The organism is Paracoccus sp. DMF-8 (assembly GCF_029309835.1).
In the GTDB taxonomy this organism is placed as follows: Bacteria; Pseudomonadota; Alphaproteobacteria; order Rhodobacterales; family Rhodobacteraceae; genus Paracoccus.
Genome location: NZ_JARJHL010000018.1, coordinates 114,969 through 170,849, shown reverse-complemented (window position 1 = coordinate 170,849; position 55,881 = coordinate 114,969). Strand labels below are relative to the sequence as shown.

Below are 55,881 nucleotides of genomic sequence, written 5' to 3'. Positions count from 1 at the left end.
GCGGCTTTCGGCAGCGCGGGGTTCCGCGTGTTATGCGTCGATCCCGCCCCCCCGGTGACCGAGGAAGCGGCGGCGGGTTCGGACCTGCGTTCGACCGCCTTTCTGCAACCCTCGATCGGCATTCTGGCCGAAGCCGGGCTGTGGGACATGCTGGCCCCCCACGCGACGCCTTTGCAGATCATGCGCATCGTCGATGCCGGCGGCGCCCGGTCCGAGGCGCGGCTGGTGCGCGAATTCAACGCCGCCGAGATTTCCGAAAAGCCCTTTGGCTGGAACCTGCCCAACTGGCTGTTGAAACGCGAAATCTCGGCCCGGCTGACGCAGTTGCAGAATGTCGAATTCCGCCCCGGCACGGGAACGGCGGATCTGGTCGCCCGCGAAACCGGCGCGATTGCCACGCTGAGCGACGGCACCCGCGCCCATGCCCGGCTGGTCGTCGGCGCCGATGGCCGCAATTCGCCGGTGCGCGAGGCGCTTGGCATCGGTGTGCGCACGATCCGTTACGGGCAAAAGGCACTGGCCTTTGCCGTGACCCATGACCGGCCGCATGACAATATCTCGACCGAGGTGCATCGTTCCGGCGGGCCTTTTACGCTGGTGCCGCTGCCCGACCGCGAGGGGCGCCATTCCTCCGCCGTGGTCTGGCTGGAACGCGGCCCGGAAATCGCCCGGCTGTCCGCCCTGCCGCGCGAGGATTTTCAGGCCGCGATGAATGCACGTTCCGCCGGGGTGCTGGGCCATCTGACCCAAGCCACGCGGCTGACGACATGGCCGATCATCAGCCAGATCGCCGATGCCTTCACCGGCCCGCGCACCGCCCTGATCGCCGAGGCCGCCCATGTCGTCCCCCCGATCGGCGCGCAGGGGCTGAACATGAGCCTTGCCGATCTGGCCGCGCTGCTTGAACTGTCGCGCGACGAGCCGGGCTCTGCCGCCAGTCTGGCCGCATTCGCCCGCCATCGCCGCCCCGAGGCGCTGGCCCGCCTGACCGGCATCGACGCGCTGAACCGCGCCAGCATGGTCACCGCCCGGCCCCTGCGCGACCTGCGCGCCGCGATGCTGGGCAGCCTGTATGCCAGCGGCCCGGTGCGGCGCATGATGATGCGGGCGGGGCTGGGCGCGCAGTAAACTGCCCACCGCAACTGGCGCCCCACAACTTGCGCCCGGCACCCCCCGCCCGACAAGGCGCGGCAACGCTGGCACGACAATTCTGCGGCAATCGTCCCAGCCCCCTGCTTGTAGCGCGTCACGCCCGCAACGGGGCCCCATCCGCCCCGGTGTTGCGATCCGGCGCACGGGCTGCCCCTGCCCGCAGCGGCTTGCCTGAGCGCGCCCGATTTGCGACAAGCCGGGAAATGGCAAAATCGGTCACCAGCTTTACCTGCTCCGCCTGCGGCGCTTCGCACAAGAAATGGGCGGGGCGTTGCGATGCCTGCGGCGAATGGAACACCATCGTCGAGGAAGCCCCGCTCAGCCAGGGGCCGGGCCGTGGCCTTGGCGCGGCGCGGGGCAAGCCCGTGCCGCTGTCCGGGCTGGACACCAAGGAACCGCCCCCGCCCCGCGCGCAATCGGGGATCGAGGAATTCGACCGTGTGCTGGGCGGCGGGATCGTGCCGGGCAGCGCCGTGCTGGTCGGCGGCGATCCGGGCATCGGCAAATCGACCCTGCTGCTGCAGGCCGCTGCCGCGCTGGCCCGTCGCGGCGGCCATGTCATCTACCTGTCCGGCGAAGAGGCCACGGCGCAGGTCCGCATGCGCGCGCAGCGTCTTGGGCTGGCCGATGCGCCGGTGCGGCTTGGCGCCGAAACCGCGCTGCGCAACATCCTGACGACGCTGGACGCCGAAGGCGCCGATCTGGCCGTAATCGATTCGATCCAGACGCTGTGGTCCGACACGGTCGAGGCCGCGCCGGGTTCCGTCGGTCAGGTCCGCTCCGCCGCGCATGAGCTGGTGACCTTCGCCAAGCGCAGCGGCACCGCCATCGTGCTGGTCGGCCATGTCACCAAGGAAGGCCAGATCGCCGGTCCCCGCGTCGTCGAGCATATGGTCGATACCGTCCTGTATTTCGAGGGCGAGCGCGGCCACCAGTTCCGCATCCTGCGCGCCGTCAAGAACCGCTTCGGCCCCGCCGATGAAATCGGCGTCTTTGAAATGACCGGCGGCGGGCTGGCCGAGGTCCGCAACCCCTCGGCGCTGTTCCTGTCCGAACGCGGAACGCCGAACGCCGGCAGCGCGGTTTTCGCAGGCATCGAAGGGACGCGGCCCGTGCTGACCGAAATTCAGGCGCTGGTCGCGCCCTCGACGCTGGCCAGCCCGCGCCGCACGGTGGTCGGGCTTGATTCGGGGCGCGTGTCCACCATCCTTGCCGTGCTGGAGGCGCGCTGCGCCATCCCCTTTGCCGGGCTGGACGTGTTTTTGAACGTCGCGGGGGGATGCGTGTGCAGGAACCCGCCGCCGATCTGGCTATCGCGGCCGCCCTGCTCAGCGCCCGCGAGGATATCGCCCTGCCGCCCGAGGCGGTGATTTTCGGCGAAATCAGCCTGTCGGGGGCGCTACGTCCGGTCGCTCAGGCGGAAAACAGGTTGAAAGAGGCCCGGAAACTTGGTTTTTCACGGGCAATCTTGCCCGAGGCGCAAAAGGTCGAAGGCAATACGGATATGCGGATCGGCCGCGTTTCCGATCTGACGGGATTTGTGGGCGACACGTTCGGCGCAGGCTGACAGGCCCACCAGCGCAGGCAAACCCTGCGGAGGGACGGATAAATGGACGGTTTCACGATCATCGACGGCATTGTCGCGGCTGTCATCATCCTATCTGCGATCCTCGCCTATGCGCGGGGCTTCGTCCGCGAATCGCTGGCGATTCTGGGATGGATCGGCGCGGCGGTGCTGGCCTTCATCTTTGCGGCGACGGTCCGGCCGATGGTGGCGCAGGTCCCCGGCCTGAACCGTTTTCTGGCCGATAGCTGCGAATTGGCCACAATCGCCGGTTTCGCCGTGGTCTTTGCCGTGGCGCTGGTGATTTTCTCGGTCATCACGCCGCTGTTTTCATCGGTGGTGCAGCGTTCGGCGCTTGGCGGCGTGGATCAGGGCATGGGGTTCCTGTTCGGCGTGGCGCGGGGCGTGCTGCTGGTTGCGGTGGCCTTCATCGTCTATGACCGGGTCATGGCATCCGAACCCGTCGCGGTGGTGGACAACTCGCGGTCTGCGCAGGTCTTCAACCGCCTCAGCGGTCAGGTCGGCGAACAGATCCCGCAGGATGCGCCGGGCTGGATCGTCGGACGTTACGAACAGATGGTGCGCAGCTGCGTCGCAGATGGCGCTTCGGTGACGCCCGCGACGGAAATGCCCGCCGCCCCGACGCCGGAAAACCCCGCGAATTAAGACCGGGTAACCGCATTAAGGCGGTCTGATGACAAAATGTTCGCCCCGCCTGTTCGGCGGGGCGTGACTTTTCCCGGCCACAGCCCTACATAGACGGTAGCGCCAACGGCAGAGCCACAGGACCTGAGACGGTAATGATGCAGCCATTCCTTGCCCATCCCTTCGATTCGGACCGTCTGCATGAAGAATGCGGCGTGTTCGGCGTCATCGGCGTCACCGATGCGGCCAATTTCGTCGCCCTTGGCCTGCACGCCCTGCAGCACCGGGGCCAGGAAGCCGGCGGCATCATCAGCCCATGACGCCGGACAGCGGGCTTCAACAGCGCCCATCGCTTTGGCTATGTGCGCGACAATTTCACCAAGCAATCGACGATGGAAACGCTGCCGGGGCCGCTGGCCATCGGCCATGTCCGCTATTCGACCGCAGGCACCAAGGCCGCGACGGCGATTCGCGACGTCCAGCCGTTTTTCGGCGAATTCGCCATGGGCGGCTGCGCGATTGCGCATAACGGCAATATCACCAATGCCATGGCGCTGCAGCCGCGAACTGATCGAGCGTGGCTCGATCTTCCAGTCCAGCGTCGGACAGCGAATGCATCATCCACCTGATGGCGCGCTCGATCCAACGCAATATCCCCGAACGGATGAAGGACGCGCTGCGCCGGGTCGAGGGTGCGTTTTCGGTCATCGCCATGACCCGCACCAAGCTGATCGGCGTGCGCGACCCCTTGGGCGTGCGGCCGCTGGTGCTGGGCAAGGTCGGCGACGACGGCTTCGTGCTGTCCTCGGAAACCTGCGCGCTGGACATCATCGGCGCCGAGTTCATCCGCGAGATCGATCCGGGCGAGATGGTGGTGATCTCGAAGGGCGAGATCGAAAGCATCGCGCCCCTTCGGCCCCTCCAAGGGCCGGTTCTGCATTTTCGAGCATGTCTATTTCTCGCGCCCCGATCTGATCATCGGCGGCCGCTCGGTCTATGAGACCCGGCGCCAGATCGGCGTGGAACTGGCCCGCGAGGCCCCGGTCGAGGCCGATCTGGTCTGCCCGGTGCCCGACTCGCGGCACGCCCGGCAGCCATCGGCTATCGCCCATGAAAGCGGCATCCCCTTTGGCATGGGCATCATCCGCAACCAGTACATGGGCCGGACCTTCATCGAGCCGACCGAGCAGATCCGCAACATGGGCGTGCGGCTGAAGCTGAACGTCAACCGGGCGCTGGTCAGGGGCAAGCGCGTGGTGCTGGTCGACGATTCGGTGGTGCGCGGCACGACCTGCGCGCAAGATCAAGGACATGATCCTGGACGCCGGCGCCGACGAGGTGCATTTCCGCATCGCCAGCCCGCCGACGGCATGGCCCTGCTTCTACGGCGTCGACACGCCCGACCGCGACAAGCTGCTGGCCGCGAACATGACGCCCGAGGACATGCGCGAATGGATCGGCGTGGACAGCCTGCGTTTCGTGTCGCTGGACGGGCTTTACCGCGCCGCCGGCGAGGCGAACGGGCGCAACAACTCCTGCCCGCAATATTGCGACGCCTGCTTTTCCGGCGATTATCCGGTCGCACCATTCGACCAGCTGGAACGCGGCTTCCACATGAAGCCCGGTTCCGAAACCGCGCCGGTCACCACCAATCACGCGGCGGAATGACCCGCTGCACATGACAATCCCGCCGGAACCGGCGGGGTTTGTCATTGGTCATCTGCGATGCTTCAGCGCATCGGCATTACCGCATCGGCATTTCGGGCAGCACCACGGTAAAGCGGCTACCCACGCCCTTTTCGCTTTCGATCCGCAGGCGACCGCGATGGCGGTTGATGATGTGCTTGACGATCGCCAGCCCCAGCCCCGTGCCACCCTTTTCGCGCGAACGGTGGGTATCGACGCGGTAGAACCGTTCGGTCAGGCGGGGCAGATGCAGGGCGTCGATGCCTTCGCCCTCATCGGCGACGGTGATCGCCCAGGCCGCGCCGCGCACGACCGGTTCGTGGTCGATATGGGCAGCTTCCAGCCGGACGCGCTCGCCCGCGCCACCATATTTCACCGCGTTTTCGATCAGGTTGTGAAAGACCTGCACAAGCTGGTCGGCATCGCCCGCAACCGCAACCGGGTCCGACACCGCGGCCAGTTCGATCCGCACACCCGCCGCAGCCGCCGCCTGCGTCAGCGTCGCCACGACATTGCGCAACAGGGCCAGCAGATCGACGCTCTCGGCCGGGCGGCGGCGTTCTTCGGATTCGACCCGGCTGAGCGACAGCAGATCCGCGATCAGCCGGTTCATCCGGCCCGCCTCGCGTTCCATGATGTCCAGAAAGCGGTCGCGGGCCTTGGGGTCGTTCCGCGCCGGGCCGCGCAGGGTTTCGATGAAGCCCTGCAGCGCGGTCAGGGGCGTGCGCAATTCATGGCTGACATTGGCGACGAAATCGCGCCGCATTTCATCCGCGCGTTCCAGCGAGGTGCGGTCGACCAGCGCCACCACGACGCCGCGACGGGTGCCGATGCTGATCGGGGTGATGCTGACATCGACCGACAGATCGCGCCCCTCGGCGCTGATCTGGGCGGTCAGCTGCGCCGCGCTCTGGCGCGGTCTCGCCCAGAATGCGTCTCGACGGCGTCGTTGATCTGGGGATGACGGATCGCGGTGACGAAGGGCCGCCCGACCGGCCCGGCGCCGAACAGTTCGCGCGCCGCCGCATTGGCCAGAATCAGCCGGGTCGAGCGGTCGACCGCCAGCATCGCATTCGGCACCGCCTCGATCAGCTCTTCGGCAGAGGGTGCGGGCATGTCGGGTCCCATCAGATCTGCCGCAAACCGGCACGGAACCGGCGGGCATTGGCCTGATAGCGTTCGGCCGAGGCGATCAGCCCGGCCTGCGCGGCGGCGTCCAGCTCGCGGATGACCTTGCCCGGCGCCCCCATGACCAGCGCGCCGGGGGGGATTTCCTTGCCCTCGGCGATCAGGGCACCCGCGCCGATCAGCGCCCCCGCGCCGATTTTCGCGCCGTTCAGGATGGTCGCGCCCATGCCGATCAGCGCGCCGTCGCCGATCTGGCAGCCATGCAGGATGGCGCGGTGGCCGATGGTGCAGTTTTCCCCGATCGGCAGCGGATGGCCGGGATCGGTGTGAAAGACGCACAGATCCTGCACGTTCGAGCCGCGCCCGATGCGGATCACCTCGTTGTCGCCGCGCAGGACGGCGCCCCACCAGACGCTGCTGTCGGGTTCCAGCACGACATGGCCCATCAGCTGCGCATCGGGCGCGACCCATGCGCTTTCAGCGATTTCGGGGCGGACCCCGTCAAGTTCCCAGATCATGCGCCTTGCTCCTCCATCAGTTTGCGGACAAAGGGGCCAAGGCCGGTCTGACGGTCGCGGCGCAGGCGTTCGGCCGTCAGGATGGTCTTGAGCGCCTCGGTCGAGCGGTCCAGGTCATCATTGACCAGAACATAATCATATTCGGCCCAATGGCTGATTTCATTCAGACTTTTTTCCATGCGGCCGCGGATCACCTGATCGGAATCCTGGCCCCGGCTGTGCAGGCGCCGTTCCAGTTCGCCCATGCTGGGCGGCAGGACAAAGATCGACACGACATGGCTGCCAAGCGCAGAGGCGCGGATCTGCTGGCCGCCCTGCCAATCGACATCGAACAGCGTATCCGCCCCCTGCTGCATCGCCGATTCGACCGGCGCGCGCGGGGTGCCGTAGAAATTGCCGAAAACCTCGGCATGTTCCAGCATCTGACCGGCGGCGACCATCTGCTGGAATTCGTCGCGGCTGCGGAAATAGTAATGCTGGCCGTCGATCTCTCCGGGGCGGGGCTGGCGCGTCGTCGCGGATACCGAAAATTTCAGCGTCGGATCCCATTCGATCAGCCGCCGTGCCAAAGTGGACTTGCCTGCCCCCGAAGGAGAGGAGAGGATGATCAGAAGTCCGCTGCGTTCCATATGCGCCCCGTGCCTGCCCTGCTGTCAGCTTTCCCTGCTGTCAGGGTTCAATGCGCGGCAGGGCTGGCGGGGTCAAGACCTGACGGAAGACAGGGTTTCGCGATGGATTTCAGGGATGAACCGGGCCGCTTTAACCACTCGTCAACATTTCGGTCGGATTCGCGGCTGAAAAATACTATCCAAAGACAGTATCCAAGTCAGAAAACGTTACCGAGTTCGCGACATGTTCAGCAATGACGATCAGGAACCAGGCGCAAAGACCTTGCCCCCGGCCGGCTCCGATTCCAGGGACGCCCCCCAGGACGATCCCCGGCAAAAGCCCGGCGAACTGCTGCGCCTTGCCGATTTCGACCGCATCCGCCCCGGCCAGATCATTCTGGAGATGCGGGCCTATTGGGAAAGCCTGCGCAAGGGCCGCGCCATTCCGATGCGCGCCGATGTCGAGCCGCGCGGCATCCGCAATGCGCTGGATTATGCCTTTATCCTTGAACGCATCGCGCCGGGGGCCGCGCGCTTTCGTCTGGCCGGGCGCCATCTGATCGACCTGATGGGGATGGAGGTGCGCGGCATGCCCCTGTGTGCGCTGATCAATGCGCGTGGCCGCGGGCGGCTGTCGGATGTGCTGGAAAGCGTTTTCAAGGCCCCTCAGATCGCGGAAATCCGCCTGTATTCCGAAGGCGCCTATGCGCAGCCCGCGCTGGATGCGCGGCTGTTGCTGCTGCCCCTGCGCTCGGATCTGGGCGATGTGACGCGCGCCCTGGGCTGTTTCATCGCCGAGGGCGAGATCGGTCAGGCGCCGCGCCGTTTCGACATTACCGGCGACGAATGCCAGCCGGTGATTCCCGGCGCCGTGGTGCTGGAGCCTTCGCCCTCATCCCATGGTTTCGCCGAACCGCCCGCGCCCTTTCGCGCCGCCCCCCCGGACCAGCGCCACCGCGAGGCGGACACGCCCGAGGAACGCCGCGCGCGTTTTCGCATCGTGTCCGACAAGACCTAGCCGCGCGGCCCTTGCAGCGCGGCGAGGTCGATGACCCGGTCCATGCGCGCGGCCAGATCAAGGTTATGGGTCGCGATCAGCGCCGAAAGGCCGGTGTCGCGCACCAGCCCGACCAGCATGTCGAACACCCGGTCCGATGTCGCCGGGTCCAGATTGCCGGTCGGCTCATCGGCCAGAAGCAGCGCAGGATCATTCGCAAGCGCCCGGCAAAAGGCCACGCGCTGCTGTTCGCCCCCGACATTTCGGCGGGCCGGTGATCGGCGCGGTCGCCCAAGCCGACCCGGCCCAGCAGATCGAGCGCACGGGCGCGCGCATCCGCCTGCGGCCGGCCATTCGCCAGTTGCGGCAGGATGATGTTTTCGGCGGCCGAAAATTCGGGCAGCAGGTGATGGAACTGATAGACAAAGCCCAGATCGTTGCGCCGCGCCTCGGTCCGGGCGGCGTCGGACAGGCCGGTCATGTCGCGCCCGTTCAGAATGACCCGGCCCGCGTCCGGCGTATCCAGCAGCCCCGCAATATGCAGCAGCGTCGATTTCCCCGCACCCGAGGGCGCGACCAGCGCCACGACCTCGCCCGTGCCGACCGTCAGGTCCAGCCCGGACAGGACCTTGACGGCCGGGGCGCTGGCGCGCGCATAGGTCTTGGAAATCGCGTCCAGTTTCAGAATGTCATTCATAGCGCAAAGCCTCGACCGGGTTCATGCGCGCCGCGCGCCGCGCCGGAAAGATGGTGACGACAAAGGACAGAAACAGCGACAGCCCGACCGCCTTGGCGATATCGGCGGCCTGCAGCTTCGCCGACAGTTGATAGATGCCGCGCACCGAAGGTTCCCACGCACCGCCGTTCGACAGCCAGTTCACGAAGGTCATGATGTGATCGACGTTCAGCGACAGCGCGACCCCCAGAAGCACCCCGGCAATCGTGCCGATGATCCCGGTGAAGGCGCCGCACAGGAAAAACACCCGCAGGATCGACCCTTCGGTCAGGCCCATCGTGCGCAGGATGCCGATGTCGCGGCCCTTGTTCTTGACCAGCATGATCAGCCCCGAGGTGATGTTCATCGACGCGATCAGCACCAGAATCGACAGGATGATGAACATCACGTCATCCTCGACCTTGAGCGAGCTCAGGATATCGCCCCAGGCATCTTTCCACGTCCAGATCATCGCGCCCTGCCCCGCGACGCCGATCAGTTCAGGCGTCCAGTCGTCGATCCTTTCGACATCATTGACGAAAACCTGGATTTCGTCGGCCACGCCCTCGCGGTTGAAAAAGGACTGCGCCTCGTCCAGCGGCAGGTAGATGCGGGTGCGGTCGATGTCATAGCGGCCCGCGGAAAAGACATAGACGACGGTATAGGAATCGATCCGCGGCGTCGTGCCAAAGGCCGTCTTGGCGCCGTTCGGGGCCGTCAGCGTGACCTTGTCGCCGACGCCAACCCCCAATTCGCGCGCGATCCCCATGCCGATCGCGATGCCGTCGCCCTGCAGCGCGTCGATATCGCCATAGCCGGTTTCCGGGTTGACGATGCGCGTCATCGCCTTGAGATCGTCCAGCGAAATGCCAAGGACCTCTGCCACATTGGCCCGGTCCCCGGCCGAGGCCATGACCTGCCCCTTGACCGTCGGCACCGCATGGGTAACGCCCGGAACCGCCGCCAGCCGGGCCGCCAGATCCTGATAATCCTCGACCAGACCGGGGACGGTATAAATCTCGTCGGTCAGTTCGTTGGTGATGCTGCCGGGCGGGTAATAGACGGTGCTATGGGCATTGGCGCCGACCACGGAATCGACGAAATCCGCGCGAAACCCGGCCCTGACGGCCAGCGTGGCGACCAGCGCCATGACGCCCAGGGTGATCCCGATCAGACTGATCCAGGTCATCACGCTGACCCCACCCTCGGCCCGCCTTGCACGCAGATAGCGCCATGCGATCATGAATTCGAAACGCGAAAAGGGGCGCGGGCTGGCCATCGGTCACCTTCAATTATGCTTGCAACTGATTGGCGCGTCGGGCGCGGTTATGCAAGCCAACAAGGGCGTGACCCGCAAGCGGGGCGCCCCGAAACTAAGAATGGCCCGAAACGCAGGATGGCCACCTTCCGCATCCCGTCAAAACCGCGCGCATGCCCCATAACAGCCCGAACCGTTCAGATTATTTCCTGAAAACAACGGGTTTTACCGTTGACCGCTGCCGGACCCGTGATATAGCCGCCAGCGGGGCAATCCGGGCCGCACCCGTGCAGCCCCTTGTTTGCTCTGCATATTTCACTCACCCACATGGTTTGACAATGATCTACAAGATTTCCGCCCTTGCCGCCGCCGTGATGACCCTGTCCGCCTGCAGCATCGACCCCAGTGATTACGAAACCGACCCGGTTCAGGTCGAAAGCGCAAAAGGCTCGGTGACCTGCCAGCTTTACACCAAGCGCATCGTGCGTTGGGACCGCGCCATCGACCGCCCCGCCACGATGTCGGTCAAGGAAGCCGACGACATCTGTCTGGCCGAAGGTCTGCGCACTCGCGACGAAGGCTGATCGCCGCGCGACGGGAAACGGTCGCGGGCACGGACGATCTCGAAGACAAAGGGGCGGCCCATGCGCATCGGCCGCCTCTTTTCATGTCGCGCCAAGGCTTGCCAAACCGCGCGCAGGCGGTCTAAGAGGCGTCGCGGAGGGGCGGTTAGCTCAGTTGGTAGAGCGTCTCGTTTACACCGAGAATGTCGGGGGTTCGAGTCCCTCACCGCCCACCACGCCCCAGCACGAACCCCGACGATGACGGGCTATCTGGCTGGTCTGCACAGCCCACAGGGAACGGGACCGGCATCCGTTGCGACCACCGCATGTTGAAGGTGGCGTCCTGCAAACGGGCCGAAATCGTCGTGCCTGCAAAGGTGCATCGGGTCGGCGCGCGGAACACGGCACCGCGACGGTTTCAACGCCCGCCGCAAGCTGCGCCGCAGGAAACCATCGGTCAGCGCAGCCGTGGCGGCGCCTTCGGGTCGCGCTTTGCCGCAGGCTCGGGCGCCACGGGGGCTGGAATGTCGATCAGGACGCCGTCGCGCGGCAGCGCAGTTTCGGCAAAGGCCACATCCAGCCCGCCGTCGATATCCGGCAGAAAGGCAAAGAATTCCGCCATGGCCTTGGCCAGGGCATCGCGATGCGCCTCGGCCGTGCCACTCAGGAACAGGATGTGGCCGCGCGTGCCGCCGGGCCATTCGGCACCGACCAGCGCCGCCCCTGCCGCAAGCCCTGCCATATCCGCAAGCCGCTGCGACAGGGGAGCCAGCAGGGTCGCGACGACATCGGGCCGCGGGGGCCCAAGGCGCATGTCATCGCCCTGCCCCGCGCTGACATGCGCGGAATCGAGCGCGCGGCCAAGCCAGCCCAGGGTTTCGGCGTCCAGCATCATCTCGGACCGCTGGCCCGGATTGACCAGCAGCGACAGCCCTTCGCGCGCCAGCATCGCGGCCAGCACCCGCCCCGGCATCGCGGCATAGGGCACGGCATCGCCCATGAAACCCGACAGCCGGTCTTCGGCATCGCAGGCCAGCGCGGCCCGGCCGCCGCCCGGATCGAACAGCAGGATATCCGCCTGATCGGCTGCGGGTTCGGTGCTGAGCGCCAGAAAAAGCTCGGTATCGGCAAGCCGCGACAGGATGCGCGCGCGCAGATCGGCGGGGGCGTCGTGAAAGGCTGTCAGGCACAGGTCGTCAAGCGCGGTCATCGGGGGCGTCCAGTATCTGTCTCAGTTGCAGGCGCAGTTCGGGCACAAGCTCGGCCTCGAACCAGGGGTTTCGTCTCAGCCACGCGGTATTGCGCCACGACGGATGAGGCAAGGGAAAGCTGCCCGGCGCATGGTCGCGCCATGCGGCAACGGTGCGCGTCAGATCCCGCGCCCCAAGATGCCAGCGCTGCGCATGCGCACCGACCAGCAGCACCAGCCGGGGCGCCAACTGGTCCATCACGCGCTGCCGCCATGTCGCCGCGCAAAGCGGCGGCGGGGGCAGGTCCGCGCCGCGCGCGTCATAGCCCGGAAAGCAGAATGCCATCGGCACGATCGCAATCCGGTCCCGGTCATAGAAGGTTTCCGCATCGACGCCCATCCAGTCGCGCAGGCGGTCGCCCGAACGATCGGCAAAGGGCCTGCCCGCCAGATGGACACGCATCCCCGGCGCCTGCCCGACGATCAGCACCCGCGCGCCGGGACGGAACCACGCCACGGGCCTTGGCTGATGCTGCGTCGCCGTGGCGGCGAAGCGGTCACGACACAGGCGGCAGGCGGAGATTTGCTCGATCAGGGACATTTTCAACAAATAGTCGTCAAAACCGCAGGAAAAAGGCTGACGCTTCACGACTGCTTAACCGTTATGCCCAAGAGTGGACAGCGCCGGCGGCACGGCATAAGAAGACCGGACCGATTATCCGCCCCCGACTGGTGCCGGGGCGTGTCCATGATCACGAAAATCCCTGCCCGTGGTCGGGCCGGGCCATGATGTTTGCAGGGCTTTCGGATGCTTGAATTCGACAATGTGTCCAAGTCGTTCTGGACGGGGACTCAGCGCAAGGTCATTCTTGACCGCGCGTCCTTCCGGGTGGATCTGGGTCGTTCGCTTGGCATCCTTGCGCCCAACGGGACAGGCAAGACCACCTTGATCAACATGATGTGCGGCCTTGAAAAACCGGACGAAGGCACGATCAGGACCGATTGCCGCGTGTCCTTTCCGCTTGGTTACATGGGCGGCGTCGTGGCCAAGCATTCGGCCAATGAAAACGCGCGTTTCATCGCCCGCGTCTATGGCCTTGATCCCGACTATGTCGAGGCGTTCTGCCGCTGGCTGACCGATATCGGCGAATATTTCGACATGCCGGTCGGCACCTACAGTTCGGGGATGCGGGCGCGCTTTACCTTTTCGCTGCTGCTGGCGCTGGATTTCGACATCTATCTGATCGACGAATCCATGCCCCAGACCACGGATGCCGAATTCAACCGCAAGGCCGGATCGGTGCTGTACGACCGGCTGAAGACCGCCACCGTGGTCATCGTGTCGCACCAGCCGTCGACGTTGGAAAAATTCTGCCGCTCTGCCGCCGTGATGCGCGACGGGCGGCTTTACATGTTTGAAACACTCGATGAGGCCAAGCAGTATTATGACTACACCGCCTAAGGCCCGGCTTTTCCGTCTCAGCCGCGAGGAATCGCTTGTTTCGAAAACACGCGATGCCGCAGCCGCAGCCAATCCCGAACGCCGGGTCCGGATCGAGGTGCACAAGCGGGTCAACCCGGCTCCCGCTGCCTCGGCGACCACCAATACGCCGGGCGATGCGGGCATGCCCTTTGCGACCGGCAATACCGATGACGGCTTTGGCGATATGCGCTTTCCGGGGGCTGAGGCGGCGGGTCCCGCGGCGCCCGCTGGCGCAGAGCCTCAGGGGATGCAGGAGGGGATGCAGGCCCGCATGGCGGCGGTTCGCGCCGAAAACCTGACCGGGCGCCAGTTGCGCATGGCACGGCGGATCGCCGCGATGCATGAAATCGACGTCGCGTCCGATTTCGAGGCGGTCGTCATTCTGCGCGACCGCGGCATCGACCCCTTTCACCGCGCCGAGGTCGGCAAGATCCTGTCCACCGAAGCCGTGCGTTCGCAGCGCGAAGCCGCACCGAACACGCCGGTTCCCGTGGCGTCGGCAGGCATGCCCATGCGCCTGCCCCGCGATGGCGAGACGACGGCATTTCAGGGCACCAACCTGCCCTCTCGCGAGGTTCTGACCGAAGAACGGCGCGCCGCCGAAATCTTTCGCATCCAGCGCGACATCGCCAAACGCCGCCGCCACCGGCTGATCATGCTGGCCGCGCGCCTGTTCGTTTTCGTGGTCCTTCCGACCATTGCGGCGGGCTATTATTTCTTCAATGTCGCGACTCCGCTGTACGCCACGGAATCGCAGTTCCAGATCCAGCAGGCGGAAAAGGCGTCCTCCGGCGGGCTTGGCGGGTTGTTCAGCGGCACGCAACTGGCGACCAACCCCGATTCCGTTTCGGTGCAAAGCTATCTGACCTCGCGCGATGCCATGCTGCGGCTGGATTCGGATCTGGGTTTCAAACGCGCGTTCCAGGACCCCTCGATCGACCCGATCCTGCGGCTGGCGGCTGACGCCACGAATGAACAGGCCTATAAGGTCTATCAGAATTCGGTCAAAATCGGCTATGATCCGACCGAAGGCGTCATCAACATGGAAGTGATCGCGCCCGACCCCAAGCTCAGCCAGGAATTCTCGCTGGCGCTGATCAAATATGCCGAGGGTCAGGTGGACCAGATGACCTCTCGCCTGCGCTCCGACCAGATGGAAGGCTCGATCGAAAGCTATCAGGACGCCGAGCGGCAGGTTCTGGCCGCGCAGCAGCGCGTGCTGGAACTGCAGGAAAAGCTGGGGGTTCTTGACCCGGTGGCCGAGGGCACGGTGGTCATGAACCAGATCGCCGAACTGGAACGCCAGCTCAACGAAAAGCGGCTGGAACTGGGGCAGTTGCAGGCCAACGCCAACCCCAGCCAAAGCCGTGTCGCGGGCGTCCGGGGGGATATCGAGCGGCTTGAATCCATGCTGACCGACACCCGTTCGCGCCTGACCGACGACCGCACGGCGCGCGGGTCGCTGGCGGCGATCTCGGGCCAGATCCGCATCGCGGAAAGCGACCTGCTGACCCGTCAGGAACTGCTGGCCGCAGCCGCAGCCCAGATGGAAACCGCCCGGATCGAGGGCGAACAAGCGAGGTCCGCTATCTGTCGCTGTCGATTTCACCCGTGCCACCTGACGAAGCGACCTATCCCAAGGCGTTCCAGAACACGATCGTTGCCTTCCTGATCTTTTCGGGCATCTATCTGTTGCTGTCCCTGACCTCCTCCATCCTTCGCGAACAGGTATCCTCATGACGCATCACGTCCCGGCCGGGAATGTCACCTTCGGAAACGACCTGCCGCTGGTCCTGATTGCCGGTCCCTGCCAGCTGGAAACGCTGGACCACGCGCTGATGATCGCCGAACAGCTGGCCGAAGCCTGCGCCGGCGCGGGTGCGGGCTTTGTCTTCAAGGCCAGCTATGACAAGGCAAACCGCACCTCTCTGACGGGGCGCCGCGGCATCGGCATCGACGAAGGGCTGGACATGCTGGCGACGGTGCGCGACCGGATTGGCTGCCCCGTGCTGACCGATGTCCACGACATCGATCAGGCACGCCGCGCCGGTGCGATTGTCGATGTCATCCAGATCCCCGCATTTCTGTCGCGCCAGACCGATCTGCTGCTGGCGGCGGGCGAAACCAGGACGGTCGTGAACATCAAGAAAGGCCAGTTTCTGGCGCCATGGGGCACGCCCAATGTCGCGGACAAGGTCGCCTCGACCGGGAACGGGCGCATTCCTGCTGACGGAACGCGGGGTCAGTTTCGGCGCCGGCACGCTGGTCGCGGATATGCGCAGCCTGCCGATCATGGCCCGGACGGGATATCCGGTGATCATGGACGCGACGCATTCAGTGCAGCAGCCCGGGCGGTCGCGGCGGCCGCCTCGAGGCGGGCAGCGCGAATTCGCCCCGGTCATGGCCCGCGCGGCCGTTTCGCTTGGCGTCGCAGGTGTGTTTATCGAAACCCATCAGTGATCCACGACAACGCGCCCTCGGATGGGCCGAACATGATCCCGGCTGAGGCGCAAGCCCGCGCTGATTTCCTCGCTCATGCAATTCGACCGGCTGGCGAAATCCGACCCGGGTCATGGGCCGGATCAGCCGTCCAGCATCATGGCGGCGATATCCGCCGGGCAGCGGCTTCGGCCGAGGCCCAGCCCAGTTGGAAATTATATCCACCAAGCCACCGGGTCACATCCACCACCTCACCGATGAATAAAGGCCGGGGACATCACGCGCGCACATCGTCTTTGCGTTCAGATCGCGCGTGTCCACCCTGCCCACAGTGACCTCTGCCGTGCGCCACCCTTCGGATCCGACAGGCTTCAGGCGCCAGTCGTTGATCCGCGCCGCCAGCCGTTCGACCGTTCCATTGTTCTGATCCGCCAGCCGCGCCTGATCCAGACCACATTCATGCGCGATCTGCGCGGCAAGACGCGCGGGCAGGTATTGCGCCAGAACGGTCGCAACCAGGCTGCGCCCTGCCCGGCTGCGCGCATCCTTGAGCAATGCGGCCATCGGCTGACCCGGCGCCAGATCGACGCTGATCTCATCGCCCGGCGACCAATAGCTGGAAATCTGCAGGATGGCCGGACCCGACAGGCCGCGATGCGTGAACAGCAGGGCGTCACGAAACGCGGTCGCACCATGGCGCACCTCGGCATCCACGGAAACGCCTGCCAGCGGTTTGCACAGATCCAGATCCTGACTCGGCAAGCAGGTCAGAGGCACCAGCCCCGCGCGGCAAGAGTCTCGACCAGCCGCAAACCCAAAGCTGCGCGCGAATATCATAGCCGATCCCTCAAGTCGCCCTCGGCCGTGGGAATCGAGCGCCCTGGTCGCGACCACCACCACAGTCGCCGAGACCGCCCCGGCCGTCGTGTCGACCACGAAGCGGCCATCCTGCCGGGACAGATCCCGAACGCCGGCCCCAAGCCGCAATTCGGCCCCGCGCATCCTGTGCAACAGCAGATCCACGACCTGCCGCGAACTGCCGTCGCAGCAGCTGCCCGCCGTCTTCTCATGCCAGGCGATTCCCGCCCCATCCATCAGCGACACGAAGGCATCGGGACGATAGCCAGACAGGGCCGAGGCGCAAAAGCGCGCATTCTGCGACAGAAAGCGTTCGTAACTGGTTGCAAGATTGGTGAAATTGCAACGCCCCCCTCCGGAAATCCCGGATTTTTCGCCCGGCGCCCTGGCGTGATCCAGCACCAGAATCCGCAGGTTTCGGTCGGGATCACGGGCGATCACGCTGCCCGCGCAAAACATTCCGGCGGCACCCGCGCCAAGGATGATGAGGTCATAATTCTCCATATTGCGGCGCATATCTGTCGCCTCGCAAAACGGCAAGATTTTTCCTGAATACCGCTTGAACTCATCCGACAGCTTGGCTAAACACCCCTCCACAGTTGGGGCGTGGCCAAGTGGTAAGGCATCGGTTTTTGGTACCGTGTACCGTAGGTTCGAATCCTACCGCCCCAGCCAGTCATCCAGAAAGCGTGTTTGCTTCAGCATGTTGATGCCAATCGACAGGGGTTGGTGACAGCGCGTCAGCATAATGACACGCCGTCATCCCGCCGCTGCGACCCGCTGGCCCCATATCGACGGGCTGTTTGGGCATTGCAAACTATGTGTTTCGGCGCGGTCGGCTGTATGTGTGGCGGCGCCTGTATCGCGGACACGCCGTCCAGGTCCCGCTCTCAACAGCTGACCCGTTCGAGGCGAAACGACTGGCAGGCGCGGCACTCAGTTCTAAACCTTAGGTTAGGAATCTGCTTGACCGGAGTGAGGCTGAGTTGTCCACTATCCGGGACGCGATCCGCGCCGCCGTAAAGCACGAGCGGGTCGCGATGGACTATGAGGCTGCGCGGGGAAACCCCGCCACCTTTCCGGGAGTGTCCGCCTTCTACTTCTTTCCCGGACTGACCGCCCCCGATGATGAGCCGGAACGGCCCAAGCGTGACGCGCAGGGGCCGGACATTCAGGATGCCGCCAAAACGCCGACACGTCCCCCGTTTCCATCGGCATCAAGGCCCGTGCCCGCTACCATCCCAGCACGGACCCGCAAGACGCCGCCCCAGAAGGCTACACAGGCGGTCCCAGAGGCGCCCGCCGCGTCAACGCAAGCAACGACCCGCCGCGCCCGTGGGGTTCGCCATGAAGCGCAAACTCACGCCATCCCGACGCCACGGCTGATCACCTGCGGAATCCGTTTGAACGGGAAGAAGTCAGGGAGTTGCCGTGACCACCGATACCGGAATCATTGCTCGTATCCAAAGCCGCTCTGCCACGTTGACACAGGCAGAGGCGCGGCTGGTCGAGGAGTTGATGCGCGTGCCCCGAGAGATCGCGCTGGCCACCGCCGCCGATTTTGCCGCGCGTGTGGGCGTGCATGAGGCCACGACCTCGCGCCTTGCCCGCAAGCTTGACTCCTCAAGCTATGCCGCCTTCCGCGCTGCGTTGCGCCGCGAATTCCTGCGCCAGAGCGACCCGGCGGACCGGATGTCGGCCACGTTGTCGGCAGCCGGGGGCCAGCCGCTCAGCCATCTGATCGCGGTCGAAGCCGCAGCCATCGCCGATCTGGCCGCCCATGTCGGCGATGCCGCCATCGCCGCCGCGGCCAGCGCGCTGGACGGGCGGCGCATCTTCTGTTTGCGCATGGCCATGGCGCGGCGCTGGCCGCCATGGCAGAGCGTCGCCTGCGCCGGATGGGGATCGAGGCGCGGGTGCTGTCGGGCAATGCCCGCGATCTGGCGGAACAGGCGCTTGCGTTGAACCCGGGCGATGCGCTGATCCTGTTCGCGTTCCGCCGGCAGCCACGCGGCCATGCGCCGCTGATGCAGATCGCGCGGGATCTGGGCGTGGTGACGCTGGCGCTGTCGGACACTCTGGGTCCCGCGCTGGTGCCGACCCCTGACCGGCTGCTGTCCGCACCACGGGGCGGGGTTCCGGGCAGTTTCCAGACGCTGACGGTGCCGATGCTGCTGCTCAACGCGCTGATCCTTGCGCTGGGTGAGTTGCGGTGGAACGCAGTCACTGGACCGGCTTGGCGCGCTGATCGAACGGTTCGAAGAGGAAAAGAATGCAAGTTAACTTGCATGTCATATCAATCGTTGCAAGAATCCCTTACGTCGGCAGCGAACCGGCCATGGCCCGAAGGGAATCACATGCGCCTGCTCTCTGCCCTTGCTCTCAGCACGACCATCGCCGCGCCCGTCATGGCGCAGGATCTTTCCACCGCCTCGACCGCCGATCTTGCGCCCCTTGCGCAGGCCGAAGGTCAGGTGGTCGTCTATGCCTTCACCAGCCGCATCGGCCGGGTGGAGGCCGCTTTCGAGGCCGCCTATCCGGGCATCGACATGGTCAGCTATGACATGTCCTCGACCGAGCAGATCGCCCGGATCAAGGCCGAGGCTGCGGCGGGTCTGCCGGGCGCGGATGTCATCTATATCTCTGACGCGCCGGTGGTGATGACCGAACTTCTGGCGGTCGGTCTGGTCGAAGGCCATGTGCCGCCGCGCATGGCCGACCGGGTGCCCGACGCGATGCAAAAGCCGCTGTTGACACAGCGCCTGTCCACTACGGTTCTGATGTTCAACGAGGAAAGCTATCCCGACGGTGCGCCGGTCGACAGCCTGTGGGATCTGAAGCGCCCGGAATGGGCGGGCAAGGTCGTCATGGTCGATCCTCTCCAGCGCGGCGATTACCTCGACCTGATGACCGAGATCGTGCTGCGGTCGGACGAAATGGCCGCAGCCTGCGAGGCGGAGTTCGGCGAAAAGATCGCGCTGAAGGACGGCGCCACCAATGCGGGCGAGCAGTTCATCGCCGATCTCTTTGCCAGCGACCTGGTGCTGATGGGCCTGACCGATGACGTGAACGCGGCGATCGGGCCCAAGGGGCAGACGGCGGCGCCGATCGGCTTCACCTCCTATTCCGACCGCCGTGACAATGAGGAAGAGGGCTGGGCCTTGCAGGTGGCGAACCAGATCGCGCCGGCAAACGGCATCGTCTTTCCGGCGCTGCTGGCGCTGAACCCGAAATCGGCGCATCCGGCCGCCGCGCGTCTGGCCGTCGATTTCATGATGGGCGATGACAGCGAGACGGGGGGCGACGCCTTCTAGCCCTTCTACGTTCCGGGCGACTGGTCGGCGCGCAGCGACATCGCCGCGCATCCCGAGGCGATCGCGCTGGCCGATTTCAGAAGCATGGACCATCGACCCCGCGAAAACGGCCGGGATCCGCGCCGATGTGGCCGATCTGATCCTGACCCTGCAATAAGCCTTTCGGGCCGCGCGCGCGGCATCGCCTGCGCCCCGATCCTGCCGGAGACTGTGATGATCCTTCCCCGCGGCCTTAGCCTGACGCTCATCGTTCTGGGCCTGCTGGCGTTTCTGGTGGCGGGACCGCTGGCCACGATCCTGATCGACACTTTGGGCAGCCCGGCCTGGGGCCAGGTGCTCTGGGGCCGTCCTGGCGCCCAATCTGGCACTGGCGGCCTTTGGGCACCACCCTGATCCTTGGCACGGTCACGGCCTTGGGCGCGGTGGCCATCGGCGGCTTTCTTGCCCGGCTGACGGTGATGACCGATGTGCCGTTCCGCCGCACGCTCGCGGTGCTGGCGACGCTGCCCTTCATGATCCCCAGCTTTGCCACCGCCCTGGCCCGGACCAGCCTGCTTCGTAATTCCCGCGCGGGCGGCGCGGTGGGTCTGATCGAGGGGTTCGGGCTTTCGGTGCCCGACTGGCTGGCACGGGGCCTGCTGCCCACCAGCTTCGTCCTGATCGCGCAATATTACGCCATGGCCTATGTCGTCATCGCCGCCGCGCTGGCCTCGCTGAACGGCGAGGTGCTGGAGGCCGGGCAGATGGCCGGGGCCAGCCGCAAGCGCATCCTTTTCGGGATCGTGCTGCCGATGGTCACGCCTGCGCTGCTGGCCGGAGGCTCGCTGGCCTTTGCCGCCGCCGTGTCGAATTTCGCCGCGCCCGCGCTGCTGGGCCTGCCGGTGCGGATGCAGACGCTTTCCACCCGCTTGTTCGGCATGATCGAGATCGGACAGACCGAGCGTGGCTATATCCTCGCGCTGCTGCTGATCGCCGTCTCGGCCGTCTTCCTTTGGGCGGGCAACCATCTGCTGGCGGGGCGCAAGAGCTTCGCGGCCATCGGCGGCAAGGGCGTCCGCAAGCGCAGCATGACGTTGGGCGCGGCGCGCTGGCCGTTGCTGGCCGCTGCGCTGGTGATCTGCTTCATCACCACCATCCTGCCGATCATCCCGCTGGGCGCGGCGAGCCTTGCGCCCCGCTCGTCCGGAGCTTTTCTCGAACTGGACGCTGCATTACTGGATCGGCACCGCCGACCCCGCCTTTGCCCGTGGCCTGCCCGGCGTGTTGCGCAATCCGCAACTGATGACCGGGCTGTGGACGACGCTGAGCCTTGGGGTGGGCGTGTCGCCGGCCGCCGTCGCCATTGGCCTGCTGACCGCCGTGACCCTGACCGGCCCCCGCATCGCGGTGCTGACCGAGACGGTGAACCAACTCGCTTTCCTGCCGATGCTCCTGCCCGGCATTGCCTTCGGGGCCGCCTATATCGCGCTTTACGGCGCACCCATCGGCCCGCTCCCCGCGCTCTATGGAACCCCGTGGCTGCTCGGGCTTGCACTCACCGCCTCCAGCCTGCCTTTCGCTGTGCAGACCGGCCGCGCCACAGTCGCTCAGATCGGCGGCGAGATCGACGAGGCCGCGCGGATGACCGGCGCCTCGCTTTCCCGTCGCCTTGCCGCGATCACCTTGCCGCTTGCCAGCAAGGGCGTCATCGCCGGCGCGCTTCTGGTCTTCGTCAACGTGATCGGGGATCTGGCCATCGTGGTCCTGCTCTAGACGCCGCAGACGCCGGTGCTGTCGGTCCTGTCCTATCGCTATGCCTCGGACGGGTTTCACCAGTTCGCCAATGCGGTGACGCTGATGATCCTTGTCCTCTCTCTCCTCGCGACGCTGCTCGCCCAGATGCTGAAAGGGCGGGACAGATGATCCGGCTTGCCAACATGACGAAACGCTTTTCCGGCCATGCTGCCGTCGATGATGTCAGCCTGACCGTGCCCGAGGGCGGTTTCCTCGTGCTGCTCGGCCCCTCGGGCTGCGGCAAATCGACGATGCTGAGGATGCTTGCCGGTCTCGATCAGCCAAGCAGCGGCCGGATCGAAATGGGCGGCAGGCTGGTTGCCGATGGCTCCGCCCTGTCGCTGCCGCCCGAACGGCGCAATGCGTGGCTGGTGTTCCAGTCCTATGCGCTCTGGCCGCATATGACCGTTGCCGGAAACGTCGATTGGCCGTTGAAGGTCGCCCGCCATCCGGACCGGGCGGCGCGGGTCGAAGAGGCGCTGGCGATGATGGGCATCGCCGATCTGGCCGGCCGCACCCTGTCCGAAATCTCGGGTGGCCAGCAGCAGCGCGTGGCGCTGGCCCGGATGATCGCGCAACGCCCGAAGGTGATGCTTTTCGACGAACCGCTGTCAAATCTGGACGCCACTTTGCGGGTCGAGATGCGGCATGAAATCGCCCGGCTGCACAAGGCGACCGGCGCCACCGCCGTCTATGTCACCCATGACCAGATCGAGGCGATGACCCTCGCCACCCATGTCGCCGTTCTGAACAAGGGCCGGGTCGAGCAATTCGCGCCGCCGCAGGCATTGCTCGACAGCCCCGCCTCGGCCTTCGTCGCCCGCTTTGTCGGCACGCCGCCCGCCAATCTGATCCCGATCCGGGCGGGCGCATGGTTCAGGCGGCTGCCTGACCCCCAACTGCCGCAGATCGACGGCCATGCCATGCTGCGGGCGGAAGATCTGGCCCTGAAAGGCCCCGGCCCGCGGGCGTTGAAGGCCCAGCTCATGGGATCCATCCCGATGATGGGCCAGCGCCTGCTGACCCTGCAAGTCGAAGGTACCCGCGTGACCGCCATCGCACCCCCGGCCGTGCCGCTGACCGAAACGATGCTGGTCACGCTTCCCGATACCGCTTCCGTCATTTTCGATACCGAAGGATACCGCCTGCCTTGAAACGCCTGATCCTCGTCCGCCATGGCCAGACCGAATGGAACGCCGCCCGCCGCCTTCAGGGCCAGACCGACATCGCGCTTTCGGATCACGGCCGCGCTCAGGCCCGGGCGCTGGCCCCTATGATCGCCAGCCTCGGTCCGGATCACGCCATGACCTCGGACCTCGCCCGCGCGGCTGAAACTGCCATCCTGATCGGCGCAACCGCGACACCAGATCGACGCCTGCGCGAACAGGCGCTTGGGCAGTGCGGAGGAGGCCTTATCGCCGACCTGCCCCCCGAAGACTATCGCGGCTGGCGCGCGGGCCAGTTCACCCCGCCCGGCGGCGAAAGCTGGACGGAGTTCCGCGCCCGCGTCGGGGCCGCGCTTGGCAAGACGGTTGAGCAGGCGCAGGCCACGGCGCTCGCCGTCTGTCATGGCGGCGTGATCCGCGCGGCGCTGGATGCGCTACTGGGCCTGCCGCCATCGCGCATCGTCCCGGTCGGGCCGGGCAGCCTCTGCATCCTCGCCTTTCCCGACGGTCCGGCAAGCGCCCGGCTGGAGGCGTTCAACCTGCGCCCCGGCACCGTCGATCTGGACGCGCCGGACTGACCGGGGCTGTTTCCGAACAAGTCCTGCACCTTGTGGCCATCCAGCCCGACGAACATGTTGTTCTGCATTCGGTCTCTGCGCCCGACCGTAATTGCCGCCGATCTCGTGCCATGTATCTCCGTCGAAACGTGCCGACATGAGGCGGTTGGCAGGCCGGGCGCCGCCTTGTAGGAACAGCAAAGAAAAGCCCGGCCGCTTTGCGCAAAATCCGGCGCAAGCGCCAGCCCGAACGGCCTTCGCAACGACAAGCTCGTTTCCACGGCAAAGCACCGGATATCACCATTCCCGACGATGACGATATGTCCCGCCTTTTCCGTGAGGATCAGCCGCTCGCCGTCCCGCACGATATCCCTGGGACAATCGAAACCATCCGCAACGGTTGCAGCCCTTCGGCCGTCCTGCGCGCGATCATGGCAGGTCATCGGCACAGCACGCGAAATCATCCCTGCTTGTCGGATGCCTGCCGTTCTTCAGCCGCCCAACGCAAGGTTGCCTGTTTCGTGATCGGATCAAGGCAGTCAAGCGCCCTGTCGTTCAAATGGCGGCGGCAGATCGCCGCCTCGTGGGCGTGGCGGGCTGACTTGTAAAAGCGTTCTCCGTCGAAGCGCAGATATTGCCGGTCAAAGTGAAACCCGAGCGCGCGCCATATTCCGACCGAGACGGGATGCGGGGTTTTCTTGCGTCCGGTCAGCCGCGCCGCCGTTTCCATCAGATCCGATACCACATTCTCATAGGCGGCAGATCCGCCAAGCGCGATGCAGGCGCCGGCACGCGGTTCGAACAGGGTCAGCGCGGCGCGGTCCTCAAGCTTGTTTTCCGGGCTCATCACGCGGATGCGCAGCGTCTCGCTGCGGGCGATCGAACCCGCGTGCTCCGTGCCGAGATGCAGATAGGCCGTGATCCGATAGGTGCCCGGTTCGGAAAACGGAAAGCCGGAAAGGCCGTAGGTCAGATTGAGGTTGTCTTCCAGGGTCGCCCCATGCGCCAGCTTCAGCGGCTCACCGGCGCCTTGATGCGCGCAGCGATGCGTCACCGGGCGAAAGACCTCTGCCGGATCGCCGCGCCCGCCGCTTTCGCGACTGATCCAGATCTCCAGCGGCCCGGCTTTCGGGTCCAGCACATCCTGCGGCAGCAGGCTTTCGGCACCTGTTTCATTTGTCAGCCGCAAGCCAAGCAGGACCGGCTGCCCAAGCTGGAAGATCGGGCCATTGACCGGCGCCAGAAGCTCCAGCCGCCAGCCGGGCAAGCGCATTTCCGGAAGAACCGGCGAATAGCCGGTGGCCAGCCCGCTCCAATAATTCGCAGATCCGAAGACATCGCCCCCGGGGACGAGGCTGTGGTAATGACCATGATGCAGGAAGCTCAGCTCATCATCATCGAAGCAATAGCCGAACTTGCGCCAGAATGCAGAGCTTCCACCGGAATATTGCCAGTCGTAATTCATGAAGGACAGGCTGTCCGCGCGCCCGACCTGCCTGTCAAAGCGATGCGTCAGATTCAGGACATGGCCGATTTCATGTATCGCGGTCTGCAACAGCTTTCGGTCGGCCAGCGCGGGCGCGGTCGCATCGGTGATCGCGCTGGCGAAAACGGCGGCGCCTTGTCGGGGCAGGTCGTCGCCGGTATCGAACATCACCCCCTGAAGGTTCGCCCGATTGCTTCGCGACAGCCATAAAAGGCGGATCGCAAAGCCCGGCCTGGCCAGATCCGAGCGCGCAAAATCGTTCATCAGGGTGTGCAGCTGCTTTTCGCTCCAGCCGTCTTGCGGAGCCTCTGGCAGATCGACGCGACCTTCCAGCGACATGACCTCGAAAGCCGCATCGCCAAGGGCCTCGATCAGCCCCAGTTCCCGCCCGTCGCGGTCCAGAACCGGCAGCGCCGGCACGCTGCTTTCGCAGAGAACCTCCAGATCGAGGCAACGCGGCGCGGTGCCGAGATGCCGCATCAACGCCCGGATCGGCGTCAGAACCGGCAAGCCGTCCAGCTTGCCGTCAAGGCTGAGCGTCAGGACATATTCCGCGCCATCCGGCTCCAACAGCAGGCGCGCAGTTGCGATTGCGCGCAACCGGTCCTGCGCCGTCACGGCGATATCCTGTCCGGCTGCGGGCGTCACGCCGGGCGCTGAACGAAAGCTGGTAACCCATATTTCTTCGGCATTCACCCGCAAGAAGATATCACCGCTGATCGCGGCCTGATCGACGCGAAGCTCGATGCGGGAATGGTCGCCGTGATACCCGCCGAGGCGCCCCGTGGGCAAGGAGGTCTGACTGTCAGAGACGGCATCCGCAGCACGGGCAACCCCGGAACCGGCCAGCACCCGGCGGGGAACGGCGACCCAGACAAGGTCTTCGTCTGGATCGCCCATTGGCCTGCCGGGCTCAGTGCCCGGCATGTTGTTCGGTCATCGGCATGTCAAAGCCCCCCTTGCCATCCGGCAGGGCGACCCGAACATTCTGCATCATGCCCACGTCTTCATGGTCAAGGATGTGACAATGCAGGACGAAATCGCCGATATATCTTTCATAGCGCGTGCGCACCCGCGCGACATGATTGGGCGGGACGAACAGCGTGTCTTTCCAGCTTCCTTTAAGTCCGGCATATTGTTCGGTATTGCCCTCTGTCCGGCCGCTGACATCTACCCAGGTCGAGGGGATCAACGGATCAATCGACGGGTCATTCGGGTCGCGGTATTTCAGGATCTCGATGATTTCAAAGGGATTGACGTGGATGTGAAAGGGATGTCCCGCCGGCCCGAAGGATGTCAGCAGCCATTCTTCCGTCCCGCCAAGCGGCAGGATGCGGTCCAGAACCCCGGCGTCGTATTCCTTGGCCCCGACCGGAAACAGCCCGGTGCCGCCCAGAAAATCCTGCCCGATCTCACCGATCGCGAAATCGGGCGGCGCGAAGTTGAAGGCCAGTGTCTGCCGTCCGGTAATCTGATCGGCGCTGATCGGAGGATGTTTGTTGAAAGCCACTAGCTGCATGCCGTCCTGCAGATCGGCGACGACGCGGTCGGCGACCTCGCCCTCCAGCGCAGCCGTTGCCGAGGCGACCAGCTGGCTCAGGATATGTTCGGACGGATCGGCTGGTGCAGCCATTTCCGCCGAACTGCCGGCGGCCTCCACTTTGACCAGCCCCAGAATGGCAGGCTCGTTTTCCAGAGCGTTGATGGCGTCGGCACTGTCCACGGGGGCGTTCAGGATGCAATAGGTGCCCGCTTCGGGAAAGGTGACCAGCAGGTCCTCGCGATAGCCGGGTTGCAGCCAGGTTTCGGTTCGCGGGTCCAGCGCGGTCCGGGTCAAGCCGTCGGTCGCCAGCCCCATCACCTCGACCGGCGCACCCGAACAGACCTGCGCCACATCGACCTCGGTTTCGCTTTGGTCCAGCGCGTCCGCGGCCACTTCGGCATCCGCAGCCTTGCGGATATGCAGGCGAATGGTCTGACGCACACCGGCATGGATCAACCGCCAGCGTTCGACCGTGCCGACCGTGCTGCCCGAAAAAGTCTTGCCGACGGTCCCGTTTATCGCCGTATGGCGGCCCGAAACCGGCCAGGAATTGAACGTCATCTGATCGAACGGATCGGAAGGGCCCGGTTCCAGCATCCCGATATCGGCGGCAACCTCTTGTCCCTGATCGTCGGTTCCGGCGGCGTCGCAGCGCCATGTGCCGTCCTCATTGGTCTTGATCGCGCCGGCCTCGTCCCGGCAGGCATAGGCGATCTGCTGAAACAGCATCACTCGTTCCGGAAAGCGCGGCGCGTCGGTGTCCTCGCCCTCAACGGGGCGCGGCAGGATCACGTCCACATCGCCGGGTCCGACCCATTGATCGCCGGACAGGACCGGCGGGCGGTCGCCGCGAATGATGATGGCCCCGGCCATTCCGCTTGCCACCTGCGGCGCGGTCGAGCCGTGGCGGTGCGAGTGATACCAGAAGGTGCCGGCAGGGTGATCCGGCGGGATCGGATATTCATATGTGAATGAAACACCGGGATTGATGGTCAGCAGCACATTGTCGCCATTCCCGACCGGCGTCACCCAAAGCCCATGCGTATGCATATTCGTCAGGTTGAAATTCGCGCAATGCGGCGTGTTGTGATCCTGCGGCTCGGTATCGCAGGTTTCCGTCGTTCCCGGCAAAACCATTTCATCTGCCGGTGGCAATTCGTTATGCAGGGTCATGCGGAATATATTGCCCGGCGCCAGCTCGACCTGCGGCGCGACAAGCTCGATTTGTTCGGCCTGCCGCCCCTGCCTGTCCTCGACCTCGCCAAAATAGCCGCGCAGCCGCACATTGTCATAACCCTGTGGCGCATCCTCGGGAAATGCGGGGTTTCGTATGCGCCCCTCAACATATCCGACCCGCAGGTCATAGCAGACATCGCCGCCGACACAGGCATTCTGGGCTGATAACGCCTCGACACCGTGGCCCGCATGAGCCGCCATCCCGTCATCCGGGGTTCGCAACGCGGCCAATGGCAGATCATCGCTTTGCGCGCGGGCTGCGGTCGCAATGATCGGAGGCAGCAAAATGGAAGCTGTCGTTAAGGCGATGATTTTCAAGCAGGAGTTGGGCATATCAAAATCCTTCCCGAAAGGAACAATTACAGCCTATCCAATGCCCGAAATTGCCTCATGAATTGATTATTTCATGCCAGGCCGATTCTCATCCTCGCCTTGGCTTAAGAAATAATTGTAGTGTATTTTCATGATGATGTAAACAGGATCGAAACAACCCCGGCGGGGAAAGCGCGTTGCCCGAGCAGTTTGATTCTTCACCATGTTTACGGGAAAATTTCCATCCACCGTTAATCCGGAAGTTGCACCAAAGCGACGCCCGGCGCGATGCAGAGCGTCCTCACACCGATCTGCCCCAACCATTTCCGGATGGCAGTGGCGATGAATCCGCTGTCATTATCGGACCGTATATGTGCCGAGGCCCGCGCGAGACGAACAGTTCGGCGAGCGCGGCCAGATCCGTCATATGCAGCCTCCGCCCCCGGTCGGGAACATCTTGAAGCGGACAGAACCGATCCCTGGTTTATCCTCCACGACCGCGCCGCTCCATGACGGCTTGCCCGATGGTTTTACCCCGAGAGCCGAGCGCAAGCATGTCCACCCGATTCTTGTCCATATTCTCAATAATCCGCAAGCCGTGGATTGCCATGGCTTCACTGATCAGACGTGATTCCATCACGTCGCTCCCGAAAGGCCAGCCATAGGGAGGATGTGTCGGCAATGGGCTTCATTCACGATAAGCCGCTGGTGCCTTTTACGCTCATGCTCGACCCGGACAGTTTTTTCGACCCTCTTCCATCCGATATCGACGGCCGGGTTCGACAGCATGTAGTCGAACCTCTGATCCGGGTGCCCAAACTCAAATGCGCCGTTCGGCCAATTCAGCCATCAACTCTGGCTCTGAATCCGCCAAGTCGCCGTAGATCTGGCCGAAATTGATACTGCCCAAATCGAGATCATCGGAGCAGTCGCGGCGTTGCCGTAACGCGCTTGCTCGACGGAACGCACCAAAGATCATTTTAAAAGGATATGCAGCCAAAATCAGCAACGCCCATCAGGCCGCACAATCACGAGTCAGAGCTTTTCAAAATAATTTCAATTAATTAAATATTCGCGCGCTATTCCTTTCTTGCGCACGTCTCGCCTTTTCCAGCGTCAGCAAGTTTCCGACAAGCCATTTATTTTTCTGATATGTTCTGATCGGCAAAACCCGGCAGAGGTCTTCGGGCTTGGAAATGCGCTGAGCGGGCGATGAGATCGGGCTACACCGATGCCTGGGCGGCCTTCATCCGAAAGCCGGGCAAGGAAGCCGGCCTGATCCGCGCGAAAGCAACGCGATGCCCGATTTCAACCGGGCGGGATGCGCTGGCTGAAACGCCAGCCCCCCAACCCGCTGCGGCTATTCCGAAACGCTGGCGGTATCGACATGGACGACCACCGACATGCCGGGGCGCAGGTGTTCGGCGCCCGGCTGATCCGGGTCGATCGTGATGCGGACCGGAAGCCGTTGGGCGATCTTGGTGAAATTGCCGGTGGCATTGGCCCCCGAAAGCAGGCTGAATTCCGACGCCGTCGCCGGGGAAAAGGAATCGACCTTGCCGGTAAAGGCGCGGTGCTGCAGCGCATCCACGGTAAAGCGCACGGTTTCGCCCCGACGCAGGCCGGTCAGGCTGGTTTCGCGGAAATTGGCGATCACCCAGATATCGCGTCCGACATGGGACACAAGCGCGCTGCCCGGCGTTACATATTGCCCGATCCGCACCGAAACCTGCCCCAGCTGGCCATCGACAGGCGCGCGGATGACGGTGTTGTCCAGGTCGATCCGGGCCAGTTCGACCGCGGCCCCGGCGCTGGCGATATCGGCATGGCGCGACTGCAGGGCGACACGGGCGGACTTGACCGCCTCGCGCTGCACATCCAGGGCGGCCTCGGCACGGGTGACGGCGGATTGGGCCTGTTGCAGCGACAGTTCCGACTGATCGGCCGAGGATTGCGAAGCCACGCCACGGGTGCGCAGGGCCTCTGCCCGGTCCCAACTCGTCAGCGCCGTCGTCAGCGCCGAACGCGCCGCGTCGACGCCGGCCTGATCGGCGCGCACCACCGCCTCGGCCGAGGCGACGCTCTGGGTCGCGACCTCCAATGCGGCGCGGGCGGCGGCAAGCTGCGCCTCAGCCTGCGCCAGTTTCTGGCGGGGAATGCGGTCGTCGATGCGGGCGATGACCTCGCCTGCCGTGACGGTCTGGAAATCCGCGACCTCGACCGCGCTGACATAGCCGCTGACCTGCGGCGATATGGTCGTGACCTTGCCCCGGACATAGGCGTTTTCGGTCGTGGGATCACTGGCCGCGAAGGGCGGCAGGTGCCACGCGTAAAGCAGCAGCAGCAGACCGGCCAGCCCGATGACAAGGGCGATGGCGGTCGGGATCAGGTTCTCTTTCCTCATCATGTCATATCCGAAGGTTTGGAGGGCGTCAGCCACAAGGCAAGGCGGTCGCGCAAAAGATGCAGGACAAGCGCCGCCGCAGCGGTCAGCGCAATCAGGAATGTCACGGTATAGGCGTCGTTATAGGCCATGGCATAGGACTGCGCCTGTGCGTCCTGCGCGATCTGCTGCATGGCCTGCCCCCGCCGCAGCGTGCTGTCGGTGATGGTGGTGGCAAGCACCGCGATCTGGCCGCTGATGGCCTGCATGGCGACCGGATAACCGACCGCCAGCTGATCGGTCAAAGCGGCGTAATGCACGGCCTGACGATGGTTGATGAAGGTGGTGAAAAGCCCCGACCCCAGCACGCCGCCCAGGGATTGCGTCGAAATGAACACGATCACGAAGGACAGCAGATATTGCGGCCCCCGTGCCAGCGCCTGCATCAGCCCGGCCATCATCGCGGGCGGCAAGAACAGCATCCCCGCGAAACCGATCAGCGCCTGGCTGACGATCATCTGCGCAGGGCGCGTGTCCAGCGTCCCATGCGAATCCATCCACGCCCCCGCCGCGATCAGCAACAGCGCGACCAGATGCAGGGTGGGCACACGGTTCGGGCGCATCCACGCCACGCAGGCCATCCCGCCCAGCAGGCTGGCCAGGACGATAACCGCGAACAGCCCGGTCATCTGCGACGGCGCCACGCCCAGCATCTGGAACATGCGCGGGGCGCCCGTGCTTTGTTCGGACAGGATCAGCCGGAACAGAAACAGCGTCGCGGTCAGGTGCAGCATGGCGGGGCTGGCCAGCCAGCGGATATCCAGCAGCGGCGCCTTGCGGTTCAGTTCGACCGCAAAGGCCACCGCCAGCGCCGCGACCGAACCCGCCAGCAGCACCCCGATCCAGGGCATTGACGTCCAGTCGTGGATCGGCCCCATGACAAAGCCGATGGTCAGCCCGGCAAAGCCAAAGCTGATCAGCGCGCAGCTCAGGAAATCCAGCGCCTGAATCACCTTTTGATGCGGCACCGGGCGCAGGGGCAGGCGAAACACCAGCATCAGCGATATCATCGCCATGCCAAGCGCCGTCAGATGGATCGCGCTCAGCCCGCCATCGCCGATCAGCGCGGGCGACACGACCCGCGCCAGCGTCGGCCCAGACATCAGCACCGCCATCGCCGCAGGCAGGCCCAGCCTCATCTTCCATTCCGGCGACAAGGGTTCCAGCATATACATGAAGGCCAGCGTGGACAGCGGCGCGGCGGCCGCGCCGGACAGGGTCTGCACGATCACCGCCGAACGGAAATCATTGATCCAGACCGAGGCAAAGGCCACGGCGACATAGGCGATGATCCCGATTTCGGCAAAGCGGCGCAGCCCGTATTGGGTGCGGACCTTGATCAGCAGCAAGGGCAGCGAGGCACGGGGGATCATATAGGCGGCCATCAACCAGCTTGCCTGCGTGGTGGTGATGCCCAGATCCCCGGCGATCTGCGGGATATTGCCGGACACAAAGCCCTGCCCCAGCCCCTGCGACAGGGCCAGCATCACCGCCGCGCCCAGATAGGCCAGCGCCCGCCCCATCGACAGGGGCGCAGCCGCCGGCGGGGTCGCGGCCGCTGCCGGGGAATCGGTGGTGTCCTGCGTCACGACCGGCCCAGCTTCGCGATATTTTCCGTGATACGATTCAACACCGTCGTCGCGCTGTCCAGCTCTTGCGGGGAAATCCCGTCCAGCAGATCCCGGCGCATCCGATGCGTGAATTCCACGATGGCATGGTCCCGCCCCCGGTCGGTCAGAAACAGCGCGTTCTTGCGGCCATCTTCCCTGGAGGGGCGGCGGATCACGAAACCGGCGGCCTCCAGCGCATCGACCTGACGCTTCAACGTCGGGGCCTCGATCCCCAAAGCCGTGGCCAGTTCGGCCTGCGTCACCCCATCCATCCGCGACAGCGTGGTCAAGGCCCGCGCCCGCGACAGCGTCAGGCCCATCGCTTCGGCCTGCGTGTCGTAGCTGCGGCGTATCAACCGCATCAACCGCAGCAGGGTATCAAGAATATGTTGGGATTCGGGCATCTGGATTGGAGCATCCGGGACAGTCGGAAAGAAATTTCGTTAGCAAGCTAACTATAAATCCGGGGATCGTCAAGAATTCGCCCCAAAATTCTTGCGCGAAAAATTGACCCCGAAAAATTCCGCGCCCCACGGACCCGCCGCCTAAAGCGGCCCCGGCAGGCGTTCTTCGGACAGCATGACATTGGCCTCGACCTGCCCGATGCCCGGCAGGGTCATGATGCGGCGGCGCAGGATGCGTTCGAAATCGGCGATATCGCGGGCGATGATGCGCAGGCGATAGTCGAACTGGCCCAGAACGTGCTGGACCACCTGCACCTCGGGGATGGCGGTGACGGCGCGCTCGAATTCCTCCAGGCTGGTGCGGCCCTTGGCGGCCAGACGGATGCCCAGAAAAACGGTGACGCCAAAGCCTATGGCCGCCGCGTCCAGCTCGATCCGGCGCCCGGCAAGGACACCGGCATCGGTCAACTGGCGGATGCGGCGCCAGACGGCGGGCTGGGTCAGGCCCAGCTTGCGCCCGATTTCGGCGGCGGATTGGGTGGCGTCCTGCGACAGCAGCCGCAGGATCGCCAGATCGGTGGCATCGGCCTGCACGGTCATAGCGGCATGTCCTGCGTATCCTTGATCGTCGCGACCATCATCAGCGCATCGCTGTCCGCGACATGCGGCAGGGTCAGGATCTTTTCGCGATAGATCTGCTGCCAATGCGCCATGTCGCGCGCGATGACCGACAGCCGCAGATCGACCGAGCCCAGAAAGGTCTGGATCTCGGTCACCTCGGGCACCAGACGCGCGGCTGCGGTGAAATCGTCAAAGGCGCGGGGGTTGGTCTTGTCCAGCGTAAAGCGCAGGCTGACCTGCACCTCATAGCCCAGCTTACGCCAGTCGATCCGCCCCCGGATGGCACGGATCGTGCCGCTTGCGCGCAGCTTTTCCAACCTGCGCCACAGGCTGGCGGTGGTCACCCCTGCCCGCGCCGCCAGATCGGCATTGGCGGCCTGCGGGTCGGCCAGAAGATGACGCAGAATGCGGCGATCCGTTTCGTCTGGCATGATATTTTCAACTGATGAATATTATGGTTATGATTATTTCACATATACCCCGAAATCCGCGACAAATGAACTGGAAACCGGGCGCCGCGCTGATACAAACCCACCCAGCAAACAATGGAGGGCGCCCAATGCGCGTTTACTACGATCGCGACTGCGATGTGAACCTGATCAAGGACAAGAAAGTCGCCATGCTGGGCTATGGCAGCCAGGGCCATGCCCATGCGCTGAACCTGCGTGATTCGGGTGCGAAAAACGTCGTCGTCGCGCTGCGCGAAGGCTCGGCCTCGGCCAAGAAAGCCGAAGCCGAAGGGCTGAAGGTCATGGGCATCGCCGAAGCCGCCGCATGGGCCGACCTGATCATGTTCACCATGCCGGACGAACTGCAGGCCGAAACCTACCGCAAATACGTCCATGACAACATCCGCGAAGGCGCCGCGATTGCCTTTGCCCACGGTCTGAACATCCATTTCGGCCTGATCGAGCCGAAGCCGGGCGTCGACGTCATCATGATGGCCCCCAAAGGCCCCGGCCATACGGTTCGCGGCGAATACACCAAGGGCGGCGGCGTCCCCTGCCTGTTCGCGGTCCACAATGACGCGACCGGCAAGGCGCAGGACATCGCGCTGTCCTATTGCTCGGCCATCGGCGGCGGCCGTTCGGGCATCATCGAAACCAACTTCCGCCAGGAATGCGAAACCGACCTGTTCGGCGAGCAAGCCGTGCTGTGCGGCGGTCTGGTCGAACTGATCCGCATGGGCTTTGAAACCCTGGTCGAGGCTGGCTATGAGCCGGAAATGGCCTATTTCGAATGCCTGCACGAGGTCAAGCTGATCGTCGACCTGATCTATGAGGGCGGCATCGCGAACATGAACTACTCGATCTCGAACACCGCCGAATATGGCGAATATGTCAGCGGCCCGCGCGTCCTGCCCTATGAGGAAACCAAGGCCCGCATGAAAGCCGTGCTGACCGACATCCAGACCGGCAAGTTCGTGCGCGACTTCATGCAGGAAAACGCCGTCGGCCAGCCCTTCTTCAAGGCGACCCGCCGCATCAACGACGAACACCAGATCGAACAGGTCGGTGAAAAGCTGCGCGCCATGATGCCGTGGATCTCCTCGGGCAAGATGGTCGACAAATCGCGCAACTGATCGCGCCCGAGTGACAGAAAAGCCCCGCCTTGGCGGGGCTTTTTTTCTAGAATGTGCAGTTGGGGGCCGGGCAGAGGTGCGGCTTTCGATGCAGGGGCAAGGCCCGATACACCGAACCGCGCCCGATTCCGCAAAAGAACCACGGAAACGAAAAAGACGCCGCGATCTGCGGCGTCCACCCTGGCCCTGTGCGGGCGCTCTGTCATGCCGGATGGCCGCAATGCGGCGATCCGCAGGCAAGGATCATTACTTGATCTTGCCTTCCTTGTATTCGACATGTTTACGGACGACCGGGTCGTATTTGTTGACCGTCATTTTTTCGGTCATCGTGCGGGCGTTTTTCTTGGTGACGTAGAAATGCCCGGTCCCGGCCGATGAGTTCAGACGGATCTTGATCGTCGTCGGCTTCGCCATGGTTATCGCTCCTGCTGCGGGGCATGAGCGGTCTGCCGCGATTCACCCCAGAAATTCCGTTGGAAGCCGCCTTTTAATCGCGCAGGGGGCGAAGTCAACCGCAAAAGCGGTGGTTTTGCCGGGATTTCGCAAGTTTCAGGCGTCCTGCGCGATACATAGCACATGAGAGACGGCGCCAGAAGCATCCTCGACCGGGGCGATGGTCAGATTGCAGGACAGCGGCAGGCCCCGATGGTCGCGGCTTTGGACGGTCAGCCGGGTCGTGTCGCCGTCCAGCGCGTCGTCGAAGGCGCCGGCCAGCATCTGGCTGTCATGATCCGGCCATAATTCCAGCCACTTGCGATGGCCGACACCCGCCCCGCCCTGCTGGTCGAATCTGGCAAGTCCGGGCTGGTTGGCGAAAACCACCCTGCCCCCGGTCGAGATCAGATAGATGCTTTCGGGCAGGCTGCGCATCAGGACCAGCGCCAGGGCGGCATTGCTGCCCTCGGCCGGGCGCAAAGCCGTGGGGGTATCCGCGCCCGCCCCGACAGGGGGCAGCGGCGTTTCGGCGCCCAAGGAATCCGAGGTGGCAAGTGACTCGTGCAAACGCATCTCTCTCACCGGAAATATGCTGCGAGCAGCCGCAGCCCACCCAGTAAGAAGTGCTTAAGTCATTCTGTCAAGAAATTCGCACAGCCAAAGTTGTATGCAGAAAAAATACGCAGATGGCCTGTAAGCCGGATTCTGTTCCGGGGTTGCCCCCTTCGATGACCATTCCTCTAGCCCCGCCATTGCTGACGGGGTCTGGCTGCCAACCCGGACCTGCTCGGGCGAAAGCAGCCCTGCCTTGCGGCGCGCGGTCCCTATTCGGCATTGCTCCCGGTGGGGCTTGCCATGCCGGTCCGGTTGCCCGTCCCGCGGTGGGCTCTTACCCCACCGTTTCACCCTTGCCCGCGTCAGGCGCGGGCGGTTTGTTTTCTGTGGCGCTTTCCACGGGGTTGCCCCCGCCGGGCGTTACCCGGCACCGTGCCTTCATGGAGTCCGGACTTTCCTCGCGGGCATGACGCCCCCGCGGCCATCCGGCCATCTGCGTATCGGGCAGATAGGGCCAAGGGCGGGCGCGGTCAAGAGTGGGCGCGGTCAAGGGTGCAGGCGGTCAGGCGACCGGTGGGGCAGCACCGTGATCCTGGTCGCCAGCGGGGGGATCTGCGGGGGCATCGGGCCAGCCCTGCACGATCCGGGGCAGGCTTTCCTCGATCCAGTCGGCAAGGGCGGTGACATGGGTCGCGGCCTGCTGGCCAAGCGGCGTCAGCGAATATTCGACATGCGGCGGCACCGTCCGGAAATCGCGGCGCAGCACCATGCTGTCGGCTTCCAGCCATTGCAGGGTCTGGGCCAGCATCCTTTCGCTGACCCCGCCGATCTGGCGCCGGATCGCCGAAAAGCGATGCGGGCCATTGCGCAGGACCATCAGCACCAACACGCCCCAACGGCTGGTCAGATGCTTCAGCACCTCGCGCGAGGGGCAGCTTGCCGCCAGCAGGTCGCCGCGCTGCTGGTCGATGGCTTCGGAAAGTTTCATACTTACATTCCTGTGCGTTCTTACTTTTCGTTCGTGTCGGATCTAGATGTGCCTCATCAGGGCGGATCGCAAGCCGGTTTGACCCCGAAACCCGGAAAATGACAGGAGAAGACCATGACAATCGCAATCACCGGCGCCACCGGCCAGTTGGGCCAGCTTGTCGTCCAGTCGCTGAAGGCCCGCATTCCCGCCGACCGGATCGTCGCGCTGGTCCGCAATCCCGCCAAGGCGCAGGCTTTGGGGGTTCAGGCCCGCGCCTTTGACTATACCCAACCTGTCGAAGATCTGGCCGCCGCGCTGCAAGGCATCGACCGGCTGCTGCTGATTTCCTCGAACGAGATCGGCCAGCGCGGCAGCCAGCACCGCAACGTCATCGCCGCAGCCGAACAGGCGGGCGTCGGGCAGATCACCTATACCAGCCTGCTGCATGCCGACCGCTCGCCCCTCAGCCTTGCGGGCGAACATGTCGAAACCGAGGCCGCGCTGAAGGCATCCGTCCTGCCCCATGTCATCCTGCGCAACGGCTGGTATGCCGAGAATTACACCGGGTCGCTGCCTGCGGCACTGGCCCATGGCGCGCTGATCGGCGCGGCGGGCACGGGCCGGATTTCCGCCGCGACCCGTCAGGATTACGCCGATGCCGCCGCCGTGGTGCTGACCACCGAAGGTCATGCGGGCAAGACCTATGAGTTGGCCGCCGATACCGCATGGACGCTGGCCGATCTGGCAACCGAGCTTTCGGCGCAATCGGGCAAACAGATCCCCTATCACAACCTGTCGCAGGCCGATTACGCGGCTGCGCTGGTGCAGGCCGGGCTGCCCGAAGGGCTGGCCGAGGCGATTGCCGGTTGGGACAGCGGCGCCGCACAGGACGCGCTGTTCGACGACAGCCGCGTGCTGTCGGGGCTGATCGGCCGTCCGACCACCAGCCTTGCCGATGCGGTGCGCGCCGCGCTGTAAGGCGCCCTAGAACGGCACATCATCAAGGCCGCCCTGTGACGCTGCGCCCTGCGACGCGGGCGTCACATAAGCGGCCTTGATATTCTTGAAACCCGTGGGGAATTCGACCATCAGCGTGTCTTCGGTGATGCCCATGATCGTGCCATTGCCGAATTTCTGGTGAAAGACCCGATCACCCACCGAAAAACCGGCGGCGGGGTCGGCGTCGATGGTGACCGGCTTGCGATGGACCGGCTGCGGGCGCTGGCCCGCGCGGTCCTGCATCCGCTTCCAGCCCGGCGAGTTATAGACATCGGCCCCGGCCGCGCGGTCATGCAGGGAATTACCCGCCAGACCGCCGCCGCCAAAGCCCTGCGCCGCCGCGCCATAGCCGCCGCCATACAGGCCGGGCGGGGTCAGCACCTCGATATGCGCCTCGGGCAATTCGTCGATGAAACGCGAGGGCAAGGACGACTGCCATTGCCCATACATCCGGCGGTTTCCGGCAAAGCTGATCGTCGCCAGTTCCTCGGCCCGGGTGATGCCGACATAGGCCAGACGGCGTTCTTCCTCCAGCCCACGCGTGCCGGTTTCGTCCATGCTGCGCTGACTGGGGAACAGACCGTCTTCCCAGCCCGGCAGAAAGACGATGGGATATTCCAGACCCTTGGCGGCATGCAGGGTCATGATGCTGACCTCCTCGGCCTGCTCGCCCCGGTCGACATCCATGACCAGCGCGACATGTTCCAGAAAACCCTGAATGTTTTCAAATTCTTCCAGCGCCTTTATCAATTCCTTCAGGTTGTCCAGACGGCCCGGCGCATCCGGGTTCTTGTCATTCTGCCACATCGCGGTATAGCCGGATCTGTCCAGGATCCGTTCGGCAAGCTCGACATGGTTCACGGTGCTGTCGATGGCATCGGCATGCCAGCGGCCCATGTTTTCGGTGAACTGACGCAGCGCGCCCGCGCCCTTGCCGCCAAGCGCACCACCCGCGACGGCAGCCACCGCGCCCTCGATCAGGGACAGGCCTCGCGCGCGCGCCTCGCGCTGGATGGTCTGCACCGCCTTGTCGCCAAGCCCGCGTTTCGGGACATTGACGATGCGTTCGAATGCCAGATCATCCTCGGGGCTGACGGCCAGCCGGAAATAGGCCATGGCGTCGCGGATTTCCTGCCGTTCGTAGAAACGCGGGCCGCCGATGACGCGATAGGGCAGTCCGATGGTCATGAAACGGTCCTCGAAGGCGCGCATCTGATGGGACGCACGGACGAGGATCGCGATATCGTTCAGGCTGCGGCGGCCGATCTGGCGGCGGTGGCCGCCCTGAAACGCCTCGATCTCCTCGCCGATCCAGCGGGCCTCGGCCTCGCTGTCCCAATGGCCGATCAGGCGGACCTGTTCGCCGCCCTGCGCCTCGGTCCAGAGCGTCTTGCCAAGCCGCCCGCTATTGGCGGCAATCAACCCCGAGGCCGCCGCCAGAATATGCGGGGTCGAGCGGTAATTCTGTTCCAGCCGGATCACCTGAGCGCCCGGAAAATCGCTTTCAAAGCGCAGGATATTGTCGACCTCGGCCCCGCGCCAGCCATAGATCGACTGGTCGTCATCGCCGACCACGCAGATATTGTGATGCGCCTGCGCCAGCAGACGCAGCCACAGATATTGTGCGGTATTGGTGTCCTGATATTCGTCCACCAGAATATAGCGGAAACGGTCCTGCCACTGTTTCAGCACATCCGGGTGCGCCTGAAAGATCGTCACGCAATGCAGCAGCAGATCGCCGAAATCGACGGCGTTCAGCGTCAGCAGCCGGTCCTGATAGGCCTGATACAGCCGCACGCCCCAGCCATCATAGGCGCGGGCATCGGATTTCGGCACGCGCGCGGGTGTCAGCGCGCGGTTTTTCCAGCCGTCGATCAGCCCCGCAAGTTGCCGCGCGGGCCAGCGCTTTTCGTCGATCCCTTCGGCGGCGATCAACTGTTTCAGCAGGCGGATCTGGTCGTCGGTGTCCAGAATGGTGAAGCTGGGTTTCAGATGGGTGTCGGCATTGCCGACCAGTTCGGCGTGGCGGCGCAGGATTTTCACGCTGACAGAGTGAAAGGTGCCCAGCCAAGGCATGCCCTCGACCGCCTCGCCCAGCAGGCGGGCGATGCGGTCCTTCATCTCGCGGGCGGCCTTGTTCGTGAAGGTCACGGCCAGAATCTGGCCGGGCCGCGCCTGCCCCTGCATCAGAAGATGCGCGATCCGCGTGCTCAGCGCCCGGGTCTTGCCGGTGCCCGCGCCTGCCAGCAGCAGGACCGGCCCGTCCAGCGTTTCCACCGCCGCGCGCTGCGCCGGGTTCAGCCCCTCCAGATAGGGCGCAGGCCGGGCGCCCATGGCGCGCTGCGACAGGGGAACGGGGGCGGCGGCTGCCTCGAATGCATCGGAGTCGTCGTAATCGCTCATGCCCGGAACATAGTCGCGTGCGGCGAAGGGGGGAAGTCTTTTGTTCTTATTTCGTTCCAAAAGACTGGGCGACAGCGATCAGAAGCCAGAAAAACAAGTTGAACAGGACAAAGAACACGACGGCGACCAGCGTGAAACGCCAGCCCGCCGGGCGGTTGTCCGGGTGCATCCGTTCCAGAAAGCCCTGGCCGTCAGTCAGGGGATTTCCATATAGCCAGACGAAAGCGAGCCAGCCAGACAGCCGCCCTTCGGCACGGCGACGGTCCCGCCAGGCCGGATAGTCGTCGAGGTAACAAAGACGAAACGCCATCAACCGCGCCAGCATCCCCGACGCAATAAAAGCAGCAAGTTCGCTCAGGCGCGCAGCCCGGCGAATGTCATCGGGTCCAGACTTTGCTGGGCAAAGGTGTCGCCGCTGGTCAGCAGGCTGACCGCATCATGGGAATGCAGCGATTCCTGATGGCTGGCGGTGATGCGGAAATCGCCGATGCGCGGCTCGGCCAGAAGCTGGTCAGCAAAGGCGCGGACCGCATCCTCGACAAAGATCGGGTTGGCGGCGTTCAGTTCGGCGAATGCCTGTTCGTCCTCGCGCTTGACCATCACCTGAGTTTCCGTGGGCACGGCGGCGCGGCACAGATCGACCAGATCCTCGAACCACAGCTTGTCATCGCCCTGCATCACCACCGAAATCCGCGCGATCGAACGCTGCGAATGCGGCGTGGCCAGCTGGCTGCGGCTGTTGCGGGCATGTTCCGACAATTCCAGCGAACAGGGGCAGGTCGAGCTGTAGACGTAATCGAAATGCATGATCCGCAGCCGTTCCCCGGCACGGTCGATCAGTTCCAGCGCGATGTCGTAATATTGCCAGCCCGACAGGCCCGAACGCAGCGATTCCACCTGCATCGGATAGGACAGCCGCATCTGGATACGCGCGTCGAAAGCGTCCAGATCGGTCTTGTAATCATCCAGCGCCGCCGCCAGCACGTCCATGCTGAAGCGTTTCCCGGCATGGCCGTAGAAGGACCGCATGATCCGGCTCATATTGATGCCCTTGCGGTCGGCATCCAGACTGACCGTGCCGGTCACGCTGGTCTCCAGCGTGGTTTCGCCCCCTGCCCGCGTCTGATAGCGAATCGGCAGGCGGAAATTCGAGATGCCGACATGCTGGATCGGGCGATTCGCGCCGACGATCAGGCTGGCCGGGCCGTTCTGCAGATCGGGCAAGGATGCCTTGTAGGCCTCATCGACCTTGAAGTCGGCAGGATAGCTCCGGCTATAGACCGGTTGAGCGGGCGAGACGGGACGCACATGGGTCATGGCATTCTCCTCGGGGCATTCCAAACGGGGCGGAACCTGCGTTCAGGCAGGGCATCGGCGCAGACTGACAGAACCCGAATATGGGCACGAGGGTTCCCGAAAGAAACCCCCGCATTTGGTATGATAAGGAAAGAAATATTCCCGCCAAGCAAAACAATACGTTCCGCCTGAAAAACCGGCCTAGCCCGCCAGCGCCTGACGCAGATCGGCGATCAGGTCGTCGTGATGTTCCAGCCCGATCGACAGGCGCAGCAGGCCCGGCGTGATGCCCAGTTCCGCCTTTGCCTCATCCGACAGGCGCGAATGGGTGGTTGTCGCGGGATGGGTCGCGATGGATTTCGCATCGCCCAGATTGTTCGAGATCTTGAAGATCCGCATCCGGTTCATCGCGGCGAATGCGGCGTCCTTGCTGCCCGTATCGACGGCGATCATCGTCCCGCCCGAACCCATCTGCCGCTGCGCCAGCGCATGCTGCGGGTGATCGGCCAGACCGGGATAGATCACGCGGGTCAGGCGGCTGTCGCCCTGCAACGCTGCGGCAATCGCCGCCGCGCTGTCGGATTGCGCGCGCACGCGCAGGTCCATCGTCGTCAAACCGTTCAGCAGCAGCCAGGCGTTGAAGGGGCTGATCGCGCCGCCGGTATGTTTCATATAGGGCTCGGCCACCTCGCGGACGAAATGACGGGTGCCGCAGATCACGCCGCCAAGACAGCGCCCTGCCCCGTCGATGTGCTTGGTCGCCGAATAGACGACGATATCGGCGCCCTGTTCGACCGCGCGCGAATAGACGGGCGTGGTAAAGACGTTGTCCACTACGACCAGCGCGCCCGCGTCATGGGCGATCCGGGCGACGGCTTCGATATCGACGATGTCCAGCGTCGGGTTCGACACGGTTTCAAAGAACACCGCCTTGGTGCCCGGACGCACGGCGGCCCGCCATTGATCCAGGTCGGTGCCATCGACAAAGCTGACCTGAACGCCGAATTTCTGCAGCACATCAAGAACATACAGGCACGACCCGAACAGCGCGCGCGACGACACGATGTGATCGCCGGGGCCGACCATCGCCATCAGCGCGCCATTGACGGCCGCCATGCCGCTGGCGGTCGCGAATGCGTCCTCGGTGCCTTCCAGGTCGGCGATGCGATCCTCGAACATGCGCGAGGTCGGATTGCCGTAGCGTGCATAGATGAATTCGTCGGGCCCGGACTTGATGAACCGCGCCTCGGCCTGCTCGGCGCTGTCATAGGCAAAGCCCTGCGTCATGAACAGGGCTTCCGCCATTTCACCATATTGGCTGCGGCGGGTGCCGTGATGCACGGCGCGGGTGCGGGGGTGAAATCCGGGGTCTTCTGTGTCTGACATGGCGGCCATCCTGTTCTGATCTGGCCGGGTTACTCCTGTCAGGTCCGGTGTCAAGGTCAGGATTCGCTGCCGTCGCCGTCCTTGGTCAGCGCATAGCGTTCGAACAGTTTCGCATTGCCAAGGAAAAAGCCCATCATGATGATGACCAGACCAAAGGTCTTGAAATAGACCCAGGCGGTCTGGGACATGGTGTGGCGGACGATTTCATTCAGCGCGGCCATGCACAGAAACAGGATGACAAGGCGCAGGGTCAGGATACGCCAGCCCTCGGGCTGCATGGGGATCGTGTCGGACAGCACCATCTGCAGCCAGTTGCGGCGCAGCGCAAGGCTGGCGCCAAGGATCGCGGCAAAGAACAGATACAGGATGGTCGGCTTCATTTCCAGAAACCGCGGATCGTTCAGCCAGGCGGTCAGCCCGCCGAACAGCACCACCAGCACCAGCGTCATGACCTGCATCGCCGATAGCTTGCCGGTCAGCTTCCACAGGATCGCGGTCGCCACGACCTGCGCGGGAACAAAGACCATCGTGGCAATGACAAAGCCCTGATATTCGGTCCCGCCCAGCATGACGGTGCGGTTGCGCAGCAGCAGAAAGATCGCAAAGAACAGAAGCGCGGGCCCCAGTTCCAGCACCGGCTTGACCCATGGGGCGAGTTTGCGGTCCTCGGTCATCTTTGATCCTTGTCGTTTTATTCATAGTCCTGCGCGCAGAACCTAATCCAGTTTCACCGCCGCGAGGATCGGCCCCGCGACCAGCCCCTTGCGGCCCAGTTGCTGGGCCAGAATGGCGTGTCGGGTGTCGTCGGGAAAGCTTTGATCGGCATTCGAGGCCGCCTTGACATTCAGCCGCAGCGGCGCCCGGCCATCCCAATCGGCGACCTTTTCGACAGCCACCACGACATTGCGATAGGTGACCTGAATGCCGCGGTTTTCACCGGCGCGGATCGTCACCTGCCGTTCAGGCGCATAGCGGATCAGCAAAATCGCAGTGCTGTTGCGCAGCCTTGCGCGCGGGGTCAGTTCTATCTGGAACGTATCGCCGACCTGCGACGAGGTCACCGACACGGCGACCGGCCGGGCCATCTGCGCCTCGATCATCGCGATCAGTTCGGCGGGGCGCAGGTCGATCAGCGTTTCCGATCCGCCGACCAGAATCTGCGGCGTATAGATCGAACGCTCACCGGCGTTGCAGGCGTAATCTTTCTGGCGTCTGGTGAATTCGGGGCGGGCGAATTCATCGGCCCAACCCAGATAATCCCAGTAATCGACATGCCAGGACAGGGCCAGCACATCGGCGCGTCCCGACAGGTCGCCCAGCATCGCATCCGCAGGCGGGCAGGACGAACAGCCCTGCGAGGTGAACAGCTCGACCACCACCGGCGGATGAAGCTGCGGGCCGGGCGTTCCGGCGGCGAAACGCGCGATCGCCGGGGATTGCGCCGGAACCGGGCTGGTTTCCAGGAACTGATTCTGCAATTGCGGATCGGCGGCCATGGTTTCGGCGTCATAGGCCGCCTGCCCCTCGGGCGCCTCGATCAGGCCGACGGTGCTGTCGACCGCGCCGCCGGTCGCATCCTCGACCACGCCACCGACGGCACCGGTCACCGCATCCACCACCTCGCCAAGATCGGGTGCCGCACCATGTTCAACGGCAGTCCGGGCCGTGCCGCCGGACAGATCCGCGCCCGCACCTGCCCCGTCATGACCCATCCCGGCGTCCATTTCGGCACCCGTCCCGACGCCCGGCGCAGGCAGGACCGTCGTGCCCACCTCACCATCCTGCGCAAAGACCGGTCCCGACATCGTGGCCGTGATGCCCAGGGCGGCAGCGGTCAGAAAACCCAGACAGATGTCACGGGAAAGACGCTTTCTGCCGTCATAACTCATCTTGTCGCGTGATATCATGTCGCCCGTGCTGCCGCTTGCCCTATGACCGGGACATCAGAACCCGGACCCGACCACCTAATGCCTTCGGCGCCGATCTGCCAAATCAAGGCTTTGTTAGCATTGCGGATGAACCACACACAAGTTGCCACCCCGCAACATGCGGGACATGCCGCGAAATTTCTGCATACTTTTGTATACCAAAATGCACTCCAGCCCTTGCACGGGTCTTTCAAAAGGCCCAAATGACTGGCAGGATTGCGAATAGCCACCTTTGCAACGTTAGGGGAGCCGAGCCATGCCTATCGAAACGGGTCAAGATACCTCGAAAACACGCCGCAGCCTGAATGTCGGCGGCAAGAGCTACGCCTATTACTCGATCCCTGCGGCGACCGAGGCGGGTCTGGGCGATTTCTCTCGCCTTCCGGCCGCGCTGAAGGTCGTGCTCGAAAACATGCTGCGTTTCGAAGACGGCGGCCGCACGGTCAGCATCGAGGACATCAGGGCATTCGCCGAATGGGCGACGCTTGGCGGCAAAAATCCGCGCGAAATCGCCTATCGCCCGGCCCGTGTGCTGATGCAGGATTTCACCGGCGTTCCGGCCGTGGTCGATCTGGCCGCGATGCGTGACGGCATCAAGTCGCTTGGCGGCGATGCCCAGAAAATCAACCCGCTGAACCCGGTCGATCTGGTCATCGACCACTCGGTCATGATCGACGACTTCGGCAACCCGCGCGCCTTCCAGCGCAACGTCGATCTGGAATATGAACGCAATATGGAACGCTACCAGTTCCTGAAATGGGGCCAGAACGCGTTCAACAATTTCCGCGTCGTGCCGCCGGGAACCGGGATCTGCCATCAGGTGAACCTGGAATATCTGGCCCAGACCGTCTGGACCGACACCGACCAGAACGGCGAAACCGTGGCATATCCCGACACCCTGGTCGGCACCGACAGCCATACCACCATGGTGAACGGGCTTGCCGTTCTGGGCTGGGGCGTCGGCGGGATCGAGGCCGAGGCCGCGATGCTGGGTCAGCCCGTATCCATGCTGATCCCCGAGGTCGTCGGCTTCAAGCTGACCGGCAAGATGGTCGAGGGCACCACCGCCACCGATCTGGTACTGAAGGTCGTGGCCATGCTGCGTAAAAAGGGCGTGGTCGGCAAATTCGTCGAATTCTACGGCGACGGGCTGGATCACCTGCCGCTGGCCGACCGCGCGACCATCGCCAACATGGCGCCCGAATACGGCGCGACCTGCGGCTTTTTCCCGATCGACAATGAAACCCTGCGCTATCTGCGCAACACCGGCCGCGACGAGGATCGCATCGCGCTGGTCGAAGCCTATGCCAGGGAAAACGGCTTCTGGCGCGGTGCGGATTACGAACCCGTCTATACCGACACGCTGCATCTGGACATGGGCGATATCGTTCCGGCGATTTCCGGCCCGAAACGCCCGCAGGACTATCTGCCGCTGACCGACTCGGCCCGCGCCTTCTACAAGGTCGTGGCCGAATATCGCGGCATCGACGTCTCGCCCGACGCAAACGACATGGGGGCCGAGGGTGGCGCCATCGTCGCCCCCGCCCGCGATGCCCGCAGGACCGTCGAGGTCGAGGGCAAGGATTACACCATCCGCGACGGTTCGGTGGTGATCGCGGCGATTACAAGCTGCACCAACACCTCGAACCCCTATGTGATGATCGGGGCCGGTCTGGTCGCCCGCAAGGCGCGCGAACTGGGCCTGAACCGCAAGCCCAGGGTCAAGACCTCGCTGGCGCCGGGATCGCAGGTCGTGGCCGAATATCTGGAAGCCGCCGGGCTGCAAGAGGATCTGGATGCCATCGGCTTCAACCTCGTCGGCTTCGGCTGCACGACCTGTATCGGCAACTCGGGCCCGCTTGGCGATCCGGCGATTTCCAAGGCGATTGCCGACAACGATCTGGTCGCCACCGCCGTCCTGTCGGGCAACCGCAACTTCGAAGGCCGGATCAGCCCGGATGTGCGGGCGAACTTCCTCGCCTCGCCGCCCTTGGTCGTGGCCTATGCCATTGCGGGCGACCTGAACGTCAACCTGACCCGCGATCCCATCGGCCAGACGCCCGAGGGCCGCGACGTCTATCTGAAAGACATCTGGCCGACCAATCAGGAAATCGCCGATCTGGTCCACAGGACCGTGACCCGCGAAGCCTTCCAGTCGAAATACGCCGATGTCTTCAAGGGTGATGAGCGTTGGCAGGCGGTCGAGGTCACCGACAGCGAGACCTATGACTGGCCGGCGACCTCGACCTATATCCAGAACCCGCCCTATTTCCAGGGCATGGCGAAAGAGGCGGGCGAGATCACCGACATCAAGGGCGCGCGTGTTCTGGCGATTCTGGGCGACATGATCACGACCGACCACATCAGCCCCGCCGGTTCCTTTAAGCCGACAACGCCCGCCGGCCAGTATCTGACCGAACGTCAGGTGGCGCCGAAGGATTTCAACAGCTACGGTTCGCGTCGCGGCAACCACGAGGTGATGATGCGCGGCACCTTCGCCAATATCCGCATCCGGAACGAGATGCTGGACGGGGTCGAGGGCGGCTATACCAAGGGCCCGAACGGCGAACAGACCACGATTTTCGACGCCTCGATGAAATATCAGCAAGCGGGCATTCCGCTGGTGATCTTTGGCGGCATCGAATATGGCGCAGGGTCGTCGCGGGACTGGGCGGCCAAGGGCACCAACCTGCTGGGCGTCAAGGCGGTGATCGCGGAATCATTCGAACGCATCCACCGTTCCAATCTGGTCGGCATGGGCGTCATCCCCTTCGAATTCACCGGGGGCGACAACCGCAAGACGCTGAACCTGAAGGGCGACGAGGTCGTCTCGATCGACGGGTTGGCGGGCGATTTCAAGCCGCTGTCGCTGGTGCCCTGCACCATCCGCTATGCCGACGGCAGCGAAGAGGTCATCCAGTTGAAGGCCCGCGTCGATACCGAGGTGGAAATCGAATATCTGGAAAACGGCGGCGTGCTGCATTATGTGCTGCGCAACCTTGCCAAGGCCTGATCCGCGCCTTGAACCTATTGAAAATCCCCGGTTTCCGCCGGGGCTTTTTCTGTTGTCCGGGCCTGTGCTTTGTCGGGAAAGCGGCTAAAGTCCGACGCGACAGCCAGCTTTTCGGAACGCCAGCCCAACATCACGTCACTATGGGAATTTCCGACATGAGAACCTCGCCCCCCATTGCTAGCGCCCATCCCGATGATCCCCATTACGTCAGCCGCCTTGGCTGGCTGCGTGCCGCCGTGCTGGGCGCGAATGACGGGATCGTATCGGTCGGCGCGCTGATCATGGGGGTCGCGGCTGCCGACAGCGATATGCGCACGACCCTGATCGCCGGAGTCGCGGCGCTCAGCGCGGGTGCCCTGTCCATGGCGGCGGGCGAATATGTCAGCGTCAGTTCCCAATCCGACACCGAACGCGCCGATATCGCGCGCGAACGCGACGCCCTGCACAGCGATCCCGAAGGCGAGCTGGCCGAACTGGCCCGGATCTATCAGGATCGCGGCATGAGCCGCGACACCGCCCTGCAGGCCGCGCGCGAGGTCAGCGCCCATGATGCGCTGGCCGCCCATATCCGCGACGAAATCGGCCTGACCGACACGTCAAGCGCCAATCCGCTGCAAGCGGCCCTGACCTCGGCGCTGACCTTCAGCGTCGCGGGCGCGGTGCCCTTGCTCGCGGCATGGCTGGCGCCGCCCGCGCTGGTGCTGGTCACCGTGCTGGTCGCGGTCTTGCTGGCGCTGGCCGTGCTGGGCGCGATCGGGGCCAAGGCGGGCGCGGCCCTGGTCCTGCCTGCCGTCACCCGCGTCGTGGTCTGGGGCGCCATCGCGCTTGGCATCACCGCAGGGGTCGGCAAGATCTTTGGCATCGCGGCCTGAGCAGGGGCGTCAGGACCGATGGCCCGGTTCCATGCCGGTCGCCACGGGTCATCAGGAAATCGCGGCGCCCGCAGACGCAAAGGATCTATTCGCAAAGGATTTTTCGACGGCGCCCCCGGATTCAGGCGCGCTCATATCCGATGCTGGCTCCGATCAGGTCGCTTGTGTAATCCGCCTGCGCCTGATGGGCGCGCAACTGGTCGGCACTCATGATCTCGACCAGTTCGCCGCCACGCATCACCGCCAGCCGGTCGCACATATGTCCGACCACGGCCAGATCATGACTGACCATGACATAGGTCAGCCCGCGTTCGCGGCGCAGATCGGCCAGCAGGTTCAGGATTTCCGCCTGCACCGACACATCCAGCGCCGAGGTCGGTTCGTCCAGCAGCAGCAATTCGGGTTCGGCAGCCAGCGCCCGGGCAATCGCCACGCGCTGACGCTGGCCACCCGACAGTTGATGCGGATAGCGGAAACGGAAACCGCGCCCCAGACCGACCTGTTCCAGCAGGCGGGTGATGCGGCTGTCGATATCGGTCATGCCTTGCAGATGCAGGGTTTCCGACAGCACCCGATCCACCGAATGTCGCGGATGCAGGCTGGCATAGGGGTCCTGAAACACCATCTGGACGCGCTTGTGAAAGGTCCGGTCGCGACGGCTGCCGGTGACGGCTTCGCCCGCGACGCGGATATCGCCCGACCACGTGTCGATCAGCCCGGTGATCGCGCGCAGGATCGTCGATTTCCCCGATCCGCTTTCGCCGACCAGCCCGAAGCTTTCGCCCCGCGCCACATCGAATGACGCGCCCTTGACCGCGACGAGTTGCGCGGGGGGCAGGCCGAACCAGACATCCAGATTGCCGACATGCAGCATTCACAATCCTCCGGGCGGCGGGGGCAGGATTTCGGCCTCGCGCCAACTGTCCTGACGTTGCAGCACGGCCAGCCTTTCGACCCGCTGATCCAAACGCGGCAGGCTGTTCAGCAACCCCTGCGTATAGGGGTGCCGGGCGCGGTGCAGGTCGCGGGCGGCCAGTTCCTCGACGATGCGGCCGGCATACATGATCAGCACGCGGTCGCAGAATTGCGACACCAGATTCAGGTCATGGCTGATAAAGATCAGACCCATGCCCCGGTCGCGGACCAGCCGGTCCATGATATGCAGAACCTCGGTCCGGACCGAGACATCCAGCGCACTGGTCGGTTCGTCCGCGATCAGCACCTCGGGGTCAGGGGCCAGCATCATCGCGATCATGATGCGCTGGCCCATTCCGCCGGACACCTCATGCGGATAGGCGTCAAACACCCGTTCGGGGTCGCGGATCTGGACGGCGGCCAGCATCTCCAGCGCCTTTTGGCGGGCCTCGGCGCGGCTGGCGCGGTTGTGCTGGCGCCAGGCCTCGATGATCTGGCGCCCGACCGTCATCACCGGGTTCAGGCTGAATTTCGGGTCCTGCATGACCATGCTGATCCGCCCGCCCCGGATGCGGCGCATCCGGCGTTCGGGCAGGTTCAGCAGGTTGTCGCCATCCAGTTCCAGCCGGTCGGCGGTGACCTGACCGGGCGGGCGCACCAGCCCCAGAATGGCGCGGCCGGTCATCGACTTGCCCGAACCGGATTCGCCGACCACCCCCAGCCTTTCGCGGCCAAGGTCGAAACTGACGCCGCGCACGGCCTCGAACCGGCCGGAACGTGTGGGAAAGCTGACGCGCAGGTTGCGCACGGAAATCAGGTGATCGCTCATTCGCTGCCCCTTTTCGGGTCCAGCACATCGCGCAAGCCATCGCCCAACAGGTTGAAGGCCAGACTGACGATAAAGATCGCAAGGCCGGGCATGGCCGCGACCCACCAGAAATCAAGGATATAGGTGCGCCCGTCCGAAATCATCGCGCCCCATTCGGCCAGGGGCGGCTGCGCGCCCAGACCCAGAAAGCCCAGACCCGCCGCCGACAGGATGATCCCCGCCATGTCCAGCGCCACCCGCACGATCATCGACGAAATGCACAAGGGCCAGATATGCCCGATCAGCAATCGCCAGCGGCTCGCGCCCTGCAGCCGCGCGGCGGCGATGAAATCGGCCTTGCGGATGGTCAGGGTTTCGGCCCGCGCCAGCCGCGCATAGGGCGGCCATGATGTGATCGCCAGCGCCAGAACGGCATTGCCGATCCCGGGGCCAAGCGCCGCGACAAAGGCCACGGCCAGAATCAGTTTCGGAAAGGCCAGAAAGATATCGGTCAGCCGCATCAGGATATTGTCGACCCAGCCCCCGGCAAAGCCCGCGACGGTGCCGACGAACAGCCCGATGACCGGCGCGACCAGCGCCACGGTGCCGACGATGAACAGCGTCGTGCGCGACCCCCAGATGATCCGCGACAGGATATCGCGGCCAAGCGAATCGGTCCCCAGCCAATGCTCGGCCGAGGGCGGCATCAGCCGGTTGGCAAGGTTCTGGGCATAGGGGTTTTGCGGCGACAGCCATGGCGCGAATGCCGCCGTCACCAGCAAAAGGATCAGGATCACCAGCCCCAGCATCGCCAGCCTGTTGCGGCTGAAGATCCGCCAGCCCTGATAGATCGCGCCCAGTTTCGCCTGACGCCGGGTTTCAGGCGCATCGGACAAAAGCCAGTCGCGCCAGTTGGTTGCAGTCTGGTTCATCAGCGCGCCCTTGGGTCCAGCACCCGATACAGCATGTCGCTGATAAGGTTCAGCCCGACGAAACAGGCCCCGATCAGCAGCGTGCCGCCCAGCACGGCGTTCATGTCACCGGCCAGCATGGCCTTGGTGATATACTGGCCGATGCCGGGCCATGAAAAGATGATTTCTGTCAGCACCGACCCTTCCAGCAGCGAGGCAAAGCTCAGCGCGATCACGGTGATCAGCGGGACAGAGATGTTGCGGAAGGCATGGCCCCAGATCACGCGGGTTTCCGACAGGCCCTTGACCCGCGCGGTGGTGACATATTCGGCAGAGAGCTGTTCCAGCATGAAGCTGCGCGTCATCCGGCTGATATAGGCCAGGCTGAAATAGCCCAGCAGGCTGGCGGGCAGGACGATATGGGAAAAGGCGTCGCGGAACGCCCCCCAATCGCCCGCGATCAGGCTGTCCAGCAGGATCATCCCGGTCACATCCGGCACCATCCCGTCATAGATGATGCCCTGTCGTCCCGGCCCGCCGACCCAGCCCAGCATCCCGTAAAAGACCAAAAGCCCCATCAGCCCCAGCCAGAAGATCGGCATGGAATACCCGACCAGCGCCACGACGCGCGCGACCTGATCGACCCATGATCCGCGCCGCGCCGCCGCGATCACGCCCAAAGGCACGCCCACCAGAACCCCGATCAGCGTGCCAAGCGTGGCCAGTTCGATGGTCGCGGGGAACACCCGCTTCAGATCCTGCGCGACGGGATGGCCGGTCGAAATCGACCGCCCCAGATCGCCGCGCAACACATCGCCGACATAGATCGCGAATTGTTCCCAAAGCGGCTTGTCCAGCCCCATGGCGATCCGCGCCGCCTCATACTGGGCCTGTGTCGCGCGTTCGCCCACGACCTTCATCACCGGGTCGATCGGCATGATCCGCCCGATGACAAAGGTCACGACCAAAAGACCGAACAGGGTCAGCGCCAGCGACAGGACCAGCCCGCCGATGCCGCGCAGCCGCCTGCCCCAGGGGCCATGCCCCGCCGCCATTGCCGCCGGGGCGGGCCTGCCGATGCCGCTGTCGCTCAATTATTCGCCCTTCGTGACCTGTTTGTAGAAGGCCGAGGCCACCGACCCGCCCGAGGACCAGTTCTGCACATTCTTTGCGCCCCCACCTGTTCAACGCGCTGGAACAGCGGAATGATCGGCGCGATCTCGCGATACTGGGCCTGAATGTCCAGATACATCTGGTTGCGGGTTTCGGTGTCGTTTTCAATCACCGCAGCCGCGACCTTCTGGGCCAGATCGTCCGGCACCGCCCAGGCATTGCGCCATGCCAGTTGCGAATTCTTTGCCTCATCCGCATTGTCCGGGTTGACCGCAAAGGTCGAGACGTTGGTGTTCGGATCGGCGTAATCCGGACCCCATTCGCCGATATAGATCGGCACCTGACGCGCGCGATAGGCGTCCAGCGATTGCGCGCCGGTCAGTTGCTGAAGTTCCAGCGTCAGCCCGACCTGCGCGAAAGACCCCTGCAGGGTCTGCGCGACATCGACATATTCGCGCAGATCGCGCACCGTCGTCTTGATCGTGCCGCTGGTGATCCCGGCATCGGTCAGGATCTGGCGCGCCTTTTCGACATCATAGCTCCAGGGGTTTTCGCTGGTCGAACCCAGATAGCCCGCCGGGATGATATTCTGGTGCGTGACAAAGATGCCTTTCAGGAAACTGTCGGTAATTCCCTGATAATCCACCAGATACTTGATCGCCTCGACGACCTCGGGGCGTTGCAGCAGCGGGTCTTTCTGGTTCAGGCCCAGATAGAGGATACGGCCGCGCGGCTCGGTCACGATCTTCAGATTGTCATTCGCGGCGACACCATCGACATCGGTGGGCGTCAGGCTGCGGGCGATGTCGATATCGCCCTGTTCCAGCAGCAGGCGCTGCGCGCTGCTTTCCTGCACATTGCGCACGATCACCCGTTTCATCGCGGGGGCGCCGCCCCAATAACTCTCATTGGCCTGCAACTGGACCTGTTCGTTCGGGCGCCATGCGGCCAGCGTATAGGGGCCGGAACCCGCGCTGTTCGTCGACAGCCAGGCATTCCCGAAATCCTCGCCCTCGGCATGAGACTGGACCAGTTCCTTGTCGACGATCCCGCCGACGTTCGAGGCCAGGCAGTTCAGCACAAAGGACAGCGCATAGGGCTGATCCAGTTGCAAGATCACCTTGTCGCCATCCGCGCGGATCATCTGGTCGACGTTTTCGGCGGTGAAACCGAATTGCGTCAGGATAAAGGCCGGGGACAGGTTCAGCTTGACCGCGCGTTGCAGCGACCATGCGGCATCCTCGGCCCGGACGGGATTGCCGGACTGGAAAGTGCCCCCCTCGCGCATGGTCAGGGTGACGGTCATGCCGTCCTCGCTGACCTCCCATGCGGTGGCAAGGCTGGGTTGGATGCCCGCGTCAAGATTGGTGGGGTCGAAATCGACCAGCCGGTCATACAGGTTGTTGCCGACATCATTGCCAGAAAATTCAAAGCTTTGCGCTGGATCAAGGCTGATGATGTCGTCGATCTGATGGGCGACGACAAGCATATCGGCAGGCGTCTCGGCCATTGCCGCCGGCGCAAAGGCCAGCGCAGATGCCAAAAGAACGGCCCGCATCGAAAAGCTGTTGGTCATGTCCGAATTTCCCTGTTTCTCCGCACGCTCATCGGCGGTTCATCCCCGCAGCATGAACCCGCCTTGCGCGCCCGACAAGTCCCCATTCCGCGACGGAACGGCCCGGCACCCAAAAACGGGCGGCAAAGGCGACATCATGCACGGAACACCTGTCCCTGCAAGCCGCCCATAAAAACTACACATAGAAACATTGCGTTGCTTTTGAAACATCATGCAAACTGTCAACATCGCGCCCTGCATATCCCGCCCCTGACATGTCGTGCAGCCTTGCATCCCGGCGCCGCACTTGTCATCTGGAACAAAACCGAAGGGAGCGCCCATGCAGAAGATCGACCTGCCCGAACGCCCTGAATGGCGCATTCGCGCCAAGGATGTGGGCTTTACCTTCGCCGACATGAATGGCGAGCCCTATTGGGATGAAACCAGCGCCTATGCCCTGACGCTGGACCAGATCGAGCAGGATATCGAAATCCCCTCGAACGAATTGCATCAGATGTGCCGCGAGGCGGTCGCCCATATCACCGGCTCGGAAGAGCTGATGACCCGGCTGGATATCCCCCGCGCGCAATGGGATTTCGTGGCGCGGTCATGGACCGGGGGCGAGCCGGAACTCTATGGCCGCTTCGATCTGGCATATAACGGAGAAAGCCCGGCCAAGCTGCTGGAATATAATGCAGATACGCCGACATCCCTGTATGAATCCGCCTCGTTCCAATGGCTGTGGCTGGAAGATCAGCAAGGGCTTGGCGCGCTGCCCGGCGACAGCGACCAGTTCAACCGCATCCATGAGGCACTGGTCGAGCGTTTCGGCGAAATCCTTGACCCGCAGACCGAGATCCATTTCACCGCCGACAAGGACAACCCCGAGGATTTCGCCACCGTCGAAACCTTGGCATGGGCCGCGCGCGAGGCCGGCATGGGCGCCCATTTCACCGATCTGTCGGGCATCGGCCTGTCGGATCAGGGCCATTTCACCGACGATCAGGACCGCGTCATCGGCACGCTGTTCAAGCTGTATCCGTGGGAAGACATGCTGCGCGACGATTTCGCCCGGCACCTCGACGCTTCACAAACCCGGTTCCTTGAACCGGCGTGGAAGGCGATCCTGTCGAACAAGGGGCTGCTGCCGGTCCTGTGGCAGATGTTCCCCGGTCACCCGAACCTGCTGCCCGCCTTTTTCGCCGCCGATGTCGCCGATGCGCTGACCGGCGGCACCCCTGCGCCCCGGATCGCCCAAGCCTTTGCCGCCGCCGCGGATCAGTTGCGGCACGGCCATGTCACCAAGCCGATCTTTTCGCGCGAAGGCGCTGGCGTCGCCATCCACGAATCCGGCCGCGTGACCGAAGAAACCGGCGATGACAGCTATTCGCACCATCCGATGATCGTGCAGGCGCTGGCCCGCCTGCCGGAATTCGGCGGCTTTCATCCCGTGATGGGCGCATGGGTCGTCGGGCAGGATTGCGTCGGTCTGGGCATCCGCGAGGATCGCGCCCGCATCACCCATAACCTTTCGCGCTTCAAACCCCATTTCATCCAAGGATAACAGGCAGATCATGGCCACACGCAAACGCTCCCGTCACGTCGCGCTGGTTCTGGCCGGTTCCGCAGTCATGGCCCTTGCCGCCTGCGAAGACGACCGCGTCGATGCGCAATCCTTTCCCGATCTGGCAAGCTGCGTTGCCGCCGCGCAGGAAAACAGCCTGTGGTTCACCGAGGCGGACTGCCGCAGCAATTTCGCCAATGCCGCGCAGGAATATCTGGAAACCGCGCCGCGTTACGAATCCAAAGAGCTTTGCGAACAGGAACATGGCGTGGGCAAATGCGAAGGCGACCCGACGCAGACCGCGCAGA

51 protein-coding genes, 2 tRNA genes, 1 other RNA gene and 6 pseudogenes (2 of these 60 running past the window's edge) are annotated in these 55,881 nt (G+C 64.3%); 24 read left to right on the top strand and 36 right to left on the bottom strand.

Going from position 1 to position 55,881, the window contains the following annotated elements:
- From PE067_RS21320 to purF, 4 genes and pseudogenes are all read left to right on the top strand, one after another.
- Window positions 1–1,128: the 3' portion of a UbiH/UbiF family hydroxylase gene (locus PE067_RS21320; protein WP_276191786.1), read on the top strand. It extends 63 nt beyond the left edge of the window; the window shows 1,128 of its 1,191 coding nt (coding positions 64–1,191); its start codon lies off the left edge, out of view; its stop codon occupies window positions 1,126–1,128.
- A 227-nt stretch (window positions 1,129–1,355) separates the two neighbouring features.
- Window positions 1,356–2,719, top strand: a pseudogene (gene radA, locus PE067_RS21315) (DNA repair protein RadA).
- Between the two features lie 42 nt (window positions 2,720–2,761).
- On the top strand, window positions 2,762–3,382 hold the full coding sequence (locus PE067_RS21310; protein ID WP_276191785.1) for a CvpA family protein: 621 nt from the start codon (window positions 2,762–2,764) through the stop codon (window positions 3,380–3,382).
- 137 nt (window positions 3,383–3,519) lie between these two features.
- Window positions 3,520–5,029, top strand: a pseudogene (purF, locus tag PE067_RS21305) (amidophosphoribosyltransferase).
- A gap of 76 nt (window positions 5,030–5,105) precedes the next feature.
- Here the strand turns inward: purF and PE067_RS21300 are convergent.
- The 4 genes from PE067_RS21300 to gmk form a co-directional block, all read right to left on the bottom strand.
- Window positions 5,106–5,855 (bottom strand): ATP-binding protein, encoded by a 750-nt coding sequence (locus PE067_RS21300; protein ID WP_346429750.1) that lies wholly within the window; start codon window positions 5,853–5,855, stop codon window positions 5,106–5,108.
- Window positions 5,856–5,941: 86 nt separating this feature from the next.
- Window positions 5,942–6,163: a PAS domain-containing protein gene (locus tag PE067_RS22060; protein WP_346429749.1), complete on the bottom strand. Its 222-nt coding sequence runs from the start codon at window positions 6,161–6,163 to the stop codon at window positions 5,942–5,944.
- Between the two features lie 11 nt (window positions 6,164–6,174).
- Window positions 6,175–6,693 (bottom strand): gamma carbonic anhydrase family protein, encoded by a 519-nt coding sequence (locus PE067_RS21295; RefSeq protein ID WP_276191783.1) that lies wholly within the window; start codon window positions 6,691–6,693, stop codon window positions 6,175–6,177.
- A complete protein-coding gene (gene gmk, locus PE067_RS21290) occupies window positions 6,690–7,322 on the bottom strand; it encodes a guanylate kinase (RefSeq protein WP_276191781.1) in 633 nt (210 codons plus the stop codon). Before gmk ends, PE067_RS21295 begins: the two co-directional genes overlap by 4 nt.
- A gap of 262 nt (window positions 7,323–7,584) precedes the next feature.
- Between gmk and PE067_RS21285 the strand changes: the two genes are divergently transcribed.
- Entirely contained in the window at window positions 7,585–8,319 is a 735-nt protein-coding gene (locus tag PE067_RS21285) for a PAS domain-containing protein (protein ID WP_276191780.1), read from the top strand.
- On the opposite strand, the pseudogene PE067_RS21280 reads toward PE067_RS21285, so the two are convergent.
- Together PE067_RS21280 and PE067_RS21275 are read right to left on the bottom strand one after the other, a co-directional pair.
- Window positions 8,316–8,995, bottom strand: a pseudogene (locus PE067_RS21280) (ABC transporter ATP-binding protein). The gene PE067_RS21285 and the pseudogene PE067_RS21280 overlap by 4 nt on opposite strands.
- A complete protein-coding gene (locus PE067_RS21275; protein WP_276191779.1) occupies window positions 8,988–10,292 on the bottom strand; it encodes an ABC transporter permease in 1,305 nt (434 codons plus the stop codon). The pseudogene PE067_RS21280 and the gene PE067_RS21275 overlap by 8 nt, the downstream one beginning before the upstream one ends.
- Window positions 10,293–10,609: 317 nt before the next feature.
- On the opposite strand from PE067_RS21275, the gene PE067_RS21270 reads away from it, so the two are divergent.
- Window positions 10,610–10,855: a hypothetical protein gene (locus tag PE067_RS21270; protein ID WP_276191778.1), complete on the top strand. Its 246-nt coding sequence runs from the start codon at window positions 10,610–10,612 to the stop codon at window positions 10,853–10,855.
- Between the two features lie 139 nt (window positions 10,856–10,994).
- Window positions 10,995–11,070 (top strand) — tRNA-Val (locus PE067_RS21265).
- Between the two features lie 221 nt (window positions 11,071–11,291).
- Here the strand turns inward: PE067_RS21265 and PE067_RS21260 are convergent.
- Together PE067_RS21260 and PE067_RS21255 are read right to left on the bottom strand one after the other, a co-directional pair.
- Entirely contained in the window at window positions 11,292–12,044 is a 753-nt protein-coding gene (locus PE067_RS21260) for an SseB family protein (protein ID WP_276191777.1), read from the bottom strand.
- Window positions 12,031–12,624 (bottom strand): uracil-DNA glycosylase family protein, encoded by a 594-nt coding sequence (locus PE067_RS21255; protein WP_276191875.1) that lies wholly within the window; start codon window positions 12,622–12,624, stop codon window positions 12,031–12,033. The genes PE067_RS21260 and PE067_RS21255 overlap by 14 nt, the downstream gene beginning before the upstream one ends.
- Before the next feature lie 207 nt (window positions 12,625–12,831).
- On the opposite strand from PE067_RS21255, the gene PE067_RS21250 reads away from it, so the two are divergent.
- The 3 genes and pseudogenes from PE067_RS21250 to kdsA all read left to right on the top strand — a co-directional run.
- On the top strand, window positions 12,832–13,485 hold the full coding sequence (locus tag PE067_RS21250) for an ATP-binding cassette domain-containing protein (RefSeq protein ID WP_276191776.1): 654 nt from the start codon (window positions 12,832–12,834) through the stop codon (window positions 13,483–13,485).
- Window positions 13,469–15,178 carry a capsule biosynthesis protein gene (locus tag PE067_RS21245; protein WP_346429748.1) on the top strand — a complete coding sequence of 570 codons (1,710 nt, stop codon included), beginning with the start codon at window positions 13,469–13,471 and terminating at the stop codon, window positions 15,176–15,178. Before PE067_RS21250 ends, PE067_RS21245 begins: the two co-directional genes overlap by 17 nt.
- A 64-nt stretch (window positions 15,179–15,242) precedes the next feature.
- Window positions 15,243–16,074 (top strand): annotated as a pseudogene (gene kdsA / locus PE067_RS21240) (3-deoxy-8-phosphooctulonate synthase); the annotation flags it as partial.
- A gap of 28 nt (window positions 16,075–16,102) precedes the next feature.
- Here the strand turns inward: kdsA and PE067_RS21235 are convergent.
- Window positions 16,103–17,262, bottom strand: a pseudogene (locus tag PE067_RS21235) (aminoacetone oxidase family FAD-binding enzyme).
- Between the two features lie 141 nt (window positions 17,263–17,403).
- Between PE067_RS21235 and PE067_RS21230 the strand changes: the two are divergent.
- The 4 genes from PE067_RS21230 to PE067_RS21215 all read left to right on the top strand — a co-directional run bounded on the left by PE067_RS21230 (window position 17,404) and on the right by PE067_RS21215 (window position 20,510).
- Window positions 17,404–17,478, top strand: a tRNA-Gln gene (locus tag PE067_RS21230).
- A gap of 756 nt (window positions 17,479–18,234) precedes the next feature.
- Window positions 18,235–18,768 (top strand): hypothetical protein, encoded by a 534-nt coding sequence (locus PE067_RS21225; RefSeq protein ID WP_276191775.1) that lies wholly within the window; start codon window positions 18,235–18,237, stop codon window positions 18,766–18,768.
- Window positions 18,678–20,117, top strand: a complete 1,440-nt coding sequence (locus PE067_RS21220; RefSeq protein WP_276191773.1) for an ABC transporter substrate-binding protein — start codon at window positions 18,678–18,680, stop codon at window positions 20,115–20,117. Before PE067_RS21225 ends, PE067_RS21220 begins: the two co-directional genes overlap by 91 nt.
- 213 nt (window positions 20,118–20,330) lie before the next feature.
- A complete protein-coding gene (locus PE067_RS21215) occupies window positions 20,331–20,510 on the top strand; it encodes a hypothetical protein (protein WP_276191771.1) in 180 nt (59 codons plus the stop codon).
- Window positions 20,511–20,799: 289 nt separating this feature from the next.
- Here the strand turns inward: PE067_RS21215 and PE067_RS21210 are convergent, their stop codons facing one another.
- Window positions 20,800–21,036 (bottom strand): hypothetical protein, encoded by a 237-nt coding sequence (locus PE067_RS21210; protein WP_276191769.1) that lies wholly within the window; start codon window positions 21,034–21,036, stop codon window positions 20,800–20,802.
- A gap of 27 nt (window positions 21,037–21,063) precedes the next feature.
- Window positions 21,064–21,243 carry a hypothetical protein gene (locus PE067_RS21205; protein ID WP_276191768.1) on the bottom strand — a complete coding sequence of 60 codons (180 nt, stop codon included), beginning with the start codon at window positions 21,241–21,243 and terminating at the stop codon, window positions 21,064–21,066.
- A gap of 41 nt (window positions 21,244–21,284) precedes the next feature.
- Here PE067_RS21205 and PE067_RS21200 point away from each other — a divergent pair, with 41 nt between their 5' ends.
- From PE067_RS21200 to PE067_RS21185, 4 genes are read left to right on the top strand one after another with little or no spacing between them, the layout of a single operon-like run.
- Window positions 21,285–21,869 (top strand): ABC transporter permease subunit, encoded by a 585-nt coding sequence (locus tag PE067_RS21200; protein WP_276191767.1) that lies wholly within the window; start codon window positions 21,285–21,287, stop codon window positions 21,867–21,869.
- 15 nt (window positions 21,870–21,884) lie between these two features.
- Window positions 21,885–22,019: a hypothetical protein gene (locus tag PE067_RS21195; protein ID WP_276191766.1), complete on the top strand. Its 135-nt coding sequence runs from the start codon at window positions 21,885–21,887 to the stop codon at window positions 22,017–22,019.
- Window positions 22,016–23,044: an ABC transporter ATP-binding protein gene (locus PE067_RS21190; RefSeq protein ID WP_276191765.1), complete on the top strand. Its 1,029-nt coding sequence runs from the start codon at window positions 22,016–22,018 to the stop codon at window positions 23,042–23,044. Before PE067_RS21195 ends, PE067_RS21190 begins: the two co-directional genes overlap by 4 nt.
- On the top strand, window positions 23,041–23,634 hold the full coding sequence (locus PE067_RS21185; RefSeq protein WP_276191764.1) for a histidine phosphatase family protein: 594 nt from the start codon (window positions 23,041–23,043) through the stop codon (window positions 23,632–23,634). Before PE067_RS21190 ends, PE067_RS21185 begins: the two co-directional genes overlap by 4 nt.
- A 439-nt stretch (window positions 23,635–24,073) precedes the next feature.
- Here the strand turns inward: PE067_RS21185 and PE067_RS21180 are convergent, their stop codons facing one another.
- The 10 genes and pseudogenes from PE067_RS21180 to PE067_RS21135 all read right to left on the bottom strand — a co-directional run bounded on the left by PE067_RS21180 (window position 24,074) and on the right by PE067_RS21135 (window position 33,699).
- Complete coding sequence (locus PE067_RS21180; protein ID WP_276191763.1) at window positions 24,074–26,026, bottom strand: hypothetical protein; 1,953 nt, start codon at window positions 26,024–26,026, stop codon at window positions 24,074–24,076.
- Window positions 26,013–28,079, bottom strand: a complete 2,067-nt coding sequence (locus PE067_RS21175; protein ID WP_276191762.1) for a multicopper oxidase domain-containing protein — start codon at window positions 28,077–28,079, stop codon at window positions 26,013–26,015. Before PE067_RS21175 ends, PE067_RS21180 begins: the two co-directional genes overlap by 14 nt.
- Before the next feature lie 389 nt (window positions 28,080–28,468).
- Window positions 28,469–28,629, bottom strand: a pseudogene (locus PE067_RS21170) (IS3 family transposase); the annotation flags it as partial.
- A gap of 45 nt (window positions 28,630–28,674) precedes the next feature.
- Entirely contained in the window at window positions 28,675–28,827 is a 153-nt protein-coding gene (locus tag PE067_RS21165) for a hypothetical protein (protein WP_276191761.1), read from the bottom strand.
- Window positions 28,828–29,010: 183 nt separating this feature from the next.
- Window positions 29,011–29,199 (bottom strand): hypothetical protein, encoded by a 189-nt coding sequence (locus tag PE067_RS21160; RefSeq protein WP_276191760.1) that lies wholly within the window; start codon window positions 29,197–29,199, stop codon window positions 29,011–29,013.
- 351 nt (window positions 29,200–29,550) lie between these two features.
- Window positions 29,551–30,594 (bottom strand): HlyD family secretion protein, encoded by a 1,044-nt coding sequence (locus PE067_RS21155; protein ID WP_276191759.1) that lies wholly within the window; start codon window positions 30,592–30,594, stop codon window positions 29,551–29,553.
- Complete coding sequence (locus PE067_RS21150; protein ID WP_346429747.1) at window positions 30,594–32,222, bottom strand: MFS transporter; 1,629 nt, start codon at window positions 32,220–32,222, stop codon at window positions 30,594–30,596. The genes PE067_RS21155 and PE067_RS21150 overlap by 1 nt, the downstream gene beginning before the upstream one ends.
- Window positions 32,219–32,647 (bottom strand): MarR family transcriptional regulator, encoded by a 429-nt coding sequence (locus PE067_RS21145; protein ID WP_276191757.1) that lies wholly within the window; start codon window positions 32,645–32,647, stop codon window positions 32,219–32,221. The genes PE067_RS21150 and PE067_RS21145 overlap by 4 nt, the downstream gene beginning before the upstream one ends.
- A 141-nt stretch (window positions 32,648–32,788) precedes the next feature.
- A complete protein-coding gene (locus PE067_RS21140) occupies window positions 32,789–33,247 on the bottom strand; it encodes an Lrp/AsnC family transcriptional regulator (RefSeq protein ID WP_276191755.1) in 459 nt (152 codons plus the stop codon).
- Entirely contained in the window at window positions 33,244–33,699 is a 456-nt protein-coding gene (locus PE067_RS21135) for an Lrp/AsnC family transcriptional regulator (RefSeq protein ID WP_276191754.1), read from the bottom strand. The genes PE067_RS21140 and PE067_RS21135 overlap by 4 nt, the downstream gene beginning before the upstream one ends.
- 128 nt (window positions 33,700–33,827) lie before the next feature.
- On the opposite strand from PE067_RS21135, the gene ilvC reads away from it, so the two are divergent.
- Complete coding sequence (gene ilvC / locus PE067_RS21130) at window positions 33,828–34,850, top strand: ketol-acid reductoisomerase (RefSeq protein WP_276191753.1); 1,023 nt, start codon at window positions 33,828–33,830, stop codon at window positions 34,848–34,850.
- Between the two features lie 246 nt (window positions 34,851–35,096).
- Here the strand turns inward: ilvC and rpmG are convergent, their stop codons facing one another.
- The 4 genes from rpmG to PE067_RS21110 form a co-directional block, all read right to left on the bottom strand.
- Window positions 35,097–35,264 (bottom strand): 50S ribosomal protein L33, encoded by a 168-nt coding sequence (gene rpmG / locus PE067_RS21125; RefSeq protein ID WP_101752137.1) that lies wholly within the window; start codon window positions 35,262–35,264, stop codon window positions 35,097–35,099.
- Window positions 35,265–35,399: 135 nt separating this feature from the next.
- On the bottom strand, window positions 35,400–35,858 hold the full coding sequence (locus PE067_RS21120; RefSeq protein WP_276191750.1) for a PAS domain-containing protein: 459 nt from the start codon (window positions 35,856–35,858) through the stop codon (window positions 35,400–35,402).
- A gap of 105 nt (window positions 35,859–35,963) precedes the next feature.
- Window positions 35,964–36,337: RNase P RNA component class A (gene rnpB / locus PE067_RS21115), an RNA gene on the bottom strand.
- A gap of 65 nt (window positions 36,338–36,402) precedes the next feature.
- Window positions 36,403–36,828 (bottom strand): helix-turn-helix domain-containing protein, encoded by a 426-nt coding sequence (locus PE067_RS21110; RefSeq protein WP_276191749.1) that lies wholly within the window; start codon window positions 36,826–36,828, stop codon window positions 36,403–36,405.
- A 114-nt stretch (window positions 36,829–36,942) separates the two neighbouring features.
- Between PE067_RS21110 and PE067_RS21105 the strand changes: the two genes are divergently transcribed.
- Window positions 36,943–37,788, top strand: coding sequence for an SDR family oxidoreductase (locus PE067_RS21105; protein ID WP_276191748.1), 846 nt, complete (start codon window positions 36,943–36,945; stop codon window positions 37,786–37,788).
- Between the two features lie 6 nt (window positions 37,789–37,794).
- Here PE067_RS21105 and PE067_RS21100 read toward each other — a convergent pair whose 3' ends face one another.
- The 6 genes from PE067_RS21100 to PE067_RS21075 form a co-directional block, all read right to left on the bottom strand.
- Window positions 37,795–40,212, bottom strand: a complete 2,418-nt coding sequence (locus PE067_RS21100) for a UvrD-helicase domain-containing protein (protein ID WP_276191746.1) — start codon at window positions 40,210–40,212, stop codon at window positions 37,795–37,797.
- Window positions 40,213–40,258: 46 nt separating this feature from the next.
- Complete coding sequence (locus PE067_RS21095) at window positions 40,259–40,522, bottom strand: hypothetical protein (protein ID WP_276191745.1); 264 nt, start codon at window positions 40,520–40,522, stop codon at window positions 40,259–40,261.
- A gap of 44 nt (window positions 40,523–40,566) precedes the next feature.
- Window positions 40,567–41,529 carry a GTP cyclohydrolase FolE2 gene (folE2, locus tag PE067_RS21090; protein WP_276191744.1) on the bottom strand — a complete coding sequence of 321 codons (963 nt, stop codon included), beginning with the start codon at window positions 41,527–41,529 and terminating at the stop codon, window positions 40,567–40,569.
- A gap of 180 nt (window positions 41,530–41,709) precedes the next feature.
- Window positions 41,710–42,894, bottom strand: a complete 1,185-nt coding sequence (gene metZ / locus PE067_RS21085) for an O-succinylhomoserine sulfhydrylase (RefSeq protein ID WP_276191743.1) — start codon at window positions 42,892–42,894, stop codon at window positions 41,710–41,712.
- 56 nt (window positions 42,895–42,950) lie between these two features.
- The gene (locus PE067_RS21080; RefSeq protein WP_276191742.1) at window positions 42,951–43,568 is read right to left on the bottom strand and encodes an inner membrane-spanning protein YciB; all 618 of its coding nucleotides are present in this window, start codon (window positions 43,566–43,568) and stop codon (window positions 42,951–42,953) included.
- 42 nt (window positions 43,569–43,610) lie between these two features.
- A complete protein-coding gene (locus tag PE067_RS21075) occupies window positions 43,611–44,783 on the bottom strand; it encodes a DUF1223 domain-containing protein (RefSeq protein WP_276191741.1) in 1,173 nt (390 codons plus the stop codon).
- A 295-nt stretch (window positions 44,784–45,078) separates the two neighbouring features.
- Here PE067_RS21075 and acnA point away from each other — a divergent pair, with 295 nt between their 5' ends.
- On the top strand, window positions 45,079–47,835 hold the full coding sequence (gene acnA, locus PE067_RS21070) for an aconitate hydratase AcnA (protein WP_276191739.1): 2,757 nt from the start codon (window positions 45,079–45,081) through the stop codon (window positions 47,833–47,835).
- Window positions 47,836–47,990: 155 nt separating this feature from the next.
- A complete protein-coding gene (locus PE067_RS21065; RefSeq protein WP_276191738.1) occupies window positions 47,991–48,707 on the top strand; it encodes a VIT family protein in 717 nt (238 codons plus the stop codon).
- Between the two features lie 121 nt (window positions 48,708–48,828).
- Here the strand turns inward: PE067_RS21065 and PE067_RS21060 are convergent, their stop codons facing one another.
- From PE067_RS21060 to PE067_RS21040, 5 genes are read right to left on the bottom strand one after another with little or no spacing between them, the layout of a single operon-like run.
- Window positions 48,829–49,581 carry an ABC transporter ATP-binding protein gene (locus PE067_RS21060; RefSeq protein WP_276191737.1) on the bottom strand — a complete coding sequence of 251 codons (753 nt, stop codon included), beginning with the start codon at window positions 49,579–49,581 and terminating at the stop codon, window positions 48,829–48,831.
- A complete protein-coding gene (locus PE067_RS21055; RefSeq protein WP_276191735.1) occupies window positions 49,582–50,451 on the bottom strand; it encodes an ABC transporter ATP-binding protein in 870 nt (289 codons plus the stop codon). It abuts the gene before it with no gap.
- A complete protein-coding gene (gene nikC, locus PE067_RS21050) occupies window positions 50,448–51,362 on the bottom strand; it encodes a nickel transporter permease (protein ID WP_276191734.1) in 915 nt (304 codons plus the stop codon). The genes PE067_RS21055 and nikC overlap by 4 nt, the downstream gene beginning before the upstream one ends.
- A complete protein-coding gene (locus tag PE067_RS21045) occupies window positions 51,362–52,396 on the bottom strand; it encodes an ABC transporter permease (protein ID WP_276191873.1) in 1,035 nt (344 codons plus the stop codon). The genes nikC and PE067_RS21045 overlap by 1 nt, the downstream gene beginning before the upstream one ends.
- Window positions 52,397–52,431: 35 nt before the next feature.
- Complete coding sequence (locus PE067_RS21040) at window positions 52,432–54,030, bottom strand: ABC transporter substrate-binding protein (RefSeq protein WP_276191733.1); 1,599 nt, start codon at window positions 54,028–54,030, stop codon at window positions 52,432–52,434.
- Window positions 54,031–54,349: 319 nt separating this feature from the next.
- On the opposite strand from PE067_RS21040, the gene PE067_RS21035 reads away from it, so the two are divergent.
- Both PE067_RS21035 and PE067_RS21030 read left to right on the top strand, forming a co-directional pair.
- A complete protein-coding gene (locus PE067_RS21035; RefSeq protein WP_276191732.1) occupies window positions 54,350–55,573 on the top strand; it encodes a glutathionylspermidine synthase family protein in 1,224 nt (407 codons plus the stop codon).
- Between the two features lie 10 nt (window positions 55,574–55,583).
- On the top strand, window positions 55,584–55,881 hold the start of the coding sequence (locus PE067_RS21030) for a DUF1190 domain-containing protein (RefSeq protein WP_276191731.1). 347 nt of this gene lie beyond the right edge of the window; only the first 298 of its 645 coding nucleotides appear in the window; it begins with the start codon at window positions 55,584–55,586; its stop codon lies off the right edge, out of view.

What these genes read in the sequence shown, in the direction of transcription:
- PE067_RS21310 (WP_276191785.1), top strand. Translation starts at nt 2,762, where the DNA reads ATGGACGGTTTCACGATCATCGACGGCATTGTCGCGGCTGTCATCATC.
- PE067_RS21205 (WP_276191768.1), bottom strand. Translation starts at nt 21,243, where the DNA reads ATGAAGCAGATCACCAGCGCAGCGGCCAGCAACGGCCAGCGCGCCGCG.
- PE067_RS21105 (WP_276191748.1), top strand. Translation starts at nt 36,943, where the DNA reads ATGACAATCGCAATCACCGGCGCCACCGGCCAGTTGGGCCAGCTTGTC.
- PE067_RS21245 (WP_346429748.1), top strand. Translation starts at nt 13,469, where the DNA reads ATGACTACACCGCCTAAGGCCCGGCTTTTCCGTCTCAGCCGCGAGGAA.
- PE067_RS21215 (WP_276191771.1), top strand. Translation starts at nt 20,331, where the DNA reads ATGATCCTTCCCCGCGGCCTTAGCCTGACGCTCATCGTTCTGGGCCTG.
- PE067_RS21190 (WP_276191765.1), top strand. Translation starts at nt 22,016, where the DNA reads ATGATCCGGCTTGCCAACATGACGAAACGCTTTTCCGGCCATGCTGCC.
- PE067_RS21120 (WP_276191750.1), bottom strand. Translation starts at nt 35,858, where the DNA reads ATGCGTTTGCACGAGTCACTTGCCACCTCGGATTCCTTGGGCGCCGAA.
- metZ (WP_276191743.1), bottom strand. Translation starts at nt 42,894, where the DNA reads ATGTCAGACACAGAAGACCCCGGATTTCACCCCCGCACCCGCGCCGTG.
- PE067_RS21180 (WP_276191763.1), bottom strand. Translation starts at nt 26,026, where the DNA reads ATGCCGGGCACTGAGCCCGGCAGGCCAATGGGCGATCCAGACGAAGAC.
- PE067_RS21145 (WP_276191757.1), bottom strand. Translation starts at nt 32,647, where the DNA reads ATGCCCGAATCCCAACATATTCTTGATACCCTGCTGCGGTTGATGCGG.
- folE2 (WP_276191744.1), bottom strand. Translation starts at nt 41,529, where the DNA reads ATGACCCATGTGCGTCCCGTCTCGCCCGCTCAACCGGTCTATAGCCGG.
- PE067_RS21045 (WP_276191873.1), bottom strand. Translation starts at nt 52,396, where the DNA reads ATGGCGGCGGGGCATGGCCCCTGGGGCAGGCGGCTGCGCGGCATCGGC.
- PE067_RS21250 (WP_276191776.1), top strand. Translation starts at nt 12,832, where the DNA reads ATGCTTGAATTCGACAATGTGTCCAAGTCGTTCTGGACGGGGACTCAG.
- PE067_RS21065 (WP_276191738.1), top strand. Translation starts at nt 47,991, where the DNA reads ATGAGAACCTCGCCCCCCATTGCTAGCGCCCATCCCGATGATCCCCAT.
- PE067_RS21165 (WP_276191761.1), bottom strand. Translation starts at nt 28,827, where the DNA reads ATGGAATCACGTCTGATCAGTGAAGCCATGGCAATCCACGGCTTGCGG.
- ilvC (WP_276191753.1), top strand. Translation starts at nt 33,828, where the DNA reads ATGCGCGTTTACTACGATCGCGACTGCGATGTGAACCTGATCAAGGAC.
- PE067_RS21220 (WP_276191773.1), top strand. Translation starts at nt 18,678, where the DNA reads ATGGCAGAGCGTCGCCTGCGCCGGATGGGGATCGAGGCGCGGGTGCTG.
- PE067_RS22060 (WP_346429749.1), bottom strand. Translation starts at nt 6,163, where the DNA reads ATGCCCGCACCCTCTGCCGAAGAGCTGATCGAGGCGGTGCCGAATGCG.
- acnA (WP_276191739.1), top strand. Translation starts at nt 45,079, where the DNA reads ATGCCTATCGAAACGGGTCAAGATACCTCGAAAACACGCCGCAGCCTG.
- PE067_RS21135 (WP_276191754.1), bottom strand. Translation starts at nt 33,699, where the DNA reads ATGCCAGACGAAACGGATCGCCGCATTCTGCGTCATCTTCTGGCCGAC.
- PE067_RS21260 (WP_276191777.1), bottom strand. Translation starts at nt 12,044, where the DNA reads ATGACCGCGCTTGACGACCTGTGCCTGACAGCCTTTCACGACGCCCCC.
- PE067_RS21270 (WP_276191778.1), top strand. Translation starts at nt 10,610, where the DNA reads ATGATCTACAAGATTTCCGCCCTTGCCGCCGCCGTGATGACCCTGTCC.
- PE067_RS21075 (WP_276191741.1), bottom strand. Translation starts at nt 44,783, where the DNA reads ATGAGTTATGACGGCAGAAAGCGTCTTTCCCGTGACATCTGTCTGGGT.
- PE067_RS21100 (WP_276191746.1), bottom strand. Translation starts at nt 40,212, where the DNA reads ATGAGCGATTACGACGACTCCGATGCATTCGAGGCAGCCGCCGCCCCC.
- PE067_RS21140 (WP_276191755.1), bottom strand. Translation starts at nt 33,247, where the DNA reads ATGACCGTGCAGGCCGATGCCACCGATCTGGCGATCCTGCGGCTGCTG.
- PE067_RS21035 (WP_276191732.1), top strand. Translation starts at nt 54,350, where the DNA reads ATGCAGAAGATCGACCTGCCCGAACGCCCTGAATGGCGCATTCGCGCC.
- rpmG (WP_101752137.1), bottom strand. Translation starts at nt 35,264, where the DNA reads ATGGCGAAGCCGACGACGATCAAGATCCGTCTGAACTCATCGGCCGGG.
- PE067_RS21055 (WP_276191735.1), bottom strand. Translation starts at nt 50,451, where the DNA reads ATGAGCGATCACCTGATTTCCGTGCGCAACCTGCGCGTCAGCTTTCCC.
- PE067_RS21255 (WP_276191875.1), bottom strand. Translation starts at nt 12,624, where the DNA reads ATGTCCCTGATCGAGCAAATCTCCGCCTGCCGCCTGTGTCGTGACCGC.
- PE067_RS21155 (WP_276191759.1), bottom strand. Translation starts at nt 30,594, where the DNA reads ATGAGGAAAGAGAACCTGATCCCGACCGCCATCGCCCTTGTCATCGGG.
- nikC (WP_276191734.1), bottom strand. Translation starts at nt 51,362, where the DNA reads ATGAACCAGACTGCAACCAACTGGCGCGACTGGCTTTTGTCCGATGCG.
- PE067_RS21060 (WP_276191737.1), bottom strand. Translation starts at nt 49,581, where the DNA reads ATGCTGCATGTCGGCAATCTGGATGTCTGGTTCGGCCTGCCCCCCGCG.
- PE067_RS21080 (WP_276191742.1), bottom strand. Translation starts at nt 43,568, where the DNA reads ATGACCGAGGACCGCAAACTCGCCCCATGGGTCAAGCCGGTGCTGGAA.
- PE067_RS21175 (WP_276191762.1), bottom strand. Translation starts at nt 28,079, where the DNA reads ATGGCGGCTCATGCGGGCCACGGTGTCGAGGCGTTATCAGCCCAGAAT.
- PE067_RS21040 (WP_276191733.1), bottom strand. Translation starts at nt 54,030, where the DNA reads ATGACCAACAGCTTTTCGATGCGGGCCGTTCTTTTGGCATCTGCGCTG.
- gmk (WP_276191781.1), bottom strand. Translation starts at nt 7,322, where the DNA reads ATGGAACGCAGCGGACTTCTGATCATCCTCTCCTCTCCTTCGGGGGCA.
- PE067_RS21295 (WP_276191783.1), bottom strand. Translation starts at nt 6,693, where the DNA reads ATGATCTGGGAACTTGACGGGGTCCGCCCCGAAATCGCTGAAAGCGCA.
- PE067_RS21095 (WP_276191745.1), bottom strand. Translation starts at nt 40,522, where the DNA reads ATGGCGTTTCGTCTTTGTTACCTCGACGACTATCCGGCCTGGCGGGAC.
- PE067_RS21210 (WP_276191769.1), bottom strand. Translation starts at nt 21,036, where the DNA reads ATGCCGAACAAGCGGGTGGAAAGCGTCTGCATCCGCACCGGCAGGCCC.
- PE067_RS21110 (WP_276191749.1), bottom strand. Translation starts at nt 36,828, where the DNA reads ATGAAACTTTCCGAAGCCATCGACCAGCAGCGCGGCGACCTGCTGGCG.
- PE067_RS21275 (WP_276191779.1), bottom strand. Translation starts at nt 10,292, where the DNA reads ATGGCCAGCCCGCGCCCCTTTTCGCGTTTCGAATTCATGATCGCATGG.